Below are 57,671 nucleotides of genomic sequence, written 5' to 3'. Positions count from 1 at the left end.
CGGCCGCCGCCCCGCAGTCCGGTGGCGCGCCCGCCGGCGCGCCGGGGCAGGGGCCGGGGCCGGGCACGGCCCAGGGCGCCGGGCAGGTGCGCAACATGTGGCCGGACATCCTGGAGGCCGTCAAGAACCGCCGCCGCTTCACCTGGATCCTGCTGAGTCAGAACGCGCAGGTCGCGGGCTTCGACGGGACGACGCTCCAGCTCGGCTTCATCAACGCCGGCGCCCGTGACAACTTCACCAGCAGCGGCAGCGAGGAGGTGCTCCGCCAGGCCCTCGCCGAGCAGTTCCACGTCCAGTGGAAGATCGAGGCGATCATCGACCCGTCCGGCGGGTCCGCCCCGCCGTCCGCCCCTGGTGGAGGCGGTGGTTACGGCGGTGGCGGCTACGGAAACGGTGGCTACGGCAACGCCGGTGGCGGTCACGGAAGCAGCGGTGGCGGATTCGGAGGCGCGGGCACGGGCTCGGCCGCCGGTGGCGGATCCGGCGGAGGCGGTTACGGAGCCCCGGCGTCCGGCGGCGGTTACGGAGCCCCCGCGTCCGGCGGTGGCAATGGCGGCCCCGGCTCCCGCCCTCCGGCCGGTGACGCGCCCGCGGCGCCGGCTCCGTTCCAGTCGTCGTCCTCGTCCGCGTCGCAACGGCTCGGCACCGCCGCTCCCGGCTCCTCCTCCGTCCCGTCCTCGGCCGAGCCGGCCCAGGGGGACAGACCCGCCTCGCCTCCGCCGCGGCCCTCGGTGTCGCTGGAGGACGACATTCCGGAGGAGGACGATCCGGATCTGGTCGACTCCGCCCTCTCCGGCCACGACCTCATCGTCCGCGAGCTCGGCGCCACGGTGGTGGAGGAATATACGAACGAATGACGGCGCCTCACCTGTGGTCCCGTCCAAGATCCGCACGGGCCCGCACGCTACCGGGCGCGCCTTCCGGGCTAGGCTGCCTCCCGTGAAGGTCCTTGTCATCGGCGGCGGCGCCCGCGAACACGCCCTGTGCCGCTCTCTCTCCCTCGACCCCGACGTCACCGCTCTGCACTGCGCGCCCGGCAACGCCGGGATCGCCGAGGTGGCGGAGCTGCATCCGGTGGACGCGCTGGACGGTACGGCCGTGGCCCGGCTCGCCACCGAGCTGGCGGCCGAGCTGGTCGTGGTCGGCCCCGAGGCGCCGCTGGTGGCCGGGGTGGCCGATGCCGTACGCGACGCGGGCGTCCCGTGCTTCGGCCCGTCGCGCGAGGCCGCCGAGCTGGAGGGTTCCAAGGCGTTCGCCAAGGACGTGATGGCGGCGGCGAACGTGCCGACGGCGCGTAGCTACGTCTGCACCACCCCCCAGCAGATCGATGACGCGCTGGACGCCTTCGGCCCGCCGTACGTCGTCAAGGACGACGGGCTCGCGGCAGGCAAGGGCGTGGTCGTCACCGAGGACCGTGCCGCCGCCCGTGAGCACGCGCTCGCCTGCGGCCGGGTGGTCGTCGAGGAGTTCCTGGACGGCCCCGAGGTCTCGCTCTTCGCCATCACCGACGGCGAGACGGTCCTGCCGCTCCAGCCCGCGCAGGACTTCAAGCGCGCGCTCGACAACGACGAGGGGCCCAATACCGGCGGTATGGGCGCGTACTCCCCGCTGCCCTGGGCGGATCCCAAGCTGGTGGCGGAGGTCCTGGACACGGTCCTCCAGCCCACCGTCGACGAACTGCGCCGCCGTGGCACTCCCTTCGCCGGGCTCCTGTACGCAGGTCTCGCGATCACCGGCCGGGGGGTACGGGTCATCGAGTTCAACGCCCGCTTCGGCGACCCGGAGACCCAGGTGGTCCTGGCCCGGCTCAAGACCCCGCTCGCCGCCGTCCTGCTGGGCGCGGCCAACGGCACGCTGGCCGATCTGCCGCCGCTGGCGTGGCGTGACGACGCCGCCGTCACGGTGGTCGTCGCCTCGCACAACTATCCGGGCACCCCGCGCACGGGCGACCCCGTCGAGGGACTGGACGAGATCGCCGCACAGGACGCCCCGGAGGCGTACGTCCTGCACGCCGGGACCCGGCTGGACAGCGGCAGGGTCGTGAGTTCCGGCGGCAGGGTGCTCTCGGTCACGGCGACGGGCCAGGACCTGAAGCAGGCGCGAGAGCGCGCGTACACCGCGCTCGGGCGCGTCCGCCTGGCGGACTCCCAGCACCGTACGGACATCGCCCGCGCGGCGGCGGAAGGCTGAGCGGGGCGGTACGAGCGGGACGGTGCCCGGGCGGGTACGTCTGTCTGAATCCGGGCGGGGGTCCGGCCACGCCTTGGAGCCCCCTCCCCGCTTCCCCGCGCTTCTACCGGTTTAGCCTGTTCTCTGTCGTTTCTGTCGTTTCTGCCGTTCCGGCCTGTCTGCCGGTCCATTCGGTCCGCCGCCCAGTTCTGTGCCGCCCGCTCGGTCAGGGGGCGGCAGTCCAGTGGGCGTACGTCAGCAGCTTTGCCCAGAGCCATTCCATCGAGTGACGAACAGGCCATCTGGATGACGTGCTTCAGGGCCCGAACTAGGGTCGGCGCATGCGTTCCGGCACTTGGCTCACCGACATTGCGATGTCAGTGGCGGGTGCCACTCTGGGGGAGTGAGCAACGCAGCCGCACGGGCCACAGGGCAGAGGGGGTGAGGGTCCGACCATGTCCGCTTCCGCTATCGGGGACGAGCTGGGCGCGCGGGGCGCCCGTGTCCGGGCGCTCGCCGTGCTGCGCGTGCGCAGCAGGGCGCTGGCCGTCGCTCTCCTGCCCGCGGCCGTCGCGGTCGTCCTGCTGGTCGGTGGGGCCACGGGCAGGCTGAGCGGCGCGGGCTGGGGCACCGCCCGCTGGGCCGTGACCGGGTTCGCGGTGCTCGTGCTGTTCGTCGCCGGGGCCGTCGCCGCCGTGATCGCCCGCGCCAGACCGGCCCTGAGCCCCACGGTCGGAGTCACGGAACAGGCGGCCCCCGATCTGTACCGGCTGGTCCATGACCTCGCCGAGCGGCTCGACGTACCCGCCCCCTCCGCCATAGCCCTCACACCGGACTGCGACAGCTGGCTGGAGGACCGTACCCACCCGGCGTACGGGCCCGAGCGCGACCGAGGGCCGGATACGGGTACGGGCACGGGCGTGGACGGGGAGAGCCGGGGGCAGCGGGCGCGTGGCGCCGGCGGCGGTTTCCGGCTCGGTCGTGGGCTTCGTGGTCGTGAGGAAGAGCGGCCGGCGCCCGCCGCGCCCGTCCTCGTGATCGGTTCACCCTTCCTGTGGTGGATGCGCGTCGCCGAGCTGCGAGCCGTGCTCGCCCCGGTCGTCGCCGGCACGGGCCCTTCGGCGCACCCCGACATAGCCGCCGCCCGCCGCTTCGTCCGCGGTCTGGACGCGGCGGTCGCAGCCGCGGCCCGCCCCGGCAACGGTCCGGTACGGAGACTGGCGCTCGGCTTCGTCGGCCGTGTCGCACGGGTGTTGCTGCGCGGCTGCGGCGAGCATGCCTCGCTGATGGAACGAGGCGTCGCGGCGGCCGCCTCCGAGCGTGCCCTGGCGGTGGACTACGGCCTGCGGATCCTCGCGCAGGAGCAGGTGGGGCTGGCCTACGCGGGCTGGGACCGGCTGCTGACCCGCGTGGCCCTGCCCGCCTGGCGCATGGGCCGCTGGCCGTCGCGCCTGGACGCCGGAGTGGTCTCCGCCCTCACGGAGCTCTCCCGGCGCGACCGGCTGGCCGAGGGGTTCGCCTCCCGGCTCGGCGAGCGGCCCGCCTGCGATCTGCTCGAGGAGCCCGGTGTGGTGGACGAGGCGGCCTCGCTGCTGGCCGCACGGCTGTTCCACGGCGGGCCGGCGGACACCGGTCCGGACTGGTCGCCGGTGGACTGGCAGCAGTATCCGGAAGAGGTCGTCGACCGTAAATGGCGTACGGAAGCGGCGAGATTGCACCGGGTCCTGGACGGCATGGCGGTACGGCCCGCACCCGGCTCCGTCGGCTCCTCCGGCTCCTCCGGCTCCGTCGACTCTTCCGGTTCCGTCGTCCCATCCGCTTCCTCCGTGCCCTCCCGCTCGGTCGGCTCCTCCGGTTTCCCCGGCTCCTCCGTCCCCTCCGGTGCCGCGCCGGGGGACGGCCCCCGGCCGAGGCCGGGATTCGCTCCGGGAGCCGGGCCCACGCCGGCCCCCGGGCCCACCCTGGCCCGGGTCATGGACCATCTCTCGGGCCAGGACGGCCCGGCGGTCGAGGCCGGTGACGCCCTGGCCGCCGGGATCAGTGCCGAGCTGGCCCGGGAGGAGGCCGCGGCGCCGCGTATCCCGGCCGAGGCGGCGGGCGGGGCGCTGGTCCACTGGGGCGCGGACCCGCTGCCGCTGTTCCCGCTCCAGCCGCCCCGTACGGGCCGTGAGCTGCTGGCCGACCATGTGACGGCCATGGTCTGCTGCTCCGCCGTGGACACGGCGGGCGCGGCCCCGGGCCTGGACTGGCTCGACGGCCCGACCCTGCTGGTCGACGGCGAGCGCCGGGCGGACCTGGGCGCCCGGGTCCTCAGCCTGGTTGAAGGCGGCGACGCGGAGCCGCTCCGTGCCTGGCTGACGGCGCTGGGGGTACGGGCGGAGAAGCCGGTACGGCTGGTCTGAGCGCCTGAGCGCCTGAGCGCCTGAGCGCCTGAGCGCCTGAGCGCCTGAGCGCCTGAGCGCCTGAGCGCCTGGGCGGCTGGGCGTCCGAGCGGGTGGAGTGCCCGAGTGCCCGAGTGCTTGAGCGGCTGAGCCGTGGCCGGGTGCGTACGGCCTCGGGGCCGTAAGCCGTGCCGCGTCCGTGCGGACCCGGCTCGCACGCGGGGGCCAGGAGTCCTGTGTCCGGCAGCGCGGTCAAGTGGCGAGTGCGCTCCCATCACCGCACACTCCCTGCTCGGGCGCATGGCGTACCGCAACCGGACAGCCCACTCCCATGTCCAGCCCCCGCCCCTGCCGGTGTACGTCAACGCCTACGTCAACCGCCCCATGCGGCGTCCCCTCATGGGCCCGCTCCGGTTCCCCGTCGACCGCCGACGGACTCGGCCGCGCTCCGCACCTGACGCCCGCGCTCCCCCCGCGGACGCCGCTGCGCCCCTCCGTACACCCCGCGCTACCCGCCACGCCACATTGCCCCGTACCGCGTCGCACATCCGGAGTAGGCCGTTCCACTAACGTCAATTCGCGACGAACGGTGACGGCGTGCAAGCGTTATGTGATGTGCTGGAGGTGAACGCCGGCCTTCGGGGTGACATCGGGGTGGCGTCGGGGCGGCCCGAGCCGTCGGGCACGGAAGAGGGAATGCCTCCGGAGCGCGCTCCGGCCGGACGAGCGGCTGGGCCCTGGCCACGCCGTGGTCCTCTCCCGGACGTATCCCGTCGTATCCGGTCGTGTCACCGGCGCGTCGGCGCTCGTCACGAAGCACACGTCAACGACCGTGCCACCAACAGGCGCGGGAGCTCGGAGGAGGGGCGCACGATGGGGGCGGACCATATCCGGCGATGGGAATCGGGCGCACTCGCCCACGCGGTCACCGACCCCTTCGGGCAGGGACCACTGCCCTGGCTGCGGGGCAGCGAGACCTACTTCGACGACACCGGTCAGGTGGTTCCCTGGTACGCCGAGCCCCACATGGGCAGCGCTTTCAGCGGCGTCGGCGGCGGGTTCGGCGGCGGCGCCGGTGCCCGGGGGCCGGGCCACGGCAACGGCGCGAACGGCGCGAACAGTGCGAACGGCGCGAGGGCCGCGAGCGACACGAGTGATCCGGCCGACGAGAACGAGGGCGCGGGCAGCGGCACCGGCTGCGGCCCCGGCGTACCGGGCCGCACGGGCGGCTCGGGCAGCGTGGGCGGCGTCGGTGGTCCGGGGCATGTCCGGGCCGACGGCAGCAGCGGTGGCGCCCGCACGGCCGACGACGTCCATTGCCAGATCAAGGGCTTCGCGTCCGCCGGCGCCGTCGCGCCCGGCGAGGCGATCGACTTCCACATCACCGTCGACCCGCCCCAGCAGTACTCCGTGGACATCTACCGGATCGGGCACTACGGCGGCGACGGCGCGTTCAAGATAACCACCAGCCCCCGACTCCCCGGCATCGTCCAGCCCCCGCCGCTCGCGGCCGACCGCACCGTCTCCTGCCACCACTGGTGGCTGTCCTGGCGGCTCCAGGTTCCGTCGTACTGGACGCTCGGCGCCTACGTGGCCGTTCTGACCACCGCCGACGGCCACCGTTCCCACGTCCCCTTCACCGTGCGCGACGACCGCGCCGCCGACCTGCTCCTCCTGCTCCCCGACATCACCTGGCAGGCGTACAACCTCTATCCCGAGGACGGCCGCACCGGCGCCAGCCTCTACCACGCCTGGGACGCGGAGGGCCGTCTCCTCGGCGAACAGGACGCGGCGACCACGGTCTCCTTCGACCGCCCCTACGCGGGCGCCGGCCTGCCGCTGCACGTCGGGCACGCCTACGACTTCATCCGCTGGGCCGAGCGGTACGGCTACGACCTCGCCTACGCCGACGCCCGCGACCTGCACGCCGGCCGTATCGACCCCACCCGCTACCGGGGCCTGATCTTCCCCGGCCACGACGAGTACTGGTCCGTCCCCATGCGCCGCACCGTCGAGCGGGCGCGTGACAACGGCACGTCACTGGTCTTCCTGTCCGCGAACACCATGTACTGGCAGGTGGAGCTGTCCCCGTCGGCCTCCGGCGTGCCCGACCGCCTCCTCACCTGCCGCAAGAGGCGCGGCCCCGGCCGCTCCGCCCTCTGGCGCGAGCGGGACCGGCCGGAGCAGGAGGTGCTCGGCATCCAGTACGCGGGCCGGGTCCCCGAGCCGCACCCCCTGGTCGTGCGGAACGCCGCCCACTGGCTCTGGGAGGCGACCGGCGCGGGCGAGGGCGACGCGCTCGACGGGCTCGTCGCCGGTGAGGCCGACCGCTACTTCCCGCGCACCGCCCTGCCCGAGCACCAGGACCGGATCCTGCTCGCCCACTCCCCGTACCGCGACAGCGAGAACGCCCGCTGTCACCAGGAGACCTCGCTCTACCGCGCCCCCTCCGGAGCGCTCGTCTTCGCCTCCGGGACCTTCGCCTGGTCCCCGGCGCTCGACCGGCCGGGCCATGTCGACGCCCGTGTCCAACGCGCGACGGCCAACCTCCTGGACCGTATCTGCAAACGGGACTGAGGACAGAGGACAACAGGGCAGGGAGAAGACTGAGGACTGAGGACTGACGACACGAGACATCACAACTCGCGACAGCGAGTGGGGCAGTGGAGCAGCGGGGCAGCGGGGCAGCGGGGCGCCTCCGCGGCAAGGAGCGGGCGCCCCGCTCCCACCCCTCGGAGCCGCCCCTTCCGGCATACGGGAGAATCGACGCGATCTCTCAGATCGGACAGAGCCACCGGGAGGAACCGTGTCCGGATTCGTAGATAAGCCCGAACCCCTTCAGGTGCCGGGTCTGGTGCACCTCCACACCGGCAAGGTGCGCGACCTCTACCGCGACGAGGCCGGCGACCTGGTCATGGTCGCCAGCGACCGCATGTCCGCGTTCGACTGGGTCCTGCCGACCGAGATCCCGGACAAGGGCCGGGTCCTCACCCAGCTCTCGCTCTGGTGGTTCGAGCGGCTGGAGGACCTGGTGCCCCACCACGTGATCTCCACCGACCTGCCCGCCGGCGCTCCCGCCGACTGGGCCGGCCGTACGCTCGTCTGCCGGCCGCTGCGCATGGTCCCCGTGGAGTGCGTCGCGCGCGGCTACCTGGCCGGCTCCGGTCTCGCGGAGTACGAGCAGACCCGTACCGTCTGCGGGCTGGCGCTGCCCGAGGGGCTCGTCGACGGCTCCGAGCTTCCCGCCCCGATCTTCACGCCCGCCACCAAGGCCGCCGTCGGCGACCACGACGAGAACGTGTCGTACGAGGAGGTCGCCCGTCAGGTCGGCGCGGAGACCGCGGCCCGGCTGCGGCGTACGACGCTCGACGTGTACGCGCGGGCCCGGGACGTCGCCCGGGACCGCGGCATCGTCCTCGCCGACACCAAGTTCGAATTCGGGTTCGACGCCGACGAGCGGTTGGTGATCGCGGACGAGGTGCTCACGCCCGACTCCTCCCGGTTCTGGCCGGCCGACAGCTGGGAGCCGGGCCGTGCGCAGCCTTCGTACGACAAGCAGTACGTACGCGACTGGCTGACCTCGCCCGCGTCCGGCTGGGACCGGGCGAGCGAGCAGCCGCCCCCGCCGCTGCCGCAGGAGATCGTCGACGCGACCCGGACGCGGTACCTGGAGGCGTATGAGCACCTGACCGGCATCGCCTGGGAGTGAGCGGGCCGTCACGGGGGCATCCGCGGATTCCGGCGGGTACGTGGTTTCCGGCGAGTACGCCCGGCGGGCACGGCGGGCACACCCGGCGGGTACGAGAAAGGGCCCCGGTCGCTCCGACCGGGGCCCTTCCTCGTACTGCTGGGTGCTGCTGTTACCTCACTTGAGCGGACGACCAGGTTCGAACTGGCGACCTCAACCTTGGCAAGGTTGCGCTCTACCAACTGAGCTACGTCCGCTTGCGCCGTGGCGTGGGACCAACTATACCCAACCGCGGCGCCGGGCGAGACGCACTGCCGTATGCCGGTTCTCGGCACCCAGTTTCGTCGCGGCCGACGACAGGTAGTTGCGTACGGTCCCCGGCGAGAGCGAGGCCCGCTCCGCGATCTCCGCGATCGGAGCGCCGTCCGCCGCCAGCTCCAGCACCTCGGCCTCGCGCGCGGTCAGGGGCGAGTCCCCGGCGGAGATCGCGTCGGCGGCCAACTCCGGGTCGACATAGCGGTTGCCCGCGTGGACGGTACGGATGATTTCGGCGAGCTGCCGGGCGCTGACGGTCTTGGGCACGAATCCGCGCACGCCCGCCGCCAGCGCCCGTTTGAGATGGCCGGGACGGCCGTGGCTGGTCACGATCATCGTCCGGCAGCCGGGCAGTTCGGTGCGGAGGGATGTGGCGACCTTCACACCGTCCGCGCCGGGCATCTGGAGATCGAGCACGGCGACGTCGGGCCGGTGGGCGCGCGCCACGGCCAGTGCCTCGGGGCCGGAGCCCGCCTCGGCGACGACGACCAGATCGTCCTCCAGGGCGAGGAGGGCGGCGAGGGCGCCCCGGATCAGATGCTCGTCGTCCGCGAGCAGGACGCGCACGGGCGGGGTGGTTCCCGGCGCCGACGCGGACGCGGGCCCGGGCGTGGGTGCCGACCCGGGGCCGGGTACGGAGACGGGCACGGCTGCCGGTCCGGAATCGGACGCCGACACGGACGCGGGCTCGGGTACGGGTGCCGATGTCATGCGGTGGCGACCTCCTCACCGGCGCCGGGGGCCACGGAGGGTACGGCGGCACCCCCGCCGTCGCCGTCACCGCCGCTCCAGGTCCGGGACGCCGTTCCGGTACGGCCCGGCCGGGCCGAGTCCCCGCGGGCCGCGGCCATCGGGGCCGTACGGTTCGCTTCCGTGCCGGACATGCCCGCATCGGCACCGACGCCACCGGCACTCGCGCCCGGCCCCGCACCACCCGTCCCGGCCACGGCCAGCGGGATCCGGGCCGTCAGGCGGAAGCGGTCACCGGTCGCGCGGCCGGCCTCCAGCGTGCCGTCGAGGGCCGCCAGGCGTTCCCGCAGGCCGGTCAGGCCGGAGCCCTTCCGCGGCGTGGCCGCGGGTCCGGACCCGTCCGAGGACCCGGCCGTCGGCACGGCTGCTTTCCCCTTGCCGCCCCCCTCGTCCCTCGCATCCCCCGCGTCCCTCTCGTCCGCCGCCGGTACGCCGTCGTTCTCGACCACCAGGACCGCCTCCCCGTCGCCGCGTTCCCCCGGTCCCGGCACGGCGAGCCGTACGGTGCACCGCCGCGCGTCCCCGTGCCGCAGGACGTTCGTCGTCGCCTCCCGCACGACCCATCCCAGGGCCGACTGCACCTCGGCCGCGAGGCCCGTACCGTCATCGCCCTCGACCCGGCAGTCGATGCCCGCCGCCGCCAACACCCCACGTGCTCCTTCCAGTTCCGTGTGCAGGTTCGCGTCGCGGTAGCCCCGTACGACCTCCCGCACCTCCCGCTGCGACTCACGCGCGATCCGCTGCACGTCGCTCATCTGCGCCACTGCCTCCGGCCTGCCCCGCTCGGCGAGCTGGACCGCCAGTTCGCTCTTGAGCGCGATCACCGCGAGATTGCGGCCCATCACGTCGTGCATGTCCCGCCCGAAGCGCAGCCGTTCCTCCGCGACGGCCAGCCGCGTGTGCAGCTCGCGCGCCCGGTCCAGCTCCCAGACGACGTCCACGAGCCAGGCCGAGAAGACATAGCTCACGACGAGCGCCGAACCCATGGCGAGGACGCCGACGGCGTTCAGGCCGGCCTGTCCCCAGCCCGCCCCGAGCAGCAGGGTCACGACCGCCAGTCCGGCCGCCGCGCCGAGCACCGCGTACGTCCGGTGGACGGTCGTACGCAGTGTCAGCGAGATCCCCGCCAGCCCGAATCCGATGAGGAACATCAGAAGCACGCCGAATTCCGATGTGGCCACCTGGTCCGCGATGCGCAGCACCAGCAGGGCGACGACGCCCGCGGCGGACAGCACGGCCATCCCCACGGTCAGCCGGACGGGCCGCTCACGGCGGCCCAGCCGCCAGTCCAGTGCCCGGTTCGCGAGCAGGCCCCCCAGCACGGAATGGGCGAGGACCAGCAGGAACAGCCAGCGTTCGGCCGGACTCGCGGACTCGAAGAGCAGGGAGGTGGTGACCGCTCCGGTCTCGACGCCCGCGAAGGCCGTGAACGTCGCGCGGGTGTACTGCTCCACCCGGGCCGGTTTGCTCTTGTTCCCGCTCCCGTGTTCGCTCCTGGCCCGGTGGCCGGCTTCGGCGGCCCGTCGGCAGGTCCGCCGCCAACCTTCCACCGGCCCGGTCCGCCCGGTCATCGTGCTCTCCCGTTCTTCTCGTCGTGGGCCGGTCGTGCTCGCACGGCCGGCGTGGCCCGCGTCACCCAGGCGTCAGCCGGACCCGAATCCCCGAATCCCCGAATCCCGAATTCCCGGATCTCTGATCCCCTGATCCCTGATCCCCGGATCCCTGATCCCTGGATCTCCGGGCCCCCGGGACCCCGCGCCTGGCGCCACGTGGCTCAGCGGCGTGGCTCCCAGCGGAACCACCGACGTACAGCAAACACGCCGAGCACCGTCCAGGCCAGCGCGGTCAGGGCCGCTCCCAGCACGTCGTACGCCTCGATCCCGCCGACCCAGCCCGCGCGGATCAGCGTCATGACGCCGGAAAGCGGAAGCAGTTCGAACACCGAGGCGACCTTCTCCGGCAGCACGTCCAGGGGGACGAACAGCCCCGAGCCGAGCACCGAGATCAGGAACAACGGCATGATGGTGATCTGCGCGCTCTCCACCGTGCGCGTGACGGCGGAGGTCGCCGCGGCCAGCGCCGCGAGCAGGACCGTACCGATCAGCAGGCCGGCGATCAGCAGTTCGGGCCGGCGCGGGGCGCTCACGTCGAGGAACAGGCTGCCCGCCGCCACCAGCAGCCCGCACTGGACGAGGGTGACCGTGGCCGCCGGCAGGGCGGTACCGGTGAGGATTTCCGCGTCGGAGGCCTCGCCCGTGCGCAGCCGTTTGAGGACGAGGTCCTCGCGGCGGGCGGTGTACGCGGCGGCGAGGTTCGAGTAGACCGCCATGATCAGTACCGTCCCGAGGCCGCCGATCAGCGCAGCCTCGACCATGCTCAGTCCGCTCTTGCCGAGGTCGATCCGGTCGAGCGACACCTTGCTGCCCGCGATCGTGGCCACCGGTACGAACAGAGCGGAGAACAGCGCCGTCTTGTTCCGCAGGAGCAGCGTGAACTCGGCGCGGCCGAGCGCCGCGAGACGTCCTGACGGCGTGCTCGTACGGGGCGTTGCCGCGTCCGTGTCCGCTTCCCGGCCGGGCCTGTCCGGCCTGCTGGGCCTGCCACCGGGTCCGTCGCCGGCCCGCCTTTCCGTGTCGCCGGTCACAACAGCCCCCGTGCTCATCCGTGTCCCCGTCTCTTTCGCCATTCCCATCCCCGTCGCCATCTCTGTGCCCGTGCCTGTGCCCGTGCCCGTGCCCGTCTCCGTCGGTGTTCTCCTCACGCCGCTTCCGCCGCTTCCGCGTGTTCCGTCGCGATGTCGAGGAACGCCTCTTCGAGCGAGGCCGACCGTGCGTCCAGCGCCCCCAGGTTCACGTCCGACTCCTCGGCCCACCGCAGCAGTTCGCCCAGATCCCGCTGGAGTTCCCGGGTCCTGATCTCCACCCGCTGCCCGTCCGCCGCCGCGCGCAGTGACAGTGGCAGCCGGCCGGCGGGGACGTGCGGCGGCAGCGTGAAGCGGATATGGGACGGGCGCGCGGTGGTCACCTCGGCCGGGGTACCGGAGACCACGATCTTTCCCCGGTGCATGATCGCGAGCCGGTCGGCGAGGGACTCGGCCTCCTCCAGGTAGTGCGTGGTCAGCAGGACCGTGGTGCCGCCGTCGCGCAGCCGTCGCACCAAGTCCCAGGTGTCCCGCCGCCCTTCGGCGTCCAGGCCCGTGGTCGGTTCGTCCAGGAAGAGCACCTCGGGCCGGCCGAGCAGCGCCAGTGCCAGGTCCAGCCGCCGCCGCTCGCCGCCCGAGAGCTGCTTGACCCGTACCTTGGTCCGCCTGCCGAGTCCCACCATCTCCAGCGCCTCGCCGGCCGGCCGGGCGCCGCTGGTGCAGCCCGCGCACATCCGCACGGTCTCGGCGACCGTCAGATCGGACGGAAAGCCGCCCTCTTGGAGCATCACTCCGGTCCTGGGGCGGACGGCGGCGCGTTCGCGGTACGGATCGTGGCCGAGCACGCGCACCTCGCCCGAGTCGGGCCGGGCGAGACCTTCCAGCAGTTCGACGGTGGAGGTCTTTCCGGCGCCGTTCGTACCGAGCAGCGCGAACAGTTCGCCGCGCCCCACGGAGAACGAGACGCCGTCGACCGCGGTGAAACCACCGGAGTACGCCCGCCGCAGCTCGTCCACCTCGATCACCGGGTCACTGTCGTCGTTCCAGGAAGGCGTCCGGGTCAGCGTTCGAGAAGGCTCAGTCATGTCTTCAAGATTTCCGCCGGTCCGGGGCGGCGGGCAGTGCGCGCTGTCATCGGCGTTCATGACAAATGTCATGGACGGGGGAAGGCGACGAAGGCGACGAAGGAGACGGCGGAGCCGAGCGCGCACACGAAGAAGGCCCCGATCGAATTGATCAGGGCCTTCTGTCCGAGCGGACGACCAGGTTCGAACTGGCGACCTCAACCTTGGCAAGGTTGCGCTCTACCAACTGAGCTACGTCCGCATCGCATCGGATGGGCGACTGACGAGACAGACAGTCGCTGACCGGTGCGTCATCACTCTACCTGATCCACAGGAGTGGACCGGAGAGAGCGATGTGGAGCGGGTGACAGGAATCGCACACTGCGCCTCCCCCTTGGAAAGGGGGCGTTCTACTACTGAACTACACCCGCACGCTCCGTGAGGTTTTCCGGCCTTTCGACCTTGCCCCTCGGCGTGCTCCAAACTCTAGCCGATCAATGGGGGTGCTTCGCAACTCCGTGCGCAGAGGCCCCCTTCGGTCCCCCTCGAGGCCCCTCGGCGCGCGTCCGCGCTCCCGTCCCGGTGGCACGGCCCGTCGGGGTCCACGCGTCGGGATCTCCACGCGTCGGGACGGGAGCGCCCGCAGGACAGCCTGCGGTGGACGGACTGCGATGGGCGGACTGCGATGGGCGGACTGCGATGGGCGGGCCGCGATGGGGCGAGCGGACCCCGCACGCCTCAACGCGCTTCGCGGAACGCCTCGTAGACCTTCTTCGGGATCCGGCCGCGGGCCGGCACGTCCATCTTGTGCGACTGCGCCCAGGCCCGGACGGCGGCGGGATCGGGGGCCAGGGACGTGTGCCGGTAGCTCGTACGGGACTTGCCGCGCCTGCCGGCGTGCGTCTGCTTCCGGCCCGCCGCCACGAAGGGGGCCAGGGCCTTGCGGAGTTTCTTGGCGTTGGCGGGGTTGAGGTCGATCTCGTACGTCTTCCCGTCCAGGCCGAACATGACCGTCTCCGCCGCCTCGCCGCCGTCGATGTCGTCGGAGAGCGTAACCACTACGCGCTGCGCCACGGATATCGGTCCTTTCCTTCGGTACCTGCCCCCGCCCGTGTCCGACTCGTGTGGGAAACACGGTCGACGTGCGGTGATACCGTCCTTACGGATGTTTTGAGAAGGTGCGGCAATCCAGCTTTCCCGCTGCATTCCTTTGTACAGCGGTCACTGCCGCAATGTGAAGCTCAGCCAATTACATCAGCGTGTCCCGGGCAATGCCAGGGCGTGATTCTTTTCCTGATTTTTTCCCGGCGTGTTGTGCGTGGCCGGAATCGCCACGCGATCTCCGCGTGTGACGGCCGCGCGTTCCGGTCGTATCCGGGTGGCCGGCGGATCCGGCGGCCGGCCGGGTCGCCCGCCTCGTCCGCCCCATGGGCCGCTCTGCGCACCTCCCGCCCCGAGGTGCGCGTCTACCCGTGTAGATTTTCCGGCCAGGTAGGCTGAGGGAAGCTCGGGGGGTCCGGGAGATTTCCCCGGGTCTGGGGGATTCCCCGGAGAACAACAGCAGCAGAACCAGCCGCACCACACCACCGGGAGTGCCAGTGGCACGCGTCGTAGTCGACGTCATGCTCAAGCCGGAGATCCTCGACCCGCAGGGACAGGCGGTGCAGCGCGCACTGCCCCGTCTGGGTTTCGAGGGCATCGCCGACGTCCGCCAGGGAAAGCGTTTCGAGCTCGAAGTGGCGGGGCCGGTCGACGACGCCGCCCTTGCCCGTATCCATGAGATGGCGGAGACGTTCCTCGCCAATACCGTCATCGAAGACTTCACCGTGAAGATCGAAAACGCGGACGCGGCGGCCGGCGCGGATAACGGAAACGCTGCCGAGAAGGTGTCCCGGTGACCGCTCGTATCGGAGTCATCACCTTCCCCGGCACCCTCGACGACCGCGACAGCCTGCGCGCCGCCCGGATCGCCGGTGCCGAGCCCGTCTCCCTGTGGCACCGCGACAAGGACCTCAAGCAGGTCGACGCGGTCGTCCTCGCGGGCGGTTTCAGCTACGGCGACTACCTGCGGGCCGGTGCCATCTCCCGGTTCTCCCCGGTGATGGAGACGGTCATCGAGCAGGCGAAGGCCGGCCTGCCGGTCCTCGGCATCTGCAACGGCTTCCAGATCCTCACCGAGACCCACCTGCTGCCGGGCGCGATGCTGCGCAACAACGACCTCCACTTCGTCTGCCGCGACCAGAAGCTCCGGGTGGAGAACGCGGACACCGCCTGGACCGGCGACTACTCGGCGGGCCAGGAGATCTCCGTACCCCTCAAGAACATCGACGGCCGGTACACCGCCGACGAGCGCACGCTGGACGAGCTGGAGGCCGAGGGCCGCGTCGCCTTCCGCTACCTGGACGGCAACCCGAACGGCTCGCTGCGCGACATCGCCGGCATCACCAACGCGGCGGGCAACGTCGTCGGCCTGATGCCGCACCCCGAGCACGCCGTGGAACCGCTGATCGGTACGGGCCGTACCGACGGTCTCGGATTCTTCACCTCGATCCTGAAGAAGCTGGTAAGCGCCTGATGACCCTCGACACCGTCAAGCACGCGACCGACACCCCCGACACCGGCCAGCCCTGGAAGGAACTCGGCCTCAAGGAGGACGAGTACGCGCGGATCCGCGAGATCCTGGGCCGCCGCCCGACCGGTGCCGAGCTCGCCATGTACTCGGTCATGTGGTCCGAGCACTGCTCGTACAAGTCGTCCAAGGTCCACCTCCGGCAGTTCGGCGAGAAGGCCCCGGCCAGTGACGCCATGCTCGTGGGCATCGGTGAGAACGCGGGCGTCGTGGACGTCGGCCAGGGGTACGCGGTGACCTTCAAGGTCGAGTCGCACAACCACCCCTCGTACATCGAGCCCTACCAGGGCGCGGCCACCGGCGTCGGCGGCATCGTCCGCGACATCCTCGCCATGGGCGCCCGCCCGGTCGCCGTCGTGGACCCGCTGCGCTTCGGCGCCGCCGACCACCCCGACACCAGGCGGGTGCTGCCCGGCGTGGTCGCGGGCATCGGCGGCTACGGCAACTGCCTGGGCCTGCCGAACATCGGCGGCGAGGTCGTCTTCGACGCCTGTTACCAGGGCAATCCGCTGGTGAACGCCGGCTGTATCGGCGTCATGAAGCACGAGGACATCCACCTCGCCAAGGCGTCCGGCGCCGGCAACAAGGTGATCCTCTACGGCGCCCGCACGGGCGGCGACGGCATCGGAGGCGTGTCGGTCCTGGCGTCCGAGACCTTCGACGCCGCGTCCGACAGTGCCTCCGGCACGGGCAAGCCGAAGAAGCGGCCCGCCGTCCAGGTCGGCGACCCGTTCCAGGAGAAGCTGCTGATCGAGTGCACCCTGGAGATCTTCGCCGAGAAGCTCGTCGCGGGGATCCAGGACCTCGGGGGCGCCGGCCTGTCCTGCGCGACGAGCGAACTGGCGAGCGCCGGCTCCGGCGGCATGCGGGTCGAGCTGGACACCGTACCGCTGCGTGACGCGACCCTCTCGCCCGAGGAGATCCTCATGAGCGAGTCGCAGGAGCGCATGTGCGCCGTGGTCGAGCCGGACAAGGTCGCCCGCTTCATGGAGATCTGCGAGAAGTGGGACGTCATCGCCACGGTCATCGGCGAGGTGACCGAGGGCGAGCGGCTGGAGATCTTCTGGCACGGCGAGCAGATCGTGGACGTGCCGCCGCGCTCCGTGGCGCACGACGGCCCGGTGTACGAGCGCCCCTACGCGCGCCCCGAGTGGCAGGACGCGCTCCAGGCGGACGACGCGAACGCGCTGCCGCGCCCGGCGACCTCGGCGGAGCTGCGCGAGCAGGTGCTCAAGCTGGTCGCGTCGCCGAACCAGGCGTCCAAGGCGTGGATCACCGACCAGTACGACCGTTTCGTGCAGGGCAACACCGTGCTCGCGCAGCCCGAGGACGCCGGCATGGTCCGGATCGACGAGGAGTCGAACCTGGGCGTGGCGATGGCGACGGACGGCAACGGACGGTACGCGAAGCTCGACCCGTACGCGGGCGCGCAGCTCGCGCTCGCCGAGTCGTACCGCAATGTCGCCGCCTCCGGCGCCAAGCCGCTCGCCGTCTCGGACTGCCTGAACTTCGGCTCGCCCGAGGACCCGGCAGTGATGTGGCAGTTCGCCGAGGCGACGCGCGGTCTGGCGGACGGCTGCCTCGCCCTCGGCACCCCGGTGACCGGCGGCAACGTCTCGCTCTACAACCAGACCGGCGAGACGGCCATCCACCCGACGCCGGTGGTCGCGGTGCTCGGCGTGATCGACGACGTGACGCGCCGGACGCCGATCGCCTTCACGGAGCAGGGCCAGCTGCTCTACCTGCTGGGGGACACCCGCGAGGAGTTCGGCGGCTCGGCCTGGTCCCAGGTCGTGCACGACCACCTGGGCGGGCTGCCGCCGGCGGTCGACCTCGACCGGGAGAAGCTGCTCGGCGAGATCCTGATCTCGGCGTCCCGCGACGGCATGATCGACGCGGCGCACGACCTGAGCGACGGCGGTCTGATCCAGGCCGTGACGGAGTCCTGCCTGCGCGGCGGCAACGGCGCGCGACTGGTCGTACCGGACGGTCTCGACGCGTTCACCTTCCTGTTCAGCGAGTCGGCGGGCCGCGCGGTCGTCGCCGTGCCGCGCAGCGAGGAGCTCCGCTTCACCGACATGTGCGGGGCGCGGGGGCTGCCGGTGACGCGGATCGGTGTCGTGGACGGCACGGCGATCGAGGTGCAGGGCGAGTTCGGCGTGGAGCTGAGCGAGCTGCGGGAGGCGTACGAGGGGACGATCCCGGCGCTGCTGGCGTAACGGAGCCCGCTCTCGGGGCCGAGCCCCTGCCCGGCGGCCACTGCCGACCGGGCAGGGGCTCGGTCGTGTGCGAGTCCGTCCCGGGCCGGGCGCGGATGGCTGGGCGCGGCCGGTACGAGGTGACAGGCACCCGGGTAAAGGCGGGGCAAATGGTGGCGCAATGCGGAAACTCGGGCAATTCGACCGAGCCGCATGTCCACTTCCAGCTGATGGACCACGTGGATCCGGATGCGGCGAGGGGAATTCCGTTTCGCTGGCGCGGAATCGGTGTTCCGGCGGGCGGCGAGTACTTCACCGTCGTGCCACCGGCGGAAAAGGTGGACGCCGGGGCGGAATGAGGCCGGACGGGAGGTCCGGAGGCGTTTTCTCCCGTGCACCCGTCGGATCAGCGGCGGGCGGCTCAGATCACCGGTGGGCGGCCCAGCGCCGTCATGCGGCGTACGGTCCGCCAGCGGATCGGGCGGCGGGGGCCGCACGCCGTTCGCGTGCCCTCGAAGAAGCCGCCGAACCACGCGCGCAGTCCGCTCGCCGAGCGGGTGCGGGCGACCGTGAGCAGTATCCACGTGCCGAGGTAGAGCGGGACGAGGACGGCGGGGAGGTGGCGGCGGGCCAGCCACACCCGGTTGCGGGCGGTCATCCGGTAGAACTCGGCATGGCGGGCGGGCGAGGTACGGGGGTGCTGGAGCACCAGTTCCGGCTCGTACCGGATCGTCCAGCCCGCGTCCAGGGCGCGCCAGGCGAGGTCGGTCTCCTCATGTGTGAAGAAGAACTCGTCCGGCCAGCCGCCCGTCTCGTCCAGCATCGGCATCGAGAGCGCGTGTCCGCCGCCGAGGAAGGTGGTCACCTCGCCGCCGCGCATCGGGTCGTCCACCCGCAGCCGGGGCACGTGCCGGCGCTGGGTGAAACCGGTCTCGTCCGCGATGCGGAAGCTGACGATGCCGAGCCGGGGATCGGCCTCGTACAGGTCGGCGATGCGCGTGAAGACGTCCGCCTCGATGAGCAGTCCGTCGTCGTCCAGGTCGACGAGCACGTCCACGTCACCGAAGGAGCGGAGCTTCTCCATGGCGACGTTGCGGCCGCCGGAGACGCCGAGGTTCTTCTCCAGCTCCACGCCGACGACGCCCTCGGGCAGCTCGGGCAGGGGCGCGCCGTTGCCCACGACCACGATCCTGCTCGCGGCCTCCCGCTGCTTGGCCACGGAGTCGAGCAGCGCCCGCAGCTCGACGGGCCGGGTGCCCATGGTCAGCACGGCCACACCTACACGCGGTCGGGACACGTACGGATCACCCCAGCAGTCATCGGCAACGACAGGGATCGATGGTATCCGTCATTCGCCATCTCCCGGCCATCGGCCGATCTCCTCACCGACGCCACCGGTTCACCGGCCGGGGATCCGGGCGGTGATCCGGGCGGTGGCCGAACCATGTCCATGATCCGGCCCTTGTGGCAAACTGCCCGCATGTTCGTGCTCGGGGGTGGGGTGTGAGCGAGCCGCGGTCCGCTCCGACGATCGGCCAGCTGGTCCTCAGCAGACAACTGCAGGCTCTTCGCGAAAGGGCCGGATTCAGCCGCGACCAGGCGGCCAGGCTGCTCCGGGTCGCGGCCGGGACGATCCGGCGGATGGAGACGGCCGAGGTCGCGCTGAAGGTCCCGTACATCCAGATCCTGCTGCCCGCGTACGGCGTGCCCGACGACGAGGTGGTCACCTTCCTCCAGCTGGCCGACGAGGCCAACAAACCGGGCTGGTGGCAGCGGTTCCACGATGTGCTGCCGGACTGGTTCGGCGGACACGTCAGCCTGGAGGAGGCCGCCCGCACCATCCGTGCCTACGAGCCGCACTTCGTGCCGGGGCTGCTGCAGACGGAGGACTACGCGCGTGGCGTCCTGACGTACGGGGCCATCGGACGGACCGATCCCGACCGGATCGAACGCCTCGTCGCCCTCCGGATGGAACGTCAGGCCCTGCTCACCCGGCCCGACGCCCCGAACTTCTGGGTCGTCATGGACGAGACCGTCTTCCACCGCCCCGTCGAGTCGGGCGCCGTCATGCGCGCGCAGCTCGACCGGCTGCTGGAGTCGGCCGAGATGCCGAACGTCACACTCCAGATCGCCACGTTCGCGGCCGGCCACCACCCCGGTACGTACAGCCCGTTCGTCCTGTTCCGCTTCGCGATCCCCGAGCTTCCGGACATGGCGTACGTCGAGTACCTGACCGGTGCGCTCTACCTCGACAACGCCAACGAGGTCGTCGGGCACATGGAGGCCATGGACCGCATGGTCGCGCACGCGGAGTCCGTGCGCCGGACGAAGGAGATCCTCGCCGACTTCCGCGACCGCTACTGAGGCTTTCACCTTTGCCACGCGCTCCCGCTTGTTTGCGTGCGGGACAGTCGGGCAGGCGGATTCTTGTCAGGGAAACGGCTCGACAGTGAGGAGCGCGACCATGACAGCCGACCGGAAGGCCCGTGGCGACCACGCCATGAGGAAGTCGGGTGCCAAGACCGACCAGGTCAAGGGCGCCATCAAGGAAACCCTCGGACGTGCCGTCGGCAACGAGCGGATGACGGCGGAGGGCCGGGCCACGCGCGCCAAGGGCGACATGCGTGAAGCCGGCGCGAAGACCAGGGACGCGTTCAAACGGTAACGACCGCGTTCGGGCGTGACCGTGTTCGAGCGTGACCGTGTTCGGATGCGACCGCGGTCGCACGGTGGCCCGGCGGAGCGGGATCTCCCCTCCGCCGGGCCACCGTCGTACGTACGTACAGGTATGCGGGCGGGCGGGCTCAGGCCGCCGCGCGGATCTGCGTCCGTACCCGGTCCGCCTGGGTCTTCATCGCGCGCTTCAGGCGGGGGCCGAAGGGCTTCTCGACCAGGCGGTGGATCAGCCACGCGAGCGTGAGCATCAGCAGGATCGTGGCCACGAACGTCACGCGCGGCTCCACGCCGAAGTGGCGGTGCAGGATGCTGATCGCGAACCAGCCGAGGTGCTCGTGGACCAGGTAGAAGGGGTACGTGAGGGCGCCGGCGAAGGTGAGCCAGCGCCAGTTCGCCCAGCGGAGCCAGCCCAGGGCCACGGCCGCGACGGCGGCGAAGGCGAAGGTGACGACCAGCAGGATCACGTAGGGGGAGCGCTCCTGGAACGCGGATGTCGCGTTCGGGTCCCACAGCGCCGTCGTCGAGTAGCGCTGGCCGAGCAGCCAGCTGGTGGCGACGATGCCCCAGAGCAGCAGATCGCTGCCGTAGCGGTGGATCAGGTAGAGCGCGAGCCCGCCGATGAAGAAGGGCGCGTGGTCCCGCATCACGATCTCGTCCGTGAGCGGGTGGTCGGCGACCCGGGCCAGCACCCCCGCCACCGTCCACAGGCAGCAGAAGATCACGACTCGGCGGTAGGTGACGCCCTTCCAGACCACGAAGAGCGCGAAGAGCAGGTAGAAACGCGCCTCGACCCACAGGGTCCAGCACACGCCGAGGACCCGGCCCACGCCCATCGGCTGCTGAAGCATCGTCAGGTTGACCAGCACCTCGTCGAGGCGCAGCGGTGCGATGACGGAGGGGAGTGCCACGCAGGCAGCGGTGGTGAGGACGATGGCCGCCCAGTACGCGGGGTAGAGCCGGGAGACGCGTGAGCGGAAGAAGTCCCCGAGCGACCGGCCCCAACTGCTCATACAGATGACGAAACCGCTGATGACGAAGAAGAGCTGGACACCCAGGGCGCCGTAGGTGGCGGCCTGCGACAGGTCGGGGAACAGCTCCTTCGGCGACTGGCCCCAGGCGTGCGAGGTCTGGGCCTTCCCCGCGTAGTGGAAAACGCAGACCATGAGCGCCGCCAGGATGCGGAGCCCGTCGAGGGCCCGCATCCGGTCGGGCTTCTGGTCCGGCCGCGCGGACGCGGGGACGGGGCGGATCTCCGGCTCGGGTACCGGATCCGGGACCCGAGCCAGTGTCGCTTGAGTCATTCGGTTCGTTCCATTCGTTCCTGCTGCGGCGGTGTGGACGGGAGCTGCCTGTCCTGGGGGCGGGCGCCGCGGGCGTTGTCGGCCGTGCGCCCAGCCGGACGACACTAGGGGGCGCCCGATGAACGGTGCGACAGCCGGCAGGTGAACAGAGGATCCGCGCAAGGGGCCGTCAGGTGAATTCCCGGAGACGGCGAACGGGGCCGGGGCAGGGCCGGGGCAGGGTGGGCACCGGAGCCGACTGCGGGTGCGGTCGGCGACCACGGATACGGCCGGCTACGGGTACGGCCGACGACCACGGGAACGGCGACGGCGAGCCTTGCCGCACGAGGTGACCGTGCGGCAAGGCTCGCCGTCGCCGGCTGAACGGACTCCTAATCCGTGAGCTCGATACGGCCGTTGCTCCCGGCGCCGCCCCCGGCGCGGCTCCCGAGCGCGCTGTTGCCCACGTTCGTTTCGGCGTTCGTCTCGGTGTCCGGCGCCACGTTCTTCCCGGCGCTCTTCTCCGCGATCTTGCCCCCGGCGATGCCCTTCAGCAGCTCGGCCAGGTCAACTCCCGTCGTCGAGCTCAGGAGTTCGAAGCCCTGCGCGACATTGTCCGTGACCGTACGGGCCAGCTTGCCCGCGCCGTCCGTCGAGATCACCGTCATCTTGTCCACCGCGCTCAGCGGCTCCGACGCCTTCGCCACGACCGACGGCAACACCTCGACCAGCATCTGGAGGACCGCCGCGTCGCCGTACCGGTCGAACGCGTCCGCCTTCTTCCGCATCGCCTCCGCCTCGGCCGCGCCCTTCGCGCCGATCGCGTCGGCCTCCGCCTCGCCCTCGATCCGTACCGCGTCGGCGAGCGCGGCGCGGTGCGCCTTCTCGCCCTCACCGGTGAGCCGGGACCGCTCCGCGTCGGCCTCGGCCTGCTTGACCTGGGCGATACGGCGCGCCTCGGCCTCCTGCTCCGCCTGGTAGCGGGCGGCGTCGGCCGGCTTGCGCACCTTGGTGTCCAGCTCGCGGTCGGTCAGCGCGGCCTGGCGCTCGGCGACCTTCTCCCGCTCGCTCAGGACGTCCTGGTCGCGCGCCGCCTGGGCGAGCGGGCCCGCGGCGGCCGCACGCGCGGCGGCCTCGTCCGTCTCGGCCTTGATCTCGGCCTGCTTCAGCGCGAACGTCCGCTGGGCGATCGCGATCTCTTCCTCGGCCTTCAGTCGCGCCTGCTCGGCGGCGCGCCGCGCCACCGCCTCCGCGATGTCGGCCTCCTGCTTGGCGCGCGCGGCCTCCGGGCGGCCGAGGTCCTCCAGGTACGAACCCTCCGTCGTGATGTCCTGGATCTGGAACGCGTCCAGCACCAGCCCCTGCCCGGACAGGCTGGCCTCGGCCTCCTCCGCGACCTGGCCGGCGAAGGCCGCGCGGTCCCGGATGATGTCCTCCACGGACATGCGGCCGACGATCGAGCGCAGCGCGCCCGACAGGACTTCCTGCGTGAAGCCGACGATCCCGCCCTGCTGCTGGAGGAACCGCTGGGCCGCCGCCCTGATGGAGTCCTCCGTACCGCCGACCTTGACGATGGCGACGCCTTCGAGGTTGGCCTTCACGCCGCGCAGTGTGACCGCGCCCCGTACCGCCACCGGGATGTGGCGGCTGGACAGGTCCAGCGAGAACTTCTGCTGGACGAACGGGATGACGAACACCCCGCCGCCCACCACGACCTTCTGGCCGCTGTTGTCGGTGGACACCAGGCCGGTGTCCGGGTCGGTCGTGCGCTTGCCGCGCCGTCCGGTGACGATGAACGCCTCACTGGGACCGGCGACCTTGTAGCGCGTGATCACGACGAGTGCCAGCAGGACGGCGAGGACGACGATCCCCACCACGGCTGTGACGACTGGACTCATACGGTTCTCTCCTTTGGCTCCCCGTGCCTCCCGTTGTCTCCTGGACGACGGCAGCCGGATCGTTGTGCGTGTACGCGTGCCGTACGGGGGCGCCGTACGGGTGCCGTACGCGTGGGGCGCATGCCCGCGCCCTGGTGGTCGGCCGCCCGGACGACCCCCGTCCGCCCGGCCGGCCGCCCCGCGTCGCCGCGGCCCGCCCCCCAGCCCGTCAGTCCGTCAGCGCCGCACCGGGCGTACCGAGACCGCGCTCGCCGAGAGCGTCTCCTCCACCCAGATCTCCGCGCCGTACTCCACGGGCTGCGCGCATTTCGCGGCGAATTTCACCGGCTGACCGCTCAGCCTCAGCAGTACTTCCCCGTAGCCCGTGGCCGGGATCGCCGTGACCACCGTGCCCGTCGTGCCCACGAGGTCCTCACCCCGGGGCGCGACCGCGGTCCGGTCGTTCATCAGCGCCCGGCTGAGCCGCCAGGTCAGCCATCCGGCGCCGAGACCGGCCACCACCCCCGTGCCGGTGGCCGGTCCCGTGCCGAGGTCCGTCGTGCCCAGGACGATGGCGCCGCCGAAGCCGAGCATCGAGACGAAACCGGCGATCACCGGCAGCGACAGCAGCCCGTCGAAGAGGCCGTCCAGTGCGCCGACCCCGTCGAAGAGCCCTTCGAGCACCCCGTCGAAGACCAGCGAGAGGATGAGCAGCACGATCCCCGCGATGCCGAGACCGAGAAACAAGCTCATGGGACGTTCCCTCCCCCTGTTGTCGCGGGACACCACCGGTTCCGCGGCGCGTCCCGTGCCTCTTGCGTGCTTCTGTCCGTGCCCACTCCGGGCTTCTTTCCGCGGTTGTTCCGCGTTCGCCCCGCGCCTTGGCTTCCGCGCCGTTCCTTGTTCGCCGGTCATGTTTCCATGCGTGAACGGATGTGCGCATTGCCGGAACCCGGCAGTCTTAACGCGTTCTTAATGCCGGGTCGTTGTCGCAGGCACCTATCAGACGGGGCCCATGCCTGTCCGCCGTTCCGCCGGTCCCGCCGGACTTTTCCGCGGACCCTTCGCCGTGTCCTTCCCGCGACGTTTCCCCGGCGTTCCACGGCCGGCGTTCTCGCGGTGCCGGCGTTCTCGCGGTGCTCCGGCCCGGCTCGGGCGTCAGAACGCCCGTGTGGGCCAGCCCAGCAGCCGTGCTCCGATCACCGCCGTCTGCAAGGTGTACCGGTGCACGGGGTCGGCAGGGTCCGCCCCGGTCAGCTTGTGGATCCGCGCCAGCCGGTACGTCAGCGCCCGCACGCTCAGCGACAGGCGCCGCGCCGCCTCCGCCGCCACGCACCCGGCGTCGAAGTAGACGGTGAGCGTCTCGATCAGCGGCTGGGCGCCGCCGCGCGCGGCCTCCAGCGGGCCGAGCGTGTTCACGACGAGTTCCGTCATCGCCTGCCGGTCGCGGGTGAGGACCGGGTAGACGAGCAGGTCCGCCGCGCGCAGGACCGGACCGTCCAGGTCGAGGCGCGTGGCGAGGTCGAGGACGTTCAGGGCCTCCTCGTACGACCGCACCACCCCGCCCAGGCCGGGCTGCGGGCGGCCGATCCCGATCCGGCCGCCGTCCGTGGCCGCGTACGCCTGCTTAGCGAAGAAGGCGAGCACGTCCGCCTCGTCGCCCGCCGCGATGCACACCAGCCGGCCGGCCTTGGTGGTGAGCAGAATGCTGCGGTCGCCGAACCGGCTGACCAGGGCCTGTTCCACCGAGCGCGGCACGGCGTCGCCCTCGTCGTACGGGACCGGGCCCTCGGCGACCGCCACGGCGTGCTCGTAGGACAGGCGCAGCCCGAAGCGTTCGGCGCGCTCGGCCAGCCGGCCCAGCTCGCCGCGCCCGTACAGCAGGTCGTCGATGAACTCCCGGCGCGCGGCGACCTCCTGCCGTACGGCAAGCCGCTGCGCGCGTTCGTAACCCTCGGCGAAGGCGTCCACGGACTGTTCGAGGGCGGCGAGCACGCTGTCGGCCGAGTCGGTGGCACGGGTGAGGGGCCAGTGGAGGCGGGCGGCGGCGAGGTGCGCGCCGACCAGGGCGCGCAGTCCGTAACCGGCGTCGGCCGCCTGCTCGCCCAGCTGCCGACGGGCCAGCAGCTCGTCGCGGGTGAGACGGCGGCCGGTGGCGGCCGCCGCCGCGAGGATGTCGGCGTAGCCCGTCAGATAGGCATCCGGAACGCCACCGGTGTCCCCGCCCGTGCCGCCGTTCCCGCGCCCGCTCCCGGCCCGGCTGCCCGCCCCGGCTCCGGTCTCCACGCCGGCCCCGGGTTCGGTACTGGCCCCGGCCCCGGTCTCGCCCCCGATTCCGCTTCCGCTGCCGGCCCCGGTCCCGCTTTCCTGCCCTGTCACGTCTGTCTCCCCCCGCCTCTGTCTCCGTGATCGGTGGACCCCGCCTTTTGTAGCCCATGGTCTGGGGAAACGCCGGTGTCGTCGGCCCGAGCGGGCCTTGAGGTCAAAGCCCGCCCTCACACCCGGGACCAACTCGGCCTGGCCTCCCCCAGTGGTGTGCTCTTCGCCGTCAACGCCACGATGGTCCTGCTCGGTGTCCACGCTCCCGTCACGGAGGCCCTGACCGTCGGAGTCCAGGCCATCGCCGCCGTACTGCTCCTCGCCACCCACGTCCGGCGGACAAGCCCGCCACGGCCGCCCCCGCCGGCCCGAGCGGCCGGGTGACCACGGAGTCCCGGACTGCCGATGCCGCCGATGCCGCCGGGACCGTCCGGGCCGCCGGGACCGCCGGGACCGCGCGAGTCTGACAGGCCGTCAGGATCCGCCCCGACGGCCCTGGGCAGCACGTCGGCCCGGGGCCCGGCGCCCCTCACGACCGGGGGCCGGGCACCGCCTCGGGCGCTGCCCCGGGCACCGCTCCGGATACGGCTTCCGAGGGGGCCGGTGCGGGCGGTGCCGGCGGTGCGTACTGGGCGGCCTGGAGGTGGTAGAGGTCGCGGAACACCTTCGGTCCGTCGGTGGTGTCGGAGAGCAGGTCGTCGAACGTGCCGCTCTCCACCACCCGCCCGTGGTCGAGGACGTGGATCAGATCCGCGGCCCGTACCGAGCCGAGGCGGTGGGTGATGAGGATGACCGTCTGGCCGGCGTCCGCGAGGCGACGGATCTGCTCGAACAGCCGCTGTTCCGCTCGGGCGTCGAGCGCCGAGGTGGGCTCGTCGACGATCAGGACCCGGCCGGCGCGGTAGTGGGCGCGGGCGAGGCCGAGGCGCTGCCACTGCCCGCCGGAGAGCTGGTGGCCGCCCTTGTAGCCACGGGCCAGGAGCGTGCGCCGGCCGCGGGGCAGCTCCTCGATCAGCTCCTCCGCCCCCGCGTACCGGACGGCGTCCGTCAGCCGTTCCTCGGTCACCGGCACCTCGCTGCGGCCGATGCTGATGTTCACCTCCGCCGTGAACGGCCAGCGGTAGAAGTCCTGCCCCACCACGGCGACCCGGGAGACCAGCTCCTGACGGTCCGCCTCCGCCGCGTCCAGTCCGTCCCACAGGATCCGGCCCGAGTCGGGGCGGTAGAGCCCGCACAACAGCTTGACCAGCGTGGTCTTGCCGCTGCCGTTCTCACCCACCAGAGCGACGATCTTGCCGGTCGGGATGGTCAGGGAGACGCCGTCGAGCGCGCGCCGGTTGTCCTTCCCCCGGTACGTGAACACCACGTCCTCGAAGGTGATGGCGGCCGGCGCCGGGGGCAGCGGGCGCCCCCCGACCGGAATGGCCCGGCGGCCCGCCTCCTCGCACAGCCGGTGCAGATCACCGACGAACAAGCTCTCCTCGTTCAGGTGGTTCACCTGGAGGATCAGGTTCTCCAGGGCGGCCGATCCGGTGCGGATGGCCAGGACGGCGGTCCCGCCCACGGCCAGCGCCATCGCGCCCGTCCACAGCAGCCCGCCCAGCGCGGCGTACGCGGCGACGGTCGCCAGACCGGTCCAGCCGGCCGCGATCAGGCCCGTGCGGGCGTCGAGCCGGGAGAGCCTGCGCTGCTCGGCCTCCTGCGACTGCGACATCGCCCGGAAGTGGTGCAGCAGGAACGGCCCCACGTCGTGCGCCCGGATCTCCGCCGCCGCGTCGGTGGAGATCAGCAAACCGCTGATCAGCCGCCCTGCCCGCGCGTGCTGCACCCAGACCTGGAACGACACGTACCGGCGGCGGGCCACCGTCAGCGCGGCCCACGCGCTGGGCACCGTCATCGCGACCAGCAGCGGCAGCAGCGCCGGGTGCAGGAGGGCGAGCACCCCGGCGGACGCGACCAGCGACATCAGCGCGGTCACCACGCTCTGGCAGTACTGCACCATGCGCCGCGCCGAACTCGCCCCGTACTGCGCGCTGTCGAGCAGCTTGTGGAACTCGTCGTCCTCGACCGCCTCCAGCTCGACCCGGGCGGTGTGCGTCAGATACCGCTCGGTGGCGACCCGCTCGACCTTCGGCTCCAACTGCCCCGTGCCCGCCGTGGACAGCGCCCGCAGCACCGCCCCGAGCAGCGCGGCCCCACCCGCGACGCCCAGCGCGGGCGCGGCCCCGGTGAGGCGGTCGGTGGTCGAGCCGTCCCCGAGCAGGTGCGCCAGCACCCGGTTGACGGCGATCAGCCCGACCGCCTGCCCGATCCCCCGCCCGACTTCCGCCAGCGTCACCAGCCGCAGCGCGCCCCTGTCCGCCTCCCAGGCCAGCCCGACCGTGGTCCCGACCAGCCCGGGCAGCCGCCTGACCACGGATCGCAGGTTGAGCTGGAGGGCGGCGTCCTCGTGCTTGCTCCAGCCCATGTCGTACCGTAACGGCCCGCCGAACAGCAGCCGTTCGGACGCGGACACCTTCTCGGCCTCGGCCTCGGCCTCGGACTTCGTTCCGTGCTGTGCTGTCATCGAACCGTCCCTCCCGTACGGACGCACCAACATGCACGTGCTGAGCCGATGGAACGCACCGGCGGGCACCTTTCGTGATCGATTGACCACGCTCGGTGCGCGAGGAGAAGCTTGCCAGCCGCCACTGACAACCGGCCCCCGGATTTCCGGAAGGGCCGGTGATCGCGCGTCATGAATGCGTAAAGGTATCCATGTGTGTGATTTACATAACATGCGCGGTGAAGGATGCGAATATGTGCCGAGATGTCCGTTCGCGTCGGCCGCCCCGCCAGTCGCCGCCCCGCCAGTCGCGGCCCCGCCACCCGGCGCCCCGGCCGCGTCGGCGGCTCGGCCCGCGTACGGTCGCCGGTCAGATGCTCGCCCTCGTCGTGGTGATCGTCGTGCTGCTGGTGGGCGGCGCGGTCGCCGCGGTCGTCGCACAGGCGCGCCACACCGGCCAGGACGTGGCCCGTGCCCGCGCGCTGTCCGTCGCCGAGACCTTCTCACGCTCTCCCGGGCTGCTCCCCGCGCTGCGATCGCCCGACCCGAGCGCCCGGCTGGAACCGGTGACACGTCAGACACAGCGTGACACCGGCGTCGACTACATCGTCGTGACGAACACGAAGGGGATCCGCTACACCCATCCCGATCCCGGCTACATCGGCAAGCGCGTCAGCGGACCCCTGTACCCGGCCACGGCCGGCCGGCCCTTCACGGACGTGGTCCCGGGCCACACGCTGAAGTCCCCGTCGATCCGCGCGGCGGTCCCCGTCTTCGACGCCAGGGGCAGGGTGGTGGCCGTCGTCAACGCCGGAGTGACGGTCGCGGACACCTCGGCAACGGTCAACCGTCAGCTTCCCCCCATCCTCGGGGGCGGCGCCGGCGCGCTCGCCGCGTCCGTCGGCGGAGTGACGGTCGTCAGCAGACGTCTGCGGCGCCAGACGCACGGACTCGGACCGGCCGAGATCACCAGGATGTACGAGCATCACGACGCCGTGCTGCACGCCGTCAGGGAAGGGGTCCTCATCGTCGCCCGCGACGGCCGGCTGCTGCTGGCGAACGACGAGGCACGCCGCCTGCTGAACCTGCCGGCGGACGCCCAGCGGCGGCCCGTCGCCGAACTCGGCCTCGGCGGGCCCCTCACCCGGCTCCTGACGGAGGGCCGCGTCGCCACCGACGAGGTGCACCGGTCCGCGGACCGCTTCCTGGCCGTGAACCAGCAGCCGACGCGGGTCGGCGGACGCGCCGTGGGCACGGTCGTCACCCTCCGGGACACCACCGAACTGCGGACGCTGGCCGGGGCGGCCACGGAGGCCCGGGAACGCCTCAAGCTGCTCTACGACGCGAGCGTGAGCGTCGGTACCACCCTCGACCTGCCCAGGACCGCGGAGGAACTCGCGCAGGCGGCCCTGCCACGCTTCGCCGACCTCGTCACCGTGGACCTGTTCGAGTCGATGGCGCACGGCGAGGAGCCTCCCCTGACGAAGGACGGACTGCGCCGGATGGCCACCGCCGCCGCGAACGGGCAGCGGCCCCTCTACGAGAAGGGGCGGCTCGTCCGCTACAGCACCGGCTCGCCGCAGAGCCGGAGCCTCACCCACGGGCAGTCGTCGCTCGTACCCGACCTGTCCGTGGACCCCGGCCGGCGGTTCCGCGAGCCCGCGCACGGCCGGTGGGTCGTCGACCAGGGAATACGGTCGTTGATCACCGTGCCGCTCCGGGCCAGGGGCACGGTCCTCGGCGTCACGAGCTTCTACCGGCAGACGGGGCGGGCCTCGTACGACGCCGAGGACCTGGCCATCGCCGAGGAGTTGGTCGGCCGCGCCGCCGTCTGCGTCGACAACGCCCGGCGGTACGCCCGCGAGCACGCCACGGCCGTGTCCCTCCAGCGCAGTCTGCTCCCCGGAGACCTGCCGGAACAGAACGCGGTCAGGGCCGCCTGCCGGTATGTGCCGGCCCGGTCCGGGGTGGGCGGGGACTGGTTCGACGTGATCCCGCTCTCCGGAGCCCGGGTGGCCCTCGTCGTCGGCGACGTCGTCGGCCACGGCCTGCACGCCGCCGCCACGATGGGCAGGCTGCGGACCGCCGTCCTCAACTTCTCCGCGCTCGACCTGGCGCCCGACGAACTCCTCACCCACCTCGACGAACTCGTCATCCGGCTCGACCAGGAGGAGGGCCGCCGGGGGCGCGAGTCGGAGCCCGGAGCGGCGGGCGGCGCCGACGACGTGGGGACCGGGTTCATGGGAGCCACCTGCCTGTACGCGATCTACGACCCGGTGTCCCGCTCCTGCGCCCTCGCCCGGGCGGGCCACCCCGCCCCGGCCGTCGTCCGGCCCGACGGCGGCGTCGCCTTCCCGGAGGTGCCCGGCGGTCCGCCGCTCGGGCTGGGCGGCTTCCCCTTCGAGACGTACGACATGCGGCTCGCCGAGCACAGCGACATCGTGCTGTTCACCGACGGCCTGCTCGGGAACCCCGAGCACGACATCGGCGCCGGCCTGGAGCGACTGAGGCAGGCGCTCGCCGGGCCGGCGCCGGCCGCGCGCTCGGGACCGGCGGAGGGTTCGGGACCGGCCGCCTCTACGGGACCGGCCGCCTCTACGGGACCGGCGGGGCGTACGGATCGTACGGAGTCGTCGGGACGTACGGGACCTGGGGCCGTACCGGCTCGGCCCGCGGAGCCGACGGAGACGGCAACCCGGTCCCCGGTCCGCTCGCCCGAGGAGACCTGCGACGCGGTCCTCGAGGCCCTGCTGCCCGTCGGCCCGAACAGGCCGGAGGACGATGTCGCCCTGCTCGTCGCGCGTACCCGCGCACTGGACGCCGAGCACGTCGTGGTCCGGGAGGTATCGGACGATCCGGTCGCGGTCGCGCGCGTACGTGCCGACGTGACCGGGACGCTCTCCTCATGGGGGCTGGAATCGGTCACGTTCACCACCGAACTGATCGCCAGCGAACTCATCACCAATGCCATCCGCTATGCGACCGCCCCTATCCATCTGCGGTTGATCCGCAACGACTCCGTGCTCATCTGCGAGGTCTCCGACGGCAGCAGTACCTCTCCGCACCTGCGCCGGTCCACCATGAGCGACGAGGGCGGCCGGGGCCTCTTCCTCGTCGCGCAGCTCGCCCAGAGCTGGGGCACGCGCTACACGGCGCGCGGGAAGACCATCTGGGCCGAGCAGCCGCTGGCACCGGCGCAGTCCGCCGAACCCGTCGCGTTCGCCGGGCTCGCGGCGTTCCCCGACTTTGCGGACCTGGTCACCGACGCCGCCGAGCCGACGGAGCCGACGGGGCAGTCGGAGCCGACGGGGCAGTCGGGGCCGACCGGGCCGGACGCCCCCGGCCCCGGCCCGTCGTGACGGGTGGTCCGGCCGGACGTGCCGGGGCCCGGCCGGACGTGATCCGGTCAGACGAACAGGAACGCCGCCGTCGTCGCCGCGCCGAGCGCCGCCCCCGCGATCGTCTGCCCCGTGGTGTGGTACCGCAGCGCCACCCGGGACCAGCACACCGCGACGGTCAACGCGTAGGCGAGCAGCCACCAGGGGGAGTGGACCACCGCGAGCTGCGCCACGACCGCGGAGGCGACCGCCGCGTCCACCGAGATCTTCCACACGGTGTTGACGGACAGCAGGCCGATCGTCATCCCCCACAGGGAGAGCATCGTGACCAGGATGCCGGTGGGCGCGCCGCCGAGGACCATCACCGCCGAACCGGCGCCTGTCGAGCCGAGGATGACGAAGAAGATCGGCGCGCGCTTGGTGCGGTCGACGACGTGCCGGTCGCCCCAGGTGCCGCGCTTGCGCTCCCACTCGATGTAGCTCGCCGGGACGATGCCCGCGCACAGGGCCGCGAGGAGACCCCACGGCAGGCCGGTCCAGTCGCCGGCCGCCGCCAGTCCGATGCCGACCATGCCGACCAGCAGCAGGTTGCGCGGCTGGAAGACCTCGGTGACCGCGCGGGCGAGTGAGGTGACGCGATCGCTCCGGCCCCGGCGGGTGGCCATGTCGGCCATCTCGGCCACGTTGGTCTCGTTGGTCTCGTTGGTCTCGTTGGCCGTGTTGATCTCGTCGGCTTTGCCCGCGCCCGCCGTACGGCTGCCGTCCGCGCCGTGCCCCGTCGTCGTACCGCTCACGCCGTCCGCTCCGTCGTCGCCGCCGTCCGCTCCGTGCCCGCGGGCCCCTCCGCCGCGCTCGGGAGCCCCATGCCGTCCAGGAGCCGCCGCCTCCGCTCCGGGGTGATCGTCCGGTACGCGGTCGCCACCCGTACCAGCCAGGCGACCTCGCCCTCCTGGTCCATGGCGTGCTGCTGTTCGACGGCGGCCGCCTTGCCCGCCGCCGCGCCGCCCGCCTTGGCGGCGAGGGCCGCGCTGATCCAGTACGCCTCGGCGAGCGGTCCCGCCTTCGCCGCGTCGGGTGTGTCCCCGGCCGCCGCCTCCTTCGCCCCGGCGAGCAGGCCGTCCGGCACGTAGTGGCGCAGTTTCTCCACCGCGTCCGCGATGTCGGCCGCCCAGCGGTCCACCCGGAGATCGGCGGGCGTGTCGAAGCGGGTCAGCTCCCGCCGCAGCGAGACGGGTGGTTCGAAGGGCTGGTCGGGGAAGGCCGTCATCAGCTCGTACCAGAGCGGATGCAGCGCCACCTGGGCCCGCCACAGTTTCGCGCGCCGCCAGCCCTTGTGGAAGGCCGGGATGGACGCGCCCAGCGCGAAGAACGCGAACAGCACGACCTGGGCGGCCTCGGTGACCTCGTCGAAGGTCCGCGCGAAGTCCGCTCCCGGCTGGTCGACGACGCTGACCCACATGAAGAGGGTCCGGCTGACCGTGTAACCGACTCCGATGAACATGGCGAAGGTCATCATGCCGAGGCCCACCCGCAGGTGGCGGTGGGCGGCGCCCGCCGTGGCCAGGGCCCACTGGTATGCGCAGACGGCGGAGGCGGCGCCCAAGTAGAGGTAGAAGACGCTCATGTAGAGCGTCGCGCCCCACTGGCCCGCGTGGTCGGAGACGAACCGGTCCGACGGTACGGACCGGTCGACCACCGTGAAGAACAGCACGGTCAGCAGGATCAGCGTGGCGGCCGACGCCTTCGTCGCCACCTGCTGGACGAGCCGGGCGAACCGTACGTGGCGCGGGACGTCCCCGCCCTCCGGGTAGTGCCCGTAGATCGCGACGATGTAGCTGAGGATCGCCAGGATGGCGATGGTCGCCGTGTAGTGCTTGATCAGTACCGAGAGGTCGGTGACCGGACTGTTGTTGAGCCCGATGCGCACGATCTGCGTCTTCGTCCACAGGGCGATGGCGAACCCGGCGTAGCACCCCCACAGCGCGCGCCGCCGTTTGTCCTCCTCGTCGCCCCACAGAGCCGCCGGCATACGCCACAGGGCTACGGCTGTCATCACGCCGGCTATGAGATATCCGGCAAGGTCGAGCGGGCTCACACGGGGTCCTCGGGGCGTCTGCGGAGGGGGTACGGGTGGACGGGTACAGGCCGTACGCGAGGAGCTTACGTAGAACTTACGAACGTGTCACGGCCGTCGGAAGAAGCGCCGCCGCCTGTGTGCCACGGGGCGCGAGAGCGAGTTCGCGAGGCGGCCCATCATGTCGTCGCTCGTCACGTCCGTGGCCATGCGCGCGATGAGCGAGGCACCGAATTCGGCTACCCGTTCGTCGTGGGTGTCGTACTGCGCGCGGGCCTGGATCGGGCCGCCCGAGCGGAGGGCCTCGGCGACGGCGGGCGAGAAGCCGTCGGGCGATCCGTGGGCCGCACCGCGCGTGCCATCGATGCCGCGCGTACCGCCTGTGTCGCTCGTATCGTCCGTGCCGCCTGTGCCGTCCGTCGAGAGCACCCGCGTGATCAGTGAGGTGTCGAAGACGGGCAGCAGCCTCCGCAACTGGTCCGCGTCCAGGGTCGTGCCGTGGTCGAACCACTCGTGGCACAACTCGTGCAGGATGACGTGCTGCGTCTGGTACGCGGTCGGGCGGCGCCGGTAGAGCACGAAGCTGGTGTCACCGGCCTTCAGGCGCAGTCCGCAGGCGGCGTTGACTCGGGCCAGCCGGTCGGGGAGTTCGTGCAGCGAAATCGTGCGGCCACGGGCCGCTTCCATGTTCGCCACCAGAGCCGGGATGCTGAACGGAGCGGGTATGGGTAGGTCGGCCAGCCCGGCTTCGCATTCTTTTCGCAGCTCGCGCATGGACATGGAGACCTCTGAGACCTCTGATCGTTCGATCGTCATCGCGTGTACATGACGTGCGGCCAGGAGATTCTAGCCAGTGGCCGTGAACACGCGTGCGCTACGGCCCCGGTTCCCCGTCCGGCGCCCGGCCCCCGCCGCCCTCCGTGCCGTGACCCGTGGTCGGGCCGGTCCCGCCGTTGGTGCCCTCCTTGCTGTCGGCCAGCAGTGAGAGCGCGAATTCGAGCAGTTCAGGGGGCAGGCCGTCGTCGTCGAGGCCGCGCCCGGCCACCCCGCTGATCTCCCCCGTACGCCGCTTCGCGAGGAACTGGAGCCCGGCCACCACCTCGTCGACGACCTCGGACTCCTCCTTGAAGAAGCGCCAGTCGACACCGAAGCCCAGCCCGAGCGCGCGCAGGATGTCCTCCGACGGGTGCGTGACCTTGCCGGCGAGGATGTTGGAGAAATAGCTGTGCGAGAGCGACCCGCCCCGTTCCTTGACGAGGTCGGCGAAGACGCGTCCGGAGATCTTCTGGCCCGGGAAGGTCTTCTCGACCATGTACTCGACCTTCTGCCGCAACGTTGTCAGCTCCGGCATGTGTTCCTCGCCGTTGTCCATCCGGGCCCCCACGCTCACACGTCACATACGTCACATGGTTCCATCCGCCGCCGCTCGCTCATGGGGCGCTGTGTGACGTTCGATTTCGGTCAACGGGCCCGTACTGTAACCGAATCGGTCGGCGGGACCGTTCTTTACCAGACGTATACGGAGTTTCCCGTACCACACCCTGGAACGGACTTGCGTAAACACTCTACGTCACTGTTAACTCGAAAAAACACGGGCAGGGAACCACGAGGGGAGTTCCCTGCCCGTGTGGATCGTCGTCGTGCGCGGTGCGCGGTGCGCGCGCCGGGTAAGGGGGGTTCCGGCGCGGTGCCGACGTGGTCGGCGCATAGGTGTAGCCCTTCGCGACGGGGGATGCACGAAGGGCTACGTCTCTATTATGACCCCTCGCGGGGGTCCTATGACAGCGGACCGGCCGAATAGTTTTCACGGAGACCGGCATAAGCACGGTCCGGGTGGCGGAAGGCGACGTCGGGGCGCGGCGTCGGGCTCGCCGTGCGTCCACCACTCGGCCCGCCGCAGGCGCGGTCAGGCCGGTGGCGTTCGGGTGGGCGGTGCCGGCCGGCGGACGGGCGGTGACGCGCCGCGCGACGGCCGCGGCCCGCTTCGGGGCCATGGGCCGGGGGCCGAAAACGGCTGGATCTTGTCGGTGGCCCACACGCGCCCGAGGCCCGCCGTCAGAAGGTCGTACGGGCCCCGCCCACGTCCGCTCCGAACCTCGCTTGTATCCCCGACACGCTCACCCCGGCGCTCTTGCCGCAGATGTTGACGGACCCCTCGGCCACCGGCCCGCCGGCCGCGCCGCGCGCGATCCACACGCAGCCGTCGGTGTTCTCGCCGGGCACCCCGACGACGGTCTCGGCCTTGCCGTCCTTGTTGAGATCCGTGAGGTGGACGGACTCACCGAAGGAGTCCAGCGCCTCGGCCGCACCGGGAACGCCGACCGTGTCCTGGTTGTACGCCACGGACCCGGCGCCGGTGAGGCCGGCCGCCGAGCCGCGCAGCAGGGTGGCGGCGCCGGCCGCGGAGCGGTCGCCGATCGCCTCGGCCGGCGCGCCGGTCAGCACATCGGCGTACCCGTCGCCGTTGACGTCACCCACGCTCAGCGAGAAGCCGAACTGGTCACCGTTCTCGCCGCCGCCCGGCACGCCCGACGAGTCCTGGTGGAACACCTTCGGGCGCTGGGTCGCCGGGATGCCCTGCGCGCTGCCGTACAGCACCTGGATCTCCCCGCCGCGGTGGGCCGCGCCCTTCTCGCCGCTGAGGTACTCGTCGTCGGGGATCCCGGTCACGAGGTCGCCGTAGCCGTCACCGTCGACGTCCCCGATCCGGCCCGTGTACCCGTCCGCGAGATCCAACGGCACCAGGCTCTGCGCGCCGGTGTCGAACCGTACGGGCCCCCGGACGTCGCCGCTGGTCGGGCCGGGCAGCCAGAAGCGTTCGGCCCTCCCGTCACCGTTCACGTCGCCCATGACCACTCCGCGGGTGGTGCCGAGCTGCGGCACCCGCCGGACGGCGGCGGGACGTCCGGCCCGGGTGAACGGACCGGTGTAGTCGGCTCCGCCGCAGTTCGACGCGATGCCCACCTCGGGCGCGCCGTCGCCCGTCATGTCACCGGCCGCCAGCGACATACCGAAACGGCAGCCCGGGGCGTGGCCCTCCCCGTGACCGGACGGCGGGCTGATGCCCGCGCCGCCGGTGAGCCCCTTCGGTCCGCCCCAGACGACGGTGACCGCGCCCCGGCCGCGCAGGCTGCCGACAGTCTCGTCCCGGACGCCGACCAGCAGGTCCGCGTAGCCGTCCCGGTCGAGGTCGGCGGTGGCCGTGGACCCGCCGAAGCGGTCGTTCCGCTCCGGCTCACCGGGGATTCCGGCGGTCGCCTGGGTGAGGACGACGCGCCGCCCGGCGCTCACTCCGGAGGCCGACCCGTACAGCACGACGACCGCGCCCGCCCCCTCCACCTTTCCGTTGGCCGCGTCCGGTGCGCCGATGGCGAGGTCGCGGTGGCCGTCGCCGTTGAAGTCGTCCTGTACGGCGGGCGTGTTGGCGCCGCGGTACGGGGCCGCGGCCATGGCGGGTGGGGCGGCCACGGCGGGGGCCGAGGCCGTGGCGGGTGGTGCGGCCGGGGTGGGCGACGCGGCGGCGGGCACCGGCGCCGCGCACACCGCGCCGAGCGCGGCCACCACGGCGAACGTTCTGCGCACGGGGACTCCTTATCCCTTGAGCATCCGGAAGGACGCGTCCGTCAGATAGAGGCCGTTGTGCTCATACCGTTCGAGCCGCAGCCGGAAGTCGCGGTGGCGGATGAAACGGCCGGGGTAGTTGTACGACTCGAACATCACACTGCCGTCGTACACACCGGGCTTGGAACAGAAGGTCGCGTCCTTCTTGAAGAGCGAACTGCCGTCGTCGGTGTCGGCGCGGAGCCGGAAGTCGCGGTGGCGCAGGTACCGGCCGTCGCCGAGGGAGAAGGAGTAGCAGCCGGATCCCGCCAGGCCGTCGGTGACGGTGATGAGCGCCGAGCGGCGGTCGACCTGTTCGAGGAGGCCGACGCCGTTGCGGACGTGCCAGTAGCGGTCGGGGTAGTTGACGGCCTGCATGGCGCGTTCGCGGGTGGCGGGGGCCGCCGGGGCGCCGGGGTGGTGCGGTGCCGCGCCCGCGCCGTGGCCCGTGTCCCCGCCGGTGTTCTCGCCGTTGTCGCGTCCCGGGCCCTCTCCCGGGTTCTTTCCCGTGCCGCCGTCGCCCTGCCCGGCGGGCTTGTCGGACGGGGACCCCGATGTCGACGACGCGGCGGGCGGCTTGTCGGTGGAGCGGCCGGAGGCGGAGGCGGATTCGCTCGCGTCGGTCGGCGGTGTCCGGGGCTGCTCGGTGACATCGCCCGGTATGTCGTCCGCCGTGCCGGCGGCGAAGCCGGGCAGCTGGGGTGCCGTGCCGAGGTCCGTGCCGGGCGAGGCGGCCCGTTCGACGCGCCGCTCCGACGGTCCGGCGAGCATCACGAGCCCGACCCCGCAGGCGACCGCGACCACACCGACGAGCAGGGTGTTCACCACGAGCCGGCCCTGCGGCAGAGCCCTCCACCGCCGGCCCTCACCGGCACCCTCGCTCCCGGCCCCGTACCCGCCGCTCGCCGTACCCGCCGCTCCCCGAGCCGCCCCGGTCCCCTCGAACAGCCGCAGGTCGGAGTCCTTCGGGCCGCTGCGCACCCGCGGATGCCGTAACGGAGCGATGTCCGGCCGGGGCCACCTCAGCGGCACCGCGATACGCCTCGACACCCCGCCGGCGGGGCCTTTCTGTGAGCGCCGAGTGGGGTCGGCACCGCTCGAATCCGGCATGCGCAGCTTGCCTCCAGCGTCGATTCCCGGCACAGGGGACACACGGGTGCCGCTGTGCGGTATCTGAGACCTGTGATCTGCTCTGGTGATCTGCTTCGACACAAAGCAAAAAAGGGGGACGGGGGGTCACGAACACGCGGACGGCAAGGGACGGCCAACTACCGTTCGACAGGCCGGTGTTGTGACGAGTGAAAGACTAGTGGACCACGTGACCCTCAAGTAAAGGATTCGACACTCGCGAACGAGGATCTTCGCGGACTCGCGGACTCGCGGACCCGTGGACTCCCGGACCCGTGGTCGCTCGCCTCGTGGTCACTCAGCCCCGTGCCCCGGGGCGGCTCACGGCCCTCGCGCACGGCCCTCGCGCACGGGCGTCGTACGATTCCGCCCTGCCGGCCCGTCCGTTCCGGCCCATGTCCGACTCACACCCCGGAGCCGCCCGCGTGACCGACGAGTCCGCCACCGCCCGTACGACCGTGGAGCCCGACGCCTCCCCGGCCGCTCCTCGTGCCCCCTTCCTCTATGTCGTCGTCTGCGCGTCCGGGATCGCCGGGGGCGTGGAGGAGTTGATCGGGGCCGCGCGGGAGCGCGGGTGGGAGGTCGGGGTCGTGGCGACTCCGCTCGCGCTCGGTTTCATCGACCGGGAGGCGGTCGAGGAGCGGACCGGGTATCCGGTCCGGTCCGAGTGGCGGCTGCCCGGGGAGCCGCGGCCGTTGCCGGATCCGGACGCGATCGCCGTCGCCCCGGCCACGTTCAACACCGTCAACAAGTGGGCGGCGGGGATCTCCGACACCCTTGCCCTGGGTGTGCTGTGCGAGGCGTACGGGATGGGGGTGCCCATCGCGGTGCTGCCGTGCCTGAACGCGGCCCAGGCCGCCCATCCCGCGTACCGGCGGAGCATCGACCGGCTGAGCGCGATGGGCGTCCTGATCGGCGGGCACGGGCCCGACCGGCCCGAGGAGGGCTGTGGCGGCGACCGGTTCCGGTGGGAGGAGGCCCTGGAACTGCTCGGTCCGCCGGGCTCCACGGGCCCGGCGGACTCCGCACCGGAAACTGGGAAAGCGCCGCCGCCCACAGTTTTCTGACGTTATGTCACATCGACGAAGTCGCCCGCCGTTGTGACCGCCGGAGTCGTCGGCGTACCCGCGAAGACGAGGCGCCAGTAGCCGTCCGCCGTCGCCTTGACCGTGGTCCTCAGCTCGCCGGTGCCGCCCGTCTCGACCGTCTTGACCGTGGCGTACGCCGTCGCCGTCGCCGCGCGGAACTGGAGCTTGACGGGTTGGCCCGCGTAGCCCTGGTAAGCGCCGTCGGGGGCGGCGGCGCCCTCCCAGTCCGCCCGGCTCAGTCCGCCGGTGACGGTGAGCGTGCCGCCCTTGCGCACGGGCTCGGGCGCGGCGTTCACGGTGAGCCGGGAGTGGCGCTGGAGCTGGACGGTGCTCGCCGCGCGCAGGTCGGCCAGGCCGCTCCCGTCGTTCGACCGGGCCCAGACGGCGGCCTTCCAGGCGCCCGCGAGCGCGTTCCTGCCGAGGGTGAGCCGGGGATCGACGTACGCGAAGGCCGCCTCGCAGGTGGAGGTGGTGGCGGTCACCGGGGTGCAGGTGGCCGGGCGCGTGGCGAGGAGGACACCGTCGGGCGTGTCCGGTGGACCGTGGTACAGGTACAGGTCGCCGTCCGCGACCCCGGCCGGGTCCGTGGCGGTGAAGCGGGCCGTGAACTCCCGCTCGCCGGTCGCCGTGAACACGACGGGCTTGCCCCCGTTGACCGTCACACCGGAGATCCGGGTCCCGCCGACCGTCTCGTCCCCCTGCGTCGCCGGCCCGGCGAAGGCGCGCAGGACCGTACGCCGTACGCTCCCGCCCTCGTCGTTGACGGCCGTGACGCGCAGTGAGACGAAGGACGCGGTCGTCGGAACCGGCAGGCGCGCGGACGCGGTCCCGGCCCTGGACGCGGTCCCGGCCCCGGCCCCTGGACCGGCGACGGACATGCGGGAGGCCCCGGCACTCGCACCGGCCCCGGGGCCCGCCCCCGGGGCCCCCGTTCCCGGACGCGTCGAGGAGTCGGTCAACGGCGTGCGGGTCAACGGCAGGTCCGTCCACCGGCCGCCGTCGTCCGTCGAGTACGCGATCCCCGTCACCGTCTCCCCGGCCTGCGAGGCGCGCGTGACCGCCCGCGCCGTGACCGTCACGGGATCCGTCCCCGCCGTGTTGCGCGCGTCGAGTCCCGACACCGTCATCCCGACGCCGATCAGCGGCAGCGGCACGCGGGCGCTCGTGTCCTGCGAGGCGAAGCTCCATTCGCTGCGCACCAGGGTGGACAGCCGCGCGTAGGGCACCTTGCGGGTGACGGTGTGCTCGAGTTCGTAGGTCCGGGAGCCCGCCGGCACGGAGGCCGACACCCCCTGGGCGGGCTTCAGCCCGTCCGCCCGGACGATCGTGTTCCCCTGGTGGCTGAGCCGGTACGACGCCCGGGAGCGCTCGTCGCCGCCCGCGTTGCCGGCGGCGTCGGTGAACGTCCCCGGCTCGTACAGGGACAGCTTGCCGCCCTGCCGCGTCGATCCGCCGCTCTGGTCCGGGCCGGGCTGGAACGGTGCCGCGCCGAAGGTCTCGCGCGCCGAGGCGTTCGCCGCGGCCGCGTTCGCCGCCCCGGGAGAGGCGGCGGCCGACGGCGTGGGCAGGGTCCGGTCCGGCAGCGTCAGCGCGTGTTCGTACGTGCCGTACTGGAGCATCCGCCCGTAGGTGACGCCCGGCGTGACGTACTCGGTGACCGTACCGCCGGCGCGCACCGGCGCGTCCAGGTAGACCCCCGTCCACTGCCCCGTCTCCGGTACGGAGAGCAGCGCCGCGCCGACCCCCGCCTTGGGCGCCCGTACGGTTGTGACCGTCTTCGCGAGCTGCGCGGTGCGCACCCGCGCGACCGGCGCGGCGGGGACCGTGTCCGTGAAGGCGTGCGTCAGGTCGTAGCGGTACGGACTCGGCACGGACGCCGACGTGCCCTTCTTGACCAGGACGTCGTGCACGCGCAGCGCGGCCCCGGGCACGGAGAACGGCGTCGCGTAGACCTTGTCGGCGCCCTGTCCGGCGAACCCGGCCAGGTCCCCGCCCGGTACGGAGATCCACACCGCCGAGCCGCGCCGGACGGCCGTGGCGTCGTCCGACACGGTGACGGCCGTCTCCTTGGCCGCCCGCTGGTCGAAGGCCACCGTGAGCCCGGCGTCGGTGACCTGGAACGTACGGGCCAGGAGGTAGCTCGGCTGCCCCGGATCGCTGTGCAGGGCCACGGCGAAGTAGTCGCCGGGAGGCAGCTCGACGGTCGAGGCGGGACCGCTCGCGTCACTGTTCACGGGGTACGGGGTCCAGGTCGCCCGGTCCCAGAGCGTGAACGTCTTGGTCGTGACGTCGGCGTGCGTGATCGTCAGCGTGACGGGGTACGTGCCGGCGTCGGCGGTGCGTGCCGCCGTCGCGCGTGCTTCCCTGCCGGGGAGGGGCATGCGGGTGGGCGCCACGGCCGTACGACGGGCCACCGGCCGTACGCTCAGCTCGCCGTCCGCCACGGTGTACGCGTAGCGCCCGGGCGCGGCGCGGTTCGGCGCGGGGTCGATACGGAGGTGGCGCGCCCGCGACGGCGCGCCGCTCGTGCCCGCCGCGTCCCTTCCCGTCAGCTCCAGTCGCTCACCGGTGGCGAGGCGGGCGACTGTTCCCCGGTCGGTGAGGCGGTCGGTGAGGCGGTCCGGCGTGGCGCCCGGCCGCTCGGCGGTGCGACCGGGAGCGGCTCCGGCCGGCGCCGCCCCCGCCACCGACGGGGCGGACAGGGCCGACAGGACGGTGAGCACGGAGAGGGCCGCGCAGGTCAGCGCCGCGGGGACGCGCGCTGCCGTGACACGTCTTCGTCGGTTTCTCTTCCCCGGCCGGTGTTCACCGGCGCTCCGGGCTTTCCAGTTGAGCGGCATGACGTCCGCGCTCCCCTCCGTCACAGGTCCGTTCGGACCGGGGGAACAGCCTTACGGATCCCTCGCCCGATCGCCACATGGCCCCCGCCGCTCCTCAACGGCGGTGCGATCAAGGCTCATCGGCCGGCCGTCGGGCCCGGCTGCTGTTCCGCTATCGAGTCCAGTTGTTCCGCGGCCGGCCTGAGCGGCCACAGGTCGCCGCCGGGCGGTGCCTCGAGGTGCGGTACGGCGGCGCGGGCCGCGCGGTCGCCCGCGTCGGCCGCCGCCCGCACGGTGTCGCTCGCCGCGTACCGGCGGAAGTCCAGCTCCGGGTGGGGCCAGGGGCTCTTTCCGGTCGCGGCCGGGAGCAGATAGCGGACGGCCTTGAACAGGCCCTGTCCCTCCGGCCCTTGATACGTCCAGAGATCGACACCGACGTGCTGTCCGACGGCTGCGAGGCGCGCGTACGCGACGAGGTCGAAGGTCGAGTAGTGCCAGCTGCGCGTGCGTTCGAGCTCCTGGGGCTGGCTGCCGTCGGCGGCGATCTGCGCGTCGATCCGCTTCGCCCGGGCGGCGAGCACCGTCGTACGGGCGAGCCGGCGGTCGCCGGTGGCCAGGGCGAGGGCGGCGACCTGCATGTCCATGAAGGTGCCGTGGTTGTTGTCGGCGGCCGACTCCTCCTTGCCGAAGGGGGAGCCGACCAGCCAGTCGAGGAAGTCCTCGTTCCAGGCGCGCATGCCGGCCCGGTCCGCCCTCGTCCAGCCGGGCGCGCCGGTGTCGAGGACCGCGAGCGCGTCGAGGACGCTGGTGTACTGCTGCGAGAAGTCGATGATGCCGATGGCCCGGCCGTCGTACTTGCAGGGGATGAACTGCCCGTGGTTCAGGTTCGGGTTCATCCGTGTCGCGGGCGCGACGAACCAGGTCCGCAGGATCTCGGCGGCCTCCCGCGCGTACCGCGCGCGCCCGGTGTAGTACCAGGCCAGGCTGAGCGTCGTGGCCGAGTTCACGACCTTGCCCAGGTCGGGGCGGTCGGTCCCGGTGTCGACCTCGGGGTTGCGCTCGCCGTCGCGTTGGATGTACGGGCAGCCCCGGGGGTTGTCCTCGGACTGCGGCTGCGAGGGCCACCAGTAGGGCGCCTGGCTGAGGTAGTCGTGCGGGTCGCCGCTCGGGGCGGGCGCGGGTTTGTCGGTGACGGTCCACGGGCCCTGGCCGAGCCAGGAGTCGGCGCGTGCGGTGAGGGCCTCGAGGGCGGTACGGAGGGCGGGGTCGGGACGGCCGCTCGCGAGCGCGAGCCGGGCCTGGCGCATGCGCTGCCCGTCGATGACGACGGTCGCGGGGGTGGCGATGCCGGTGACGCCGGTGGTCGCGGAAGCGGCAGCAGTGGTTCCGGAGGAGCCAGAGGCAGAGGCGAAGGCGGAGGAGGCGGAGGTGGAAGGGGAGGCGGAGGCGGTCGAGGGGGAGACGGCCGGTCCGACGAGGCCGCCCAGCGTGACCGTGACGGCTGTCAGCAGAGCGGCGAGGGAACGCCGCCGTAAGCGGGGGGAGATGTCGCTCATTTCCGCGCTCCCATCAAGTATGTGAACGGTATTCATGAACGAGACCGTGTGAGCGTAGGGGTGTCAGGTCGCGCTGACAACGGTTCGGGCACGATTCACGGACGCGGACCATGGTGGGGCGTGGCCGGCCGCGACTCATGGCGGCGGCCGACACGTTCGCCCTGTCGCACGCTCTGCCTCGCACCCCGCCTCAGGCCCTGCCTCGTTCCCCGCCGCCCGCCCGTGCCCGCCCGCACTGAACGCGGCGGCGCGTGCGTACGTATGGGAGGGGGGCCCATCGTTCCCCGCCCCCGGGCCCCGGCGCTGGCGACGCGACTCGGTACGGCATTGGAGCCACGGATGAAGCACGCGCGACGTACCCTCCGGCGGATCGTCCGACTGGCGGCCGTCGGCGGACTCCTCTGCGGTGGGCTGCTGGTCTCGAACGCGGTGGCCGAAGAGCCCGGCGGGGCGAGAGCGGGCGGGAACGGCGCGTCCGGTACGCCCGGTACATCCGGGGCGTCCGGGGCCGCCGCGACGGGCGCGGGCCTGGTCGAGCGGCTCGGAACCTCCCGTACGGCCGGCACCTGGATCGGGTCCGACGGCCGGCCGGTGGTCGCGGTCACCGACGAGGCCGCGGCCGACGAGGTCCGGCGGGCGGGCGCGCGCCCCCAGATGACGCGCTACAACATGCGCGAACTGCGTGCGGCCACCGAGACGTTGAGCCGGTCCTCCCGGGTCGCCGGCACGGCCTGGGCGGTGGACTACGCATCCAACAAGGTCGTCGTACGGGCCGACAGCACCGTCTCCGCCGCCGACTGGTCCCGGATGTCGGCGGTCGCGCGGGACATCGGCGGGTCCGTGGAGATGCGCAGGACGGAAGGCACCTTCACCACCAGGGTGAACGGCGCCGCGCCCATCCTCACCAACGGCGGCCGGTGCTCGGCGGGGTTCAACGTGACCAACGGCGCCGAGCAGTTCATCCTGACGGCCGGTCACTGCGGGCCGGTGGGCACGGGCTGGTTCGCGGAGGACCTGGCGGCCGGTCAGATCGGCACCACGGTCGCGGGACGCTTTCCGGGGAACGACTTCTCGCTCGTACGGTACGAGGAGGGCGCCGCCCCCGGCGCCGACGCCAACATCGTGGACATCGGCAACGGCCAGGCCGTACGGGTCACGGGCGCCGCGGACCCGGTCGTCGGCCAGCAGGTCTTCCGCAGCGGCAGCACGACCGGACTGCGCAGCGGGCAGGTCACGGCGCTGAACGCCACGGTCAACTACCGCGAGGGCTCCGTCTCCGGGCTGATAGAGACCACCGTCTGCGCCGAACCGGGGGACAGCGGGGGGCCGCTGCTCGCGGAGGGGATCGCGCTCGGCATCACGTCGGGCGGCAGCGGGGACTGCACGAGCGGGGGAACGACGTTCTTCGAGCCGGTGACGTCGGCGATGAACGCCCTCGGCGTCCGGCTGACCGGCGCCGCCACCGCGGCGGGAGAGGCGGGCGGCGGCGCCCGGGAGGGCGGCGAAGGCGGCGCGTCGGACGCCGCACCGGCCCCCTCGGTGCCGGCGGCCGGGGGGATCGCGGCTCCGGGGCCGGGCGCGCAGCGCACGGTGACCGGGATCGTCGACCTCGAGACCCTCATACCGGGGCTGGTGCTCATCGTGGTGAGCGTGCTGGGGCTGGCGGTGGCGCAGTCCATACGGACGGAGAAGGCGAGCTACCGCAACCAGTACTCCCAGAGCTGGGGCTGACGCCCTGTCATGACAGTCGGCGCATCCAGGACCCCGGCCTCCCGAGGGGCCTGGGTGAGCAGCTGATATGACGATTCATCAGGACTGCGTAGTGCCGCTCCGGGGCGGCCACACGGGTGAAATATCAGCAAGTCGTGCTCATCCGACGCACTGAAAACCATATTGGCGGGTTTCTTGGTGCGTGCCCACAGGTCGTGGCGAGCACTGCGTCACGGCGCTGCCGGAACTCAGTGGAGGAAACACGCCATGCCAACCACACCCGTCGCCAAACGGCCCTTCGACGCCGTCGTGCCCGTCCTGATGGCCGTCCTGAGCGTGCTCGGCCTCGCCGGCCAGAGCACCGCGGTGGCCGCCACGATCACGGGGACACAAACCGCCCGCGATTCGGTCCATCGAGCGGTACCAGAGTCCGTACCCCCCAGAACCGACTGGGATAGCATCGCCGCCTGCGAAAGCAGCGGCCGCTGGAACGCCAACACGGGCAACGGATACCACGGCGGTCTCCAGTTCGCGCCCTCCACCTGGCGTGCGTACGGCGGTAACCGCTACGCGCCGCGTGCCGATCTCGCGACACGTGCCGAGCAGGTCGCGGTGGCGGAGGCCGTCGCACGGGACCGCGGACTGTCGGCGTGGCCGCACTGCGGCAGGCGCGGCTCGGGTTCGGGATCGAGCACGGGCTCCGGCTCGGGCTCCGGCTCGGGGTCCGGTTCGGGATCGACCGGAAACGGCTGGAGCAGCAGCTCGAACGGTAGCTCGAACAGCGGCTCGACCGCCGGCAGCACGGCATCCGGGAGCGCGTCCTCCGGCACGTCGGGCGGTACGCCGAGCGTGACCGGGACGAACCGGCCGTCCTCGTACGGGACCGTCACGCCGTCGCGGCGGCCCATCCCGGCGTCCGCGAACACCTACACCGTGCAGGCGGGCGACTGCCTGTCGGTCATCGCGCAGCGGGCGGGCGTCAAGGGCGGTACGCAGGCCCTGTACGCGCTGAACAAGAAGATCCTCGTCGAGGGGCCCGACCGGATCTACCCGGGCCAGCGCCTGCGCCTGCGCGCCTGAGAGGCGTCACGCTCAGGCCCGAGGCCCGGGGCCCACGCCCCGGCCGCGCCCACACGGCCACGACCACGCCCCCCGACCTCATGGTGAGGCCGGGGGGCCTTGGTTTTCCCCGCCTTTTCGCCCGGGCGCCGAGCTGAGCCGGCCGCGTACCCGATTGCCCGAACAGACGGATGCTTTTGCCCGGATTAGGGGCACCCATAGGGCATGAGCGACTCGCACCAAGGCCCAGGCCAAGGTCCAAGCCCCGGTCCTGGCCCCGACCCCGACCGCACACCCGGCGTCGAGCCAGGCGGCGTGCCGCCCGGAGAGACGCCGCCCGGCGAGGGAGGCCTGTCCGGAGCCGGGCCGCGGGAGACCCACAACCCCACGAGAGGCTGGGCGAAGGGCCCGCTCGTCCTCATCGCCCTCGTGGTCCTGCTCTTCGCGGTCGGTTTCCTCGCCTACGCGGTGTACGTATGACCGGAGCGTAGGGCGTCGTACGCGTGGCCCCCGTCGCACGCACGGGACGCGGGCCACTCGTCCGCCTGACGAGGGACGGACGCGCGGCGCGGGACCGGGTTGTTTCGCGGCGGCGTACGGGGTGACCCGACAGGGGAGCGCATACGTCCGAGAGAGAGGCTTCGACCATGGGTGAGGCACAGGCGGACCGGGAGCAGGCGGCACGGCTGCCCGACGGGGACGTGGTGGCGATCCTGCTGGAGCAGCACGCTCGTATCCGGGAGCTCTGCACAGAGGTGAGGAACACGCGCGGCAGCGCCAAGCGGCAGGCGTTCGACGACCTGCGGGCCCTGCTCGCCGTCCACGAGACCGCGGAGGAGATGATCGTCCGCCCGGTCGCGGAGGACACCGCGGGGAAGCGGGAGGCCGACGCCCGGAACCGCGAGGAGAAGGAGGCGAACCACGTACTCGCCGAGCTGGAGAGGATGGATCTCGACAGCGCGGAGTTCGACGCCGAATTCGCGGAGTTCGCACAGTCGGTCGTCGAGCACGCCGAGCACGAGGAGCGGGAGGAGTTCCCGGCGGTGCGGTCGGGGCGCACGAGGGAACAGCTCCAGACCATGGGCAAGCGGTTGCGGACGGCGGAGAAGATGGCGCCGACGCGCCCGCACCCGGCCGTGGCCGGGTCGCCCAAGGCGCAGTGGGCCGTGGGCCCGTTCACGTCGATGCTCGACCGGGCGCGGGACGCGATCAAGAGCAGCGCGTAGCGCGTGGCGCGTGGCGCGTGGCGCGCGCGGGCGGAAACGGACGCGGCACGGCGACCCCGGTGAGGGGGCGCCGTGCCGCGCGCGTGTTCCGGCCGGGCGGGACGCTCAGGAGGCGGTACAGCCGCCGACCGTCGGTGCCGTCCAGTTGCCGTTCGCCATGACCGTGAAGCCGAAGCTCGTCGCCGTCCCGGCGCCCAGGCCGCCGTTCCCGTTCGGCCTCATCGTCATCACAGTGCCGCCGGCCTCCCAGGTGGGACTGCCGTTCCACGTCGTGGAGACCGTCTGCGGCGACCGTAAGGTGACGCTCACGGTCCAGCCGCTGATCGCCGTACCCCCGGCCGTCACCGTCACCCTGCCGTTGAAGCGGTCGCCCCACCGTTCCGTCTCGGAGTAGGTGGCCGTGCAGGTCAGGCCGCCGCCCCCGCCTCCGCCACCGCCGCTGGTGCCGCCCAGGGCGGACAGCACCGAGGTGTAGGCGGCCTTCTTCCCGTAGTTGTTGTCGAAGAGCAGCGGAGTGCCGCTCGCGCGCCACGAGTACTTGTCCGTCACGCCCCACACGGTGATGCCGGTGCAGCGGGAGACGGCCAGGCACGCCTGGACGACACGGCGGTAGCTGTCGGCCTGAGCGGTGCCGGAGCCCTCGATGTCCAGCTCCGTGATCTGTACGTCGACGCCCAGGTCGGCGAAGCGCTGGAGGTTCTGCTGGTAGTCGCCGGGCACCGGGGACTGGCTGTTGAAGTGCGACTGGAATCCGACGCAGTCGATCGGCACGCCGCGCGCCTTGAAGTCGCGGACCATGGCGTAGACGGCATTGCTCTTCGCGTTCTGGCCGTCGGTGTTGTAGTCGTTGTAGCAGAGCTTGGCGGCGGGGTCGGCGGCCCGGGCGGTACGGAACGCCTCCTCGATGAAGCCGTTGCCGATCTTGTCCTGGAACGGTGAGCTGCGCCGGGCGCCGGAGTTCCCGTCCTGGAACGCCTCGTTGACCACGTCCCACGCGGCGATCCGGCCCTGGTAGTGCTGCATCACCTTGGTGATGTGGTTGTTCATCGCCGAGCGCAGGTCGCCGGCCGCGAGTCCGCCCACCCAGCCGGGCAGCTGGGAGTGCCACACCAGCGTATGACCGCGGACCTTCATGCCCTTGCCCTGCGCGTGGCTGACGATCTGGTCGGCGGAGCCGAAGGTGAACGAGTTGCGGGTGCGTTCGACGGCGTCCCACTTCATCTCGTTCTCGGGTGTGACGCTGTTGAACTCCCGGTCCAGCGTGGCCGCGTAGTCCGACTCGCCGAGGTGGTTCGCGGCGACCGCGGCACCGAAGTACCGGCCCTTCTCGGCCGCCGCGGCGCCGAGCGTCGAGGCCGCGAGCGTCGAGGCCGCGTGCGCCGGCGCGGAGTCTCGTGCGGGGGTCTGCGCGGCGCTCACGGAGGGCGCCGAGGTGAGGGCGGTGGCGGCCACGACGGCGGCGGCCAGCAGGGCGTGCCCGCGCGCCCGAACGGACAACGCTCGCTGTTTCCGCTGCTCTCCGTGCTGTTTCCTGTGCCGCTCCCTGCGTGTCAGCTTTCCGGTCACGCTTCCTCCTCGGAGGTCGACGGAACGTGCGGGTTTCGGTGCGGTTCCCGGGGCAGTGCCCTTTCGGAAAGTGAAGCAAAAGTTTCGGCGGCCGCAAGGGGTGGCGCGCGACGTAATTCCGGCCGGGGGTCGGGCGGCACGCCGTACGGGCGTGCGCATGAGCCCATCCGGGACGGTTCTCGTCCAGATCAGGGTCCAGAGAGGCCCAGAAAGTATCGCCAAAGAAGGCGGCATGTTTCGGTCCCGCGGGTGATGGGTGAGTACCGGCAGGGCGGTTGACGGCCGGGGAACGCGAGCCTCCGCACAACCATCCACAGCGGTCACCCGTCGCACAGGGAGCCGCATCCACAACGCCCGGCGAACAGAAAGGGGTTCACGAGATGTCATCGCAGCGCCTGCGCCGGTGGTCGGCCACCGTGACCGCGGCGGTCACCGCCCTCCCGACGGCCCTCCTCGCGACCGTCCTCGTCACCGCTCCCGCCCAGGCGGCCGATGCCGCCGCGCCCGACGGCCCCGTCCTGAACTTCCACGTCGCCCGGCCGGAGGTCGGCCTTCCCCAGCCCGCCGACGGCGTCGATCCCGCGCAGATCGGCTGGAGTCTGAGCGGTGACGCCGACGGCGGCACCGCCGAGGACGTCGTGGTCGGGGTCGATGTCTCCGGGATCGCCTCCTTCGCCGATTTCCGCGGCGCGAGCTGTGCCGGCACCCGGTGTTTCTGGCCCGCCAAGGACATCGCTCCGGACGGTGACGCCGGCGGGTTGCTCGAAGTGTTCGCCAAGCCGGACGCCCCGCTCGGCACGACCGGCACCGCCCGGCTCTTCGCCACGTCGTCCAACGCGACCGTCGTCGAGACCACGGTGCGCGTCACCGTCGGCACGGTGGAACTGTCCGTCAACCGGCTGCCCGATACGGACAGTGCCGTGCCGGGCTCGGCCCTGGACGCCCCGATCACCGTCTCCAACGCCGGTTCGCTGCCCGCGCGGGGCGCCATTCTGCGGCTCGTGACCACCCCGGGGCTCGGCTTCGCGCAGCGGTTCGCCAACTGCGAGTACGGGACGACCGCCGACGAGGTCCCCGGGCAGACGTTGGGGGAGGCGGTGTGCCACATGGGTGGACCGGTCGAACCGGGGAAGCGGTACCGGCTGTCCACGGCCGTGGGGCTCGACGTCAAGCGGACGGCGCTCTTTGAGTTCCTGCACTACAGGATCACGCCGGCCTCGGCCTCGGCGTCGGCACCGACGCGGACATCGGCCTCGGCTTCGGCCTCGGCTTCGGCCTCGGCTCCGGTGTCGACGGCGGCATCGGTCCTCTCCGCCCCGAACGGTGCCGCCCACCGGCCCGTGCTCTCGCTCGTACCGGACGGGAGTGCCCCGCCGAGCGGTTCCGAGCCCGAGCACGTCCGGTGGATCGTCAACGCGGTCAACACCGCGGACATCGCCGTGACCGGCGACACCGTCATGGCCGAGCCCGGTGACGAGGTCACGTTGACGGCGAAGGTGCGCAACGACGGGCCCGCGTCCGTCAACCTGCTGACCTCCGACGACCATCTCGCGGTGCTGGTCGACATCCCCGGGGGAACCACGGCGGTGCGGCTGCCGAAGCGCTGCGGCGTCTGGACGGGCGGGGGGATGGGCGAGCCGGAGCCCGGCGCCCGCCAGTACGTCTGCACGATCGGCAGGCCGTTCGGCGTCGGACAGGTGGCGAGCCTGCCGTTCACGGTCCGGGTCGACGCCGACGCGCCGGCCACGACCAGCGGGGACGTGCGCAGCATGACGGTGTGGGGCGGGAAGACGGCGTACGACCCAGACGACGACAACAACACCGGCGCGTTCACGGTCCTGGTCAAGCGCGCGTGAGGAGTCCGTGACGGATGGGTACGTCATGGACACGCGCGTCATGGACACGCGCGTCATGGACAGGAGAGTCGAGCTCAGGAGCGTCAAGAACGGGTGCGTCAGGGACGGGTACGTGACGTACGCCTGACGGCGGCGCCTCGGCCGTACCGTACGTGGGCCGGCCGGGGCGCGTGCCTCATCGCGCCCCGCGAACCACCCGTCATTCCGGAGCGCCGGGCTCCGATGCCCACCCCCGTGGGGCAGCGGTGCCCGGCACCCCGGAGCCGGACGCCGTTGCCGGCGAGGCTGTCGAGGTAACGGTGCGGGTGCGCGTGTTCACTGCTGTCGATCCTGGCCCGACCGCCAGGTTAAGTCAACTATGGTTGAGCGTTCGCGAGGTTAGCGCCTATAATCCGTCACCGGATGCCCCATTGCTGGCGATTTGGTCACAACAATCGTGTAATCGATGAGGCGGTGTGATGTCCTCCGCAGGCCGAGGAGTTCTATGATCCGGCCCATGGCCACCGATCCTCCACGTTCAGAAGCGTCGGCCTTCCGACCCGGCGACGGTGGGGACCCGTCGGACTCTCGGGACTCGCTGGCCACGCCGCGCACTTCCGTGTCGCCCGGCGTCCCCGCGTCTTCCGGCGCTCCCGCGTCCTCCGGCGTGCCCGCCTCGCCCGACCCCGCCGACTCCCCCGACTCGGCCGACTTCGCGGTCCGTTTCCGGCGCGTGATCTCGGTGATCTACCCGAGGGACCTGGGCCGCCCCTGGCGCGATTCGGAGATCGCCGAGGGCACCGGCCTCAGCGGCACGTACATCGGCAACCTCCGCAAGGGCACCCAGAAGCCCAGCCTGGAGAACGCGGTGAAGATCGCCAAGTTCTTCGGCGTCCCGCTGGACTACTTCACCGACTCCGCCACCGCACAGGCCGTCGAGCGGGACTTGCGGAAGATCGAGGCATTGCGGGACGCTCGGGTCGAGCGCATCGCGATGCGTGCGGCCGGCCTGCCGCCCGAGATGCAGGACGCCGCCCTCACCGTGGTGGAGCAGCTACGGAAGGCGGTCGGGCTGCCCGACGGCAGCCCCGAGGCGTGACCGGATACGGGCAGGCGCCATACGGGCACACGCCATCCGGGCGGACGCCGCTCGGGCGTTGGCGATTGGCCGACGCCGCTGATGGGTCTGATGGGGACGACGTGCGAGATCTTGGACGTACCCGCCGCCGGATGCGGGCCATGGTCAGGCAGTTGGGCCTGCCCCGGATGAGCACGGTGGAGGAGATGTGCGCGGCGGTCGCCGAGCGGACCGGCCGCCGCGTCGAGCTGGTGCCCCGGCGGATGCGGGTGGGTGAGCCCTCCGGGTTCGTGGAGCGACGCGCGGACGTCGACGTGGTGTACGTCGAGGAGGAGACGTCCGGTCTGCACCGGGCGCACATCATCTGCCACGAACTGGCGCACCTGCTCTGCGGCCATCTGGCCGAACCCCCGGCCGAGGACGAGGAGACGGGCCACGTGGAGCTGTCCACGATCGACCCCGACATGCTCCGGCTGGTACTCGGCCGGTCCCACTACGACGAGGCGGCGGAGGAGGAGGCGGAGATCCTGGGGGCCGAGCTGACCCGCGTCCTCGTCCTGGCGCCCGGCGCCGGTACGACCTCGCAGCTGGCGCCCGCGCTGGAGCACCGCAAGGGCCAGCATGTCTGACGTGTCCGAGACTCCGTACAACATCGTCTACCTCGGCATCGGCTCGGTGGCCTGGGTCGTGGCCGCCCTGAAGATACGGGCCTGGCTCCGGGACCCGTCCCAGGGCCTGCTCGTCGTCGCCCTGACCATCGCGGCGCCCGCCACCGCCTTCGTCGTGGCCGCCCCGGTCGTGTACCGGCTGATCGACCGGGTCGCGCACCGCGGGAACCTGGCGACGGTCCTCGTCTATCTGGGTATCACGGGCTTCTCCGCGGCGGCCGTGGTGCTGGCACGGATGTGGACCCCGCCGAAGGAGCGCACCGGCGTACGGGTGTGGGACGCGGTCACCGCGGACACCTGGCACCAGGTGCGGCGCCGGCTGGCGGTGTTCGCCGTTCTGGTCCCGGTGATGGTCGGGCTGTTCCTCGCCGGCGACGCGACCAGCCCGGAGACACCGCTCACGTTCGACACCACTTTCGCGACGGACTGGCGGATCGCGGCGTTCCTGGTCATCTACCAGGCACTGTTCGGCTTCGCGCTGATCGACATCAGCCGGGTGTGCCGGGGGCACGCCGACCGGCTGCCGCGCGGCGGACTGCACCGGGGCATCCGGCTGATCGCCCTCGGCGGAGTCGTCGCCTGCGGCTATGTGCTGTGCAAGCTCATCGCGATCGGCACGGCCTTCGCGCGGGTCACGGGCGCGGAATGGCTGAGCACGGCCCTCGGCCCGGTGTTCGCCGCGCTCGGAGCGGTGCTCATCACCGCCGGCTTCGCCGGTCCCGCCGTCTCCGCCTGGCGGCGCCGACGCAGCGACTACCGGGCCCTGCGCCCGTTGTGGGACCTGGTGTACCGGGCGGACGAGCGCCTGGCCCTGGAGGCTCCCCCGTCCGCCTGGACCGAGCGGCTCGCGGTCCGTGACCTGGAGTGGCGCACCGCCCGGCGCGGCCTGGAGATCCGCGACGGCCAGCTCACGCTGCGCCCCTGGGTCGGCCCGGCGGTCGTCACCGCCGCCGGCCGGCTCGCCGAACGGGACGGCCTGGCCGCCGACGACCGGTCGGCCCTGATCGTGGCCGCCGCGCTGCGGTCCGCCGTGGAGGCGCTGAACTCCGGTACGGCCCCGCGCCCCCGCGAGGACCAGACACCGCTGCCGGGCCTGGACACGGAACCGGCCGAGGAACGCGCGCACTTGGTACGCGTCGCCCACTACCTGCACGCCCCCTTGACCGCGGAGGCCGTGGCCACCGCGGCCCCGGCGGGCTGACGCCCGGGCCGGGCGAGCGCGGTCCGCACGATCCGCGCGGGCCGGGCGAACGCGGCGGTCCGCGCGGGCCGAACGGCTAGCGGAACGGGTCAGCCCTTGGCTCAGTCCTCGGCGAGAACCACGACCGAGTCCCCCTCGCACAGGGTCAGCGGCGCGGTCTTGGACGGGTTGAGGTGGACACCGTAGAGCGGTGGTTCGTCGCTGTGCCGCTCCAGCCGGTAGCCGATGGCCGTCTCGCCCCGCTGCCGGGCGGCCTCGATCACCGTGGCGAAGTTCGCCTCGGCGCCCGGTGCGAGGTAGCTCGCCGCCGGCTTGAGGTAGATCTCCGATCCCTCGGGGTCGAAGAGGTCGGCGAACACCGCGTACAGGTGGCGGTTCTCGGTGAGTTGGGTGAGCAGGAGGCTGATGACCTTGGTGCTGACGATGAAGTCGTCGGCCTTGGTGACCTGTGCGACCTCACGGTTGGCGTCGTCGTTCATCTCGGTGACGATGGAATACGGGTCGCCGAGCTGGATCTCGATGTCCCGCAGGTGCAGGAGGGTGACCAGGGTGCGGTCGTCGGCCCGCCCGGGGGCGACCGACTCGTCCGTCAGCACCACGATGTGGCGGTAGTCGTCCAGGCCCAGGGCCTCCAGCGAGGGGCGGTGGACGGGCTCGCAGCGCTTGAAGCCGACCGTCAGGTTGTCCAGCCGGCCGCTCGCGTACTCCACGGGCTGCCGCGGGGCCGCCACGTCCAGCACGGATCCCGGCCGCACCAGCCGGTCGAGCAGCGAAATGATCTTCGCTGCCCGCGGGTTCCAGCCGATCAGCAGCGTCCGGTCCGGCTCGGGCGTCCGGACGCCGGCCGTCGCGATCGCCGACTCCACGATCGTGGGCCGCTCACCCGTCGCCTTGATGAGCAGGTCGTCCTCGGCCAGGACCAGTAGCCGGTCCCCTTCCCCGATGACGGTGTCCATCGCCGGGTTGACCCATATCTCGTCGTTCGCGCGGTGCAGGCCGATGGGTATGCCGAGTGCGAAGGCGTTCAGTGATTCCCCGTAGGTGGCGCCGGTCAGCGCCGGCTCGGTCCAGGGGTAGATCTCGTTGCCCATGAAGCTGAGCAGCTCGTTGAAGACGGTGGACAGCCCGGACTGCCGGTGGGACTGGACGATCAGCCGTACGGCTATGTCGTCGACGTCGATGACGAGCGCGTCCTCGCCCGCGGCCAGCCGGGCCGCCGCCAGGTTCGCGGAGTTCTGCACGGCAGCCACCACGTTCGGGCGCGGTCCCCGCCACGTACGGCTGTTCAGCAGCAACAGCACCTTGATGACGTCGATGTCGCTCTCCGCCCCGACGGGCGGCAGCACCATGATCGCCTTGGCCGTGTCCGGACTCACCAGCTCCAGGTCGCCGCGGTGCAACGGGTTGCCGGAGCGGCAGATCACCCGGGTCTTCCCGGTGTCCGGGATCCGCCGCCGGATCTCGTCGTCCATGTCGACCTTGTCCTGGTCGGCGAGGATCACCACGCAGGAGCGCCGCTCGCTCTGATTGGCCTCCACCAGCTCGGCGACCACCGTGAAGATCTGGTCCGACCAGCCCAGCACGATGGTGTGCTCGTGCTCGATCAGCCGGGACCTGCCCTTGCGCAGCTCCTGGATCCGGGTCTCCAGGCCCGTCGTCATCACACCGATCAGCGCGCTGACGATGAAGATCCCGCCGATCGTCACCGTGAGCATGAGGATCAGGAACAGCGGCTGCCCGGTGTCCCCGCCCATCGTCCCCGGATCGAGGGTGCGCAGCAGGCTCATCCAGATGACGCCGGGCCAGCCGCCGTTCTCCTCGGTGTCCTCGCGGGCGAAGACGACCACGGTCCCGGAGACCAGGGTGATCAAGGCCAAGGAGGCCAGCCCCAGCCAGCCGATCAGCGCGGGGGTGCCCCGGTCCATCGTGCCGTCGAACCAGTACCGCAGTCGCCCCCGCAGTCTTCCGGGCATGCTCTGTTCCTCCGTAGCTCCAACTGCCGGCAATCATGCCCAACGTGGCTGCTCGGGAGGCTTTTTTCGCTCTCGGAGATATGGCCGCTCACCTGCGCGGATTCGTTCGCGGTCATCCGCTCACGGTCATCCGTTCACGGTCATCCGTTCACGGTCACGCGTTCACGGTCACGCGTTCACCGTGATGTTGGAACTCCCGCTGCTCTGGTATCCCTCCGTCGCGAGGATCATGTAGTAGCTGAAACTGCCCAGGTTCATACCCGAGCGGGCCCACGCGTCGAAGTGGTTGCCGGTGGTGATGGTCCCGCCCGTCCTCTTCGACTGGCGGACGCTCCAGTACTGGTTGAAGGTGCGTATGCCTTCGACGGATGGCGCGTTGTAGCGCGTCGTCTTGTAGATGTCGTACGTACCGCCGTCACTGGAGACCGTGCCCTTGTACTCGCCCGTGGGCCGGTACGTGCCCCAGTTGTCGACGATGTAGTACTCCACGAGCGGGTTGGACGTCCACCCGTAGAGGGTCAGGTAGCCGTTGCCGGACGGAGCGAAGCTGCCCGAGTACCCCACGGTCCTGCGTCCGCCGTTGCTCCAGCCCTTGCCGCAGACGAAGTTTCCGCAGTTGGTCCAGGAGGTCCGGTAACTTCCCCCGGCCGCCAGCGTCATGGCGACCGAGCCGCCACCGTCGGTCCAGAACGAGTAGTAGAAGCCGTTGTTGGTGCCGGTCTGGTTCGTGGTGATGGTCGTGTCGGCGTGTGCGGTGCCGGGCAGCATCAGCCCGGATGTCGCCAGCGCCAGGGTGCCGGCCCGGCCGATGAACTTCCGGCGGCTGATCTGGTGTGCGGGGGCCTTGTCCATGTCCGTGCTTCCTCCTCGTGAGGGCAGGCGGGAGGCCGGGCCGGTACGCCCCGGCCCAGGCGGGCCCTGTCGGTGGTGGCCGGGCGGGGCGTACCGCTCGTGGGCGACCCGGGAACCGACAGAGGTTGAGTACTGACGTGCCGACAGGTTGGAGCGGCCGGGGCGGGCTGTCAATAGTTTCCGCAACCTTTCCGGTAATGCCGGGGTTGAGCGAAAGAGTCTTTGTTCGTCATAGTGCCTGTTCAGTAATCCGGAGCGCCTCGTCAGACGCGACTTCGGCCTGCCGATGTCCGGTTGTTTCGGGATCAAGAAGCGACCCCTAGTTTCGAAAGTTTCGGACGGAGGGCTGGCCGGAGTGGGCGTTCCGG

43 protein-coding genes, 3 tRNA genes and 1 pseudogene (1 of these 47 running past the window's edge) are annotated in these 57,671 nt (G+C 72.1%); 22 read left to right on the top strand and 25 right to left on the bottom strand.

Annotated features, from left to right (window positions below; genetic code table 11):
- The 5 genes from IG02_RS0123660 to IG02_RS0123640 form a co-directional block, all read left to right on the top strand.
- A protein-coding gene (locus IG02_RS0123660) for a DNA polymerase III subunit gamma and tau (protein ID WP_030751629.1) crosses the window boundary here: on the top strand, positions 1-857 show its 3' end. It extends 1,528 nt beyond the left edge of the window; the window shows 857 of its 2,385 coding nt (coding positions 1,529-2,385); the start codon falls outside the window, past its left edge; its stop codon occupies positions 855-857.
- Between the two features lie 82 nt (positions 858-939).
- Complete coding sequence (gene purD, locus IG02_RS0123655; RefSeq protein WP_030751626.1) at positions 940-2,190, top strand: phosphoribosylamine--glycine ligase; 1,251 nt, start codon at positions 940-942, stop codon at positions 2,188-2,190.
- Between the two features lie 434 nt (positions 2,191-2,624).
- The gene (locus IG02_RS0123650; RefSeq protein WP_030751623.1) at positions 2,625-4,571 is read left to right on the top strand and encodes a hypothetical protein; all 1,947 of its coding nucleotides are present in this window, start codon (positions 2,625-2,627) and stop codon (positions 4,569-4,571) included.
- An 852-nt stretch (positions 4,572-5,423) separates the two neighbouring features.
- Complete coding sequence (locus IG02_RS0123645; RefSeq protein ID WP_030751620.1) at positions 5,424-7,127, top strand: N,N-dimethylformamidase beta subunit family domain-containing protein; 1,704 nt, start codon at positions 5,424-5,426, stop codon at positions 7,125-7,127.
- A gap of 229 nt (positions 7,128-7,356) precedes the next feature.
- A complete protein-coding gene (locus IG02_RS0123640) occupies positions 7,357-8,259 on the top strand; it encodes a phosphoribosylaminoimidazolesuccinocarboxamide synthase (protein ID WP_030751616.1) in 903 nt (300 codons plus the stop codon).
- 163 nt (positions 8,260-8,422) lie between these two features.
- On the opposite strand, the gene IG02_RS0123635 is transcribed toward IG02_RS0123640, so the two are convergent.
- The 8 genes from IG02_RS0123635 to IG02_RS0123600 form a co-directional block, all read right to left on the bottom strand.
- Positions 8,423-8,495 (bottom strand) — tRNA-Gly (locus IG02_RS0123635).
- Between the two features lie 22 nt (positions 8,496-8,517).
- Entirely contained in the window at positions 8,518-9,264 is a 747-nt protein-coding gene (locus IG02_RS0123630; RefSeq protein ID WP_234314876.1) for a response regulator, read from the bottom strand.
- Positions 9,261-10,874: a sensor histidine kinase gene (locus IG02_RS0123625; RefSeq protein ID WP_063756839.1), complete on the bottom strand. Its 1,614-nt coding sequence runs from the start codon at positions 10,872-10,874 to the stop codon at positions 9,261-9,263. Before IG02_RS0123625 ends, IG02_RS0123630 begins: the two co-directional genes overlap by 4 nt.
- 203 nt (positions 10,875-11,077) lie before the next feature.
- On the bottom strand, positions 11,078-11,947 hold the full coding sequence (locus IG02_RS0123620) for an ABC transporter permease (RefSeq protein WP_267958530.1): 870 nt from the start codon (positions 11,945-11,947) through the stop codon (positions 11,078-11,080).
- Positions 11,948-12,060: 113 nt separating this feature from the next.
- Complete coding sequence (locus IG02_RS0123615) at positions 12,061-13,029, bottom strand: ABC transporter ATP-binding protein (protein ID WP_051765587.1); 969 nt, start codon at positions 13,027-13,029, stop codon at positions 12,061-12,063.
- Positions 13,030-13,197: 168 nt separating this feature from the next.
- A tRNA-Gly gene (locus IG02_RS0123610) sits at positions 13,198-13,270 on the bottom strand.
- Positions 13,271-13,364: 94 nt separating this feature from the next.
- Positions 13,365-13,439: transfer RNA gene (locus IG02_RS0123605), tRNA-Gly, on the bottom strand.
- Positions 13,440-13,746: 307 nt separating this feature from the next.
- Complete coding sequence (locus IG02_RS0123600; RefSeq protein WP_030751601.1) at positions 13,747-14,082, bottom strand: histone-like nucleoid-structuring protein Lsr2; 336 nt, start codon at positions 14,080-14,082, stop codon at positions 13,747-13,749.
- A gap of 524 nt (positions 14,083-14,606) precedes the next feature.
- Here IG02_RS0123600 and purS point away from each other — a divergent pair.
- The 4 genes and pseudogenes from purS to IG02_RS0123580 form a co-directional block, all read left to right on the top strand.
- Positions 14,607-14,906, top strand: coding sequence for a phosphoribosylformylglycinamidine synthase subunit PurS (gene purS, locus IG02_RS0123595; RefSeq protein WP_051765585.1), 300 nt, complete (start codon positions 14,607-14,609; stop codon positions 14,904-14,906).
- On the top strand, positions 14,903-15,583 hold the full coding sequence (gene purQ / locus IG02_RS0123590; RefSeq protein WP_030751596.1) for a phosphoribosylformylglycinamidine synthase subunit PurQ: 681 nt from the start codon (positions 14,903-14,905) through the stop codon (positions 15,581-15,583). Before purS ends, purQ begins: the two co-directional genes overlap by 4 nt.
- Positions 15,583-17,856 (top strand): phosphoribosylformylglycinamidine synthase subunit PurL, encoded by a 2,274-nt coding sequence (gene purL / locus IG02_RS0123585; RefSeq protein ID WP_030751594.1) that lies wholly within the window; start codon positions 15,583-15,585, stop codon positions 17,854-17,856. Before purQ ends, purL begins: the two co-directional genes overlap by 1 nt.
- Before the next feature lie 125 nt (positions 17,857-17,981).
- Positions 17,982-18,194: pseudogene (locus IG02_RS0123580) on the top strand (M23 family metallopeptidase); the annotation flags it as partial.
- Between the two features lie 62 nt (positions 18,195-18,256).
- Here IG02_RS0123580 and IG02_RS0123575 read toward each other — a convergent pair.
- Positions 18,257-19,096, bottom strand: a complete 840-nt coding sequence (locus IG02_RS0123575; protein WP_051765638.1) for a glycosyltransferase family 2 protein — start codon at positions 19,094-19,096, stop codon at positions 18,257-18,259.
- A 242-nt stretch (positions 19,097-19,338) separates the two neighbouring features.
- On the opposite strand from IG02_RS0123575, the gene IG02_RS0123570 reads away from it, so the two are divergent.
- The gene (locus IG02_RS0123570; RefSeq protein WP_030751586.1) at positions 19,339-20,199 is read left to right on the top strand and encodes a helix-turn-helix domain-containing protein; all 861 of its coding nucleotides are present in this window, start codon (positions 19,339-19,341) and stop codon (positions 20,197-20,199) included.
- A 100-nt stretch (positions 20,200-20,299) separates the two neighbouring features.
- Positions 20,300-20,500 (top strand): CsbD family protein, encoded by a 201-nt coding sequence (locus IG02_RS0123565; RefSeq protein ID WP_037803972.1) that lies wholly within the window; start codon positions 20,300-20,302, stop codon positions 20,498-20,500.
- Between the two features lie 139 nt (positions 20,501-20,639).
- On the opposite strand, the gene IG02_RS0123560 is transcribed toward IG02_RS0123565, so the two are convergent.
- The 4 genes from IG02_RS0123560 to IG02_RS0123545 form a co-directional block, all read right to left on the bottom strand.
- Positions 20,640-21,812 carry an acyltransferase family protein gene (locus IG02_RS0123560; RefSeq protein ID WP_030751578.1) on the bottom strand — a complete coding sequence of 391 codons (1,173 nt, stop codon included), beginning with the start codon at positions 21,810-21,812 and terminating at the stop codon, positions 20,640-20,642.
- A gap of 371 nt (positions 21,813-22,183) precedes the next feature.
- Positions 22,184-23,689 (bottom strand): flotillin family protein, encoded by a 1,506-nt coding sequence (locus IG02_RS0123555; RefSeq protein ID WP_078854748.1) that lies wholly within the window; start codon positions 23,687-23,689, stop codon positions 22,184-22,186.
- A gap of 216 nt (positions 23,690-23,905) precedes the next feature.
- Complete coding sequence (locus IG02_RS0123550; protein WP_030751572.1) at positions 23,906-24,421, bottom strand: hypothetical protein; 516 nt, start codon at positions 24,419-24,421, stop codon at positions 23,906-23,908.
- A 405-nt stretch (positions 24,422-24,826) separates the two neighbouring features.
- Positions 24,827-25,861, bottom strand: coding sequence for a PucR family transcriptional regulator (locus tag IG02_RS0123545; RefSeq protein ID WP_030751568.1), 1,035 nt, complete (start codon positions 25,859-25,861; stop codon positions 24,827-24,829).
- A gap of 261 nt (positions 25,862-26,122) precedes the next feature.
- On the opposite strand from IG02_RS0123545, the gene IG02_RS41745 reads away from it, so the two are divergent.
- Positions 26,123-26,371, top strand: a complete 249-nt coding sequence (locus tag IG02_RS41745) for a hypothetical protein (protein ID WP_158712374.1) — start codon at positions 26,123-26,125, stop codon at positions 26,369-26,371.
- A 145-nt stretch (positions 26,372-26,516) separates the two neighbouring features.
- Here the strand turns inward: IG02_RS41745 and IG02_RS0123535 are convergent, their stop codons facing one another.
- The gene (locus IG02_RS0123535) at positions 26,517-28,553 is read right to left on the bottom strand and encodes an ABC transporter ATP-binding protein (protein ID WP_030751565.1); all 2,037 of its coding nucleotides are present in this window, start codon (positions 28,551-28,553) and stop codon (positions 26,517-26,519) included.
- A 353-nt stretch (positions 28,554-28,906) separates the two neighbouring features.
- Here IG02_RS0123535 and IG02_RS0123530 point away from each other — a divergent pair, with 353 nt between their 5' ends.
- Entirely contained in the window at positions 28,907-31,891 is a 2,985-nt protein-coding gene (locus tag IG02_RS0123530; protein ID WP_063756838.1) for a SpoIIE family protein phosphatase, read from the top strand.
- 47 nt (positions 31,892-31,938) lie between these two features.
- Here IG02_RS0123530 and IG02_RS0123525 read toward each other — a convergent pair whose 3' ends face one another.
- From IG02_RS0123525 to IG02_RS37960, 6 genes are all read right to left on the bottom strand, one after another.
- Entirely contained in the window at positions 31,939-32,544 is a 606-nt protein-coding gene (locus IG02_RS0123525) for a hypothetical protein (RefSeq protein WP_234314886.1), read from the bottom strand.
- 116 nt (positions 32,545-32,660) lie between these two features.
- Positions 32,661-33,965, bottom strand: coding sequence for an MAB_1171c family putative transporter (locus IG02_RS0123520; RefSeq protein WP_030751555.1), 1,305 nt, complete (start codon positions 33,963-33,965; stop codon positions 32,661-32,663).
- 87 nt (positions 33,966-34,052) lie between these two features.
- A complete protein-coding gene (locus IG02_RS0123515) occupies positions 34,053-34,724 on the bottom strand; it encodes a hypothetical protein (RefSeq protein WP_030751552.1) in 672 nt (223 codons plus the stop codon).
- Positions 34,725-34,818: 94 nt separating this feature from the next.
- On the bottom strand, positions 34,819-35,316 hold the full coding sequence (locus IG02_RS0123510) for a hypothetical protein (protein WP_078854745.1): 498 nt from the start codon (positions 35,314-35,316) through the stop codon (positions 34,819-34,821).
- A gap of 683 nt (positions 35,317-35,999) precedes the next feature.
- Positions 36,000-37,526 (bottom strand): FG-GAP-like repeat-containing protein, encoded by a 1,527-nt coding sequence (locus tag IG02_RS0123505; protein WP_051765581.1) that lies wholly within the window; start codon positions 37,524-37,526, stop codon positions 36,000-36,002.
- A 9-nt stretch (positions 37,527-37,535) separates the two neighbouring features.
- A complete protein-coding gene (locus IG02_RS37960) occupies positions 37,536-38,525 on the bottom strand; it encodes an AbfB domain-containing protein (RefSeq protein ID WP_051765579.1) in 990 nt (329 codons plus the stop codon).
- 542 nt (positions 38,526-39,067) lie between these two features.
- Here IG02_RS37960 and IG02_RS0123495 point away from each other — a divergent pair.
- On the top strand, positions 39,068-39,739 hold the full coding sequence (locus IG02_RS0123495; protein WP_078854742.1) for a flavoprotein: 672 nt from the start codon (positions 39,068-39,070) through the stop codon (positions 39,737-39,739).
- A gap of 2 nt (positions 39,740-39,741) precedes the next feature.
- On the opposite strand, the gene IG02_RS43065 is transcribed toward IG02_RS0123495, so the two are convergent.
- Together IG02_RS43065 and IG02_RS0123485 are read right to left on the bottom strand one after the other, a co-directional pair.
- Complete coding sequence (locus IG02_RS43065; protein WP_234314875.1) at positions 39,742-42,600, bottom strand: hypothetical protein; 2,859 nt, start codon at positions 42,598-42,600, stop codon at positions 39,742-39,744.
- Positions 42,601-42,716: 116 nt separating this feature from the next.
- On the bottom strand, positions 42,717-44,135 hold the full coding sequence (locus tag IG02_RS0123485; protein ID WP_051765577.1) for an alginate lyase family protein: 1,419 nt from the start codon (positions 44,133-44,135) through the stop codon (positions 42,717-42,719).
- A gap of 339 nt (positions 44,136-44,474) precedes the next feature.
- Between IG02_RS0123485 and IG02_RS0123480 the strand changes: the two genes are divergently transcribed.
- From IG02_RS0123480 to IG02_RS0123465, 4 genes are all read left to right on the top strand, one after another.
- Entirely contained in the window at positions 44,475-45,866 is a 1,392-nt protein-coding gene (locus tag IG02_RS0123480; RefSeq protein ID WP_030751531.1) for a S1 family peptidase, read from the top strand.
- A 246-nt stretch (positions 45,867-46,112) separates the two neighbouring features.
- Entirely contained in the window at positions 46,113-46,925 is an 813-nt protein-coding gene (locus tag IG02_RS43680) for a transglycosylase family protein (RefSeq protein WP_030751529.1), read from the top strand.
- Positions 46,926-47,129: 204 nt separating this feature from the next.
- The gene (locus IG02_RS0123470) at positions 47,130-47,384 is read left to right on the top strand and encodes a DUF6480 family protein (protein ID WP_030751526.1); all 255 of its coding nucleotides are present in this window, start codon (positions 47,130-47,132) and stop codon (positions 47,382-47,384) included.
- Between the two features lie 167 nt (positions 47,385-47,551).
- Positions 47,552-48,130 carry a hemerythrin domain-containing protein gene (locus tag IG02_RS0123465; protein ID WP_030751524.1) on the top strand — a complete coding sequence of 193 codons (579 nt, stop codon included), beginning with the start codon at positions 47,552-47,554 and terminating at the stop codon, positions 48,128-48,130.
- Positions 48,131-48,235: 105 nt separating this feature from the next.
- On the opposite strand, the gene IG02_RS0123460 is transcribed toward IG02_RS0123465, so the two are convergent.
- A complete protein-coding gene (locus IG02_RS0123460) occupies positions 48,236-49,627 on the bottom strand; it encodes an endo-1,4-beta-xylanase (protein ID WP_030751521.1) in 1,392 nt (463 codons plus the stop codon).
- Between the two features lie 449 nt (positions 49,628-50,076).
- Between IG02_RS0123460 and IG02_RS0123455 the strand changes: the two genes are divergently transcribed.
- The 4 genes from IG02_RS0123455 (at position 50,077) to IG02_RS41740 (ending at position 54,478) form a co-directional block, all read left to right on the top strand.
- Entirely contained in the window at positions 50,077-51,552 is a 1,476-nt protein-coding gene (locus IG02_RS0123455) for a DUF11 domain-containing protein (protein ID WP_030751520.1), read from the top strand.
- Positions 51,553-52,198: 646 nt separating this feature from the next.
- Positions 52,199-52,630: a helix-turn-helix domain-containing protein gene (locus IG02_RS36855; RefSeq protein ID WP_037804041.1), complete on the top strand. Its 432-nt coding sequence runs from the start codon at positions 52,199-52,201 to the stop codon at positions 52,628-52,630.
- 140 nt (positions 52,631-52,770) lie between these two features.
- Positions 52,771-53,238 (top strand): hypothetical protein, encoded by a 468-nt coding sequence (locus IG02_RS0123440; RefSeq protein ID WP_158712373.1) that lies wholly within the window; start codon positions 52,771-52,773, stop codon positions 53,236-53,238.
- A gap of 1 nt (position 53,239) precedes the next feature.
- Entirely contained in the window at positions 53,240-54,478 is a 1,239-nt protein-coding gene (locus IG02_RS41740; protein ID WP_030751511.1) for an MAB_1171c family putative transporter, read from the top strand.
- A gap of 101 nt (positions 54,479-54,579) precedes the next feature.
- Here IG02_RS41740 and IG02_RS0123430 read toward each other — a convergent pair whose 3' ends face one another.
- The gene (locus tag IG02_RS0123430) at positions 54,580-56,451 is read right to left on the bottom strand and encodes a CASTOR/POLLUX-related putative ion channel (protein WP_030751508.1); all 1,872 of its coding nucleotides are present in this window, start codon (positions 56,449-56,451) and stop codon (positions 54,580-54,582) included.
- A gap of 168 nt (positions 56,452-56,619) precedes the next feature.
- A complete protein-coding gene (locus IG02_RS0123425; RefSeq protein ID WP_030751505.1) occupies positions 56,620-57,303 on the bottom strand; it encodes a glycoside hydrolase family 11 protein in 684 nt (227 codons plus the stop codon).
- Positions 57,304-57,671: the final 368 nt, after the last annotated feature.

Source organism: Streptomyces sp. NRRL F-5135 (assembly GCF_000719775.1).
GTDB lineage: Bacteria > Actinomycetota > Actinomycetes > Streptomycetales > Streptomycetaceae > Streptomyces > Streptomyces hebeiensis.
This window is presented reverse-complemented; position numbering and strand designations above follow the sequence as displayed.

Coding starts and splice junctions, on each gene's coding strand:
- IG02_RS0123650 (WP_030751623.1), top strand. CDS start 2,625: ATGTCCGCTTCCGCTATCGGGGACGAGCTGGGCGCGCGGGGCGCCCGT.
- IG02_RS0123645 (WP_030751620.1), top strand. CDS start 5,424: ATGGGGGCGGACCATATCCGGCGATGGGAATCGGGCGCACTCGCCCAC.
- IG02_RS0123630 (WP_234314876.1), bottom strand. CDS start 9,264: ATGACATCGGCACCCGTACCCGAGCCCGCGTCCGTGTCGGCGTCCGAT.
- IG02_RS0123625 (WP_063756839.1), bottom strand. CDS start 10,874: ATGACCGGGCGGACCGGGCCGGTGGAAGGTTGGCGGCGGACCTGCCGA.
- IG02_RS0123615 (WP_051765587.1), bottom strand. CDS start 13,029: ATGACTGAGCCTTCTCGAACGCTGACCCGGACGCCTTCCTGGAACGAC.
- purL (WP_030751594.1), top strand. CDS start 15,583: ATGACCCTCGACACCGTCAAGCACGCGACCGACACCCCCGACACCGGC.
- IG02_RS0123575 (WP_051765638.1), bottom strand. CDS start 19,096: ATGGGCACCCGGCCCGTCGAGCTGCGGGCGCTGCTCGACTCCGTGGCC.
- IG02_RS0123565 (WP_037803972.1), top strand. CDS start 20,300: ATGACAGCCGACCGGAAGGCCCGTGGCGACCACGCCATGAGGAAGTCG.
- IG02_RS0123560 (WP_030751578.1), bottom strand. CDS start 21,812: ATGACTCAAGCGACACTGGCTCGGGTCCCGGATCCGGTACCCGAGCCG.
- IG02_RS0123555 (WP_078854748.1), bottom strand. CDS start 23,689: ATGAGTCCAGTCGTCACAGCCGTGGTGGGGATCGTCGTCCTCGCCGTC.
- IG02_RS0123550 (WP_030751572.1), bottom strand. CDS start 24,421: ATGAGCTTGTTTCTCGGTCTCGGCATCGCGGGGATCGTGCTGCTCATC.
- IG02_RS0123535 (WP_030751565.1), bottom strand. CDS start 28,553: ATGACAGCACAGCACGGAACGAAGTCCGAGGCCGAGGCCGAGGCCGAG.
- IG02_RS0123530 (WP_063756838.1), top strand. CDS start 28,907: ATGCTCGCCCTCGTCGTGGTGATCGTCGTGCTGCTGGTGGGCGGCGCG.
- IG02_RS0123525 (WP_234314886.1), bottom strand. CDS start 32,544: ATGGCCGACATGGCCACCCGCCGGGGCCGGAGCGATCGCGTCACCTCA.
- IG02_RS0123515 (WP_030751552.1), bottom strand. CDS start 34,724: ATGTCCATGCGCGAGCTGCGAAAAGAATGCGAAGCCGGGCTGGCCGAC.
- IG02_RS0123510 (WP_078854745.1), bottom strand. CDS start 35,316: ATGGACAACGGCGAGGAACACATGCCGGAGCTGACAACGTTGCGGCAG.
- IG02_RS0123495 (WP_078854742.1), top strand. CDS start 39,068: ATGTCCGACTCACACCCCGGAGCCGCCCGCGTGACCGACGAGTCCGCC.
- IG02_RS43065 (WP_234314875.1), bottom strand. CDS start 42,600: ATGCCGCTCAACTGGAAAGCCCGGAGCGCCGGTGAACACCGGCCGGGG.
- IG02_RS0123485 (WP_051765577.1), bottom strand. CDS start 44,135: ATGAGCGACATCTCCCCCCGCTTACGGCGGCGTTCCCTCGCCGCTCTG.
- IG02_RS0123480 (WP_030751531.1), top strand. CDS start 44,475: ATGAAGCACGCGCGACGTACCCTCCGGCGGATCGTCCGACTGGCGGCC.
- IG02_RS43680 (WP_030751529.1), top strand. CDS start 46,113: ATGCCAACCACACCCGTCGCCAAACGGCCCTTCGACGCCGTCGTGCCC.
- IG02_RS0123470 (WP_030751526.1), top strand. CDS start 47,130: ATGAGCGACTCGCACCAAGGCCCAGGCCAAGGTCCAAGCCCCGGTCCT.
- IG02_RS0123465 (WP_030751524.1), top strand. CDS start 47,552: ATGGGTGAGGCACAGGCGGACCGGGAGCAGGCGGCACGGCTGCCCGAC.
- IG02_RS0123455 (WP_030751520.1), top strand. CDS start 50,077: ATGTCATCGCAGCGCCTGCGCCGGTGGTCGGCCACCGTGACCGCGGCG.
- IG02_RS0123440 (WP_158712373.1), top strand. CDS start 52,771: ATGGTCAGGCAGTTGGGCCTGCCCCGGATGAGCACGGTGGAGGAGATG.
- IG02_RS0123430 (WP_030751508.1), bottom strand. CDS start 56,451: ATGCCCGGAAGACTGCGGGGGCGACTGCGGTACTGGTTCGACGGCACG.
- IG02_RS0123425 (WP_030751505.1), bottom strand. CDS start 57,303: ATGGACAAGGCCCCCGCACACCAGATCAGCCGCCGGAAGTTCATCGGC.